The organism is Caulobacter sp. SLTY (assembly GCF_009905535.1).
GTDB lineage: Bacteria > Pseudomonadota > Alphaproteobacteria > Caulobacterales > Caulobacteraceae > Caulobacter.
Genome location: NZ_JAAALA010000003.1, coordinates 110,368 through 166,629, shown reverse-complemented (window position 1 = coordinate 166,629; position 56,262 = coordinate 110,368). Strand labels below are relative to the sequence as shown.

The window sequence follows — 56,262 nt, the reverse complement described above, 5'->3', positions numbered from 1 at the left end:
GTCAACGGCTCGGCCTTCGGCGGCGGCGCCGAGTTCGCCCTGGCTTGCGACTTCATCCACGCGGCCGACACCGCCCGCTTCGCCCTGACTGAGACCCGCCTGGGCATCATCCCCGGCTGCGGCGGCACCCAAAACCTGCCTCGTGCGGTCGGGGCGCGGAGGGCCAAGGAACTGATCCTCACCGGCCGCCCCTTCACCGCCGCCGATGCCGCTGACTGGGGCATGGTCAACCGCGTCTGGCCGGCCGCCGAACTGGCGCAAGGCGTCCTGGAAACCGCCACAGCCATAGCCGTCGGCGGCCCCATCGCCGTCCGCCAGGCCAAACGGGCGATCAGCTTAGGGATCGAGACCGACCTTAAGACGGGCCTGGCCCTGGAAGTCGAAGCCTACAACCGCACCATCCCCACTGAGGATCGGCGGGAGGGGGTGGCCGCGTTCAACGAAAAGCGGCCGGCGCGTTTCACGGGGGCCTGATCCCCCTCTCTGCTACCGCTCATCCCGGCGAATGCCGGGATCCAGATCGTAAAGCTCTATGGCCGGTGTGCGTGCCCCTGGGCACGGCTCTGAAGGTTCGCGCCGTGCCTAAAGGCACGAGTTCTACTCGCCGGCGCCCTATGATCTGGATCCCGGCATTCGCCGGGATGAGCGGTAGAGATAAGGGATGGGGAACGGGAAAAGAGAAGCACCAAAGCCCCCCTAAAGCCCCAACTCCCGCTGCTCCGCATCGATCTGCGCCGCTTCCGGCAGGTGCAGCGTAAACACCGACCCCGCCCCTGGCTCGCTCTCCAGCGCCACCCAGCCGCCGTGCAGTTCGACCAGCGACTTGACCAGCGCCAAACCCAGCCCCGGCCCGCCCCGATCCCGCCCGACGAACCGGTCGAAGATGTGGGCCTGCACATGGAAGGGGATCCCCCGCCCGGTGTCGGCCACGCTGATCCGCACCTCGCCCAGGGCCCGCCGCGCGGTCAGGGTCACGCTGCCTCCGGGCGGCGTCTGCCGCACCCCGTTCTCGACCAGATGATCCAGCACCTGGGCGAACCGCTTGGGATCGCCCCGGATCAGCCCGACCTCGTCATCGCAATCCACCGTCAGGGCGATCTGCCCGCTCTCGGCATGGCGCGACCAACGCTCGGCCGTCTCGGCCAGCAGTTCGCAGACCCGCACATCGGCCACCTCGAGCGCGATCTCGCCGCTGTCGATCGCCGCGATATCCAGCACATCGTCGATCGACCGGCCCAGCTGGGTCCCCGCCGACCGCACCGCCGCCAGATAGTTGCGCGCCCGCTCCGGCAGCGCCTCGCCCATCCGCTCGAGCAGTTCGGAATAGCCGATGATGGTGGTCAGCGGCGTGCGCAATTCGTAGGACACATTGCCCACGAACTCCCGCTTCAGCCGCTCGGCCTCGGCCAGGGCGCTCTCCCGGTCCGCGAGGGCGCCTTCCAGCCGCCGGGTGTCGGTCACATCGTCGAAGGCGATCAGGGTCGCCCCATCCGGCAACGGCCGCGACTGCCAGGAGACGATCCGGCTGTCGCTGGTCCGCACCTCGCCGGACGCCGGGGCCCGCGCCTTGGGGTCCGGATCGGCGATCCGTCCTTTCAGTTCGCTCCAGAACAGCTGGTCATGCAGCCGCGGCAGGCAGCGCTCGACCACCTGCTCGAAATCCACCGGCCCGTCGAGTTCCGCCGCCGGAATGTTCCAGAACTCCGCGAAGGCCTCGTTATGCAGCCGGATCAACCCGTCCGAGCCGAACACCGCCACCGCGTCGTTCAGCTTGTCCAAGGTCGCCTGCTGCACCTGGATGAAGGCGTTGTACCGTGCCTTCAATTTCAGCTCGTCGGTGATGTCGCTGAACAGCAGCAGCACCCCGCCCAGGGGGTGGGGCTGGTGCACCACCCGCAGTGTCCGTCCATCCGGCAGGCTCCACAGGTCGTCCACCTCGGCCTTCAGCGACTCGTACCGCGCCAGCTCCCGCGCCTTCCAGCCGGCATAGTCGGCCGTCTCCGGCAACCGCCGCCGCTGGCGCAGCCGGTCCAGGATCTCCCCATGGGTCGGCGCATCGGCCAGCCAGGCCGGCTCCAGCCCCCACACGGTGGCGAAGGCGGTGTTGTGGAAGGCCAGCTTGCGGTCGCGGCTGAAGATGGCGACTGCTTCCTCGATATGGTTCAGCGTCTCGTCGTGCGCCTCGACGTGCTTCTTCAGCGCCTCGCGGATATCCTCCGCCTCGGTCAGGTCGCGGGCGCTCAGGGCCACGTCCCCGCCCTCCAGCGGCACCGCCCGCAGCCTGTAGGCCCGCCGCCGGCCATTGACGGTGATCCGCTTGACCGCCTCGCGCCGCTCGCCCTCGACGGCGGCTTCCCGCGCCAAGGCATCCGTCTCCGGGTCCAGGCTCAGCTTCCGTTCGACCGCATCGGCCAGGTCGGCGGCGCCCACCGCCTCCAGCCAGGCCCGGTTCGCCCACTGCACCGCCCCGTCGGCCGAGGCGATCCAGGCCGGCTCCCCCTGCCCATCCAGGAAGGCGCCGAGCCGCGCCGCCGTCGGCAACGCCGCCTCTCCGGCCGCCAGCGCCGTCAGCCGCAGCCAAGCCTGAGCCCCCGCAGCCCGGCCCTCGACCGAGATGGCTCCAAACGGCCCCCGCGCCTCAAAGGCGCAGGCCTCGCCTTTGTCGATCAGCGCCCGCAGGCGCCGCGCATGGTCGGCGTCCGCCGCGATCATCGCTTCCAGCAGGCCCTGGGCGTCATCCTCCTCCAGGTCGAATGCGGCGGCGCAGGCGGCGTGCGCCTCCTCGCCGGAGGCCAGCCGGGCCCGGCCATCGTCGATCACCACCAGGGCGCAGTCGAAGGCTTCGGTCGAGGCCCGCGCCGCCTCCGATCCGCTGGCCAGCCGGTCGATCCGGGCTTCCAGCTCGGCGGCGCGCGCGTCTCCGGCCCTGCGCTGGGCCACCGCCCACAGGGTCGCGCAGATCGCCAGGCTGACCGAGCCGGCGGCCGCTGCGGCGATCAACAGGTCGTCAGGACCCAAAGCTCAAAGCCCCTCGAATCACGAATTCACCATAGGCCAGTAACCTGCTTCGGGCGAACAGCACGCTGGCGATTGACCGTATGCGCCGCCATATCAGACGCATGAACGACTGGACCGACAAAGCCGCCCCCTCGCTCGACGATTTCGCCGTCCTCGCCCAGGCCGCCTTCGACAGCCTGCCTGAGCCTTTCCGAGGCCTGGCCGCCGAGGCCGTGGTCCGCATCGACGACTTCGCCGACCAGGAAACCCTCGATGCGCTAGGCATCGAGGACGTCTTCGAACTGACCGGCCTCTACCATGGCGTCGACCTCGGCGAACGCTCGGTGATCGGCCCCGCCCCCATGCCGCCCCGCGTCTTCCTTTACCGCCGCCCCATCCTCGACGAATGGGCCGAACGCGGCGACGTCACCCTGGGCGAGCTGGTCACCCACGTCCTGATCCATGAAATCGGCCACCACTTCGGCCTCTCGGACGACGACATGCACCGGGTCGAGGACGAAGCGTGATGTGGCAGGCCGCGTCGATCATCCTGATCTGCATCGCGGCCGTCTCGGGCGGTATTGGTCTCCTGATTCTGGGCGGCACGAGCGTGGTCGTCGACGCGACCATCCGGCAGATGGTCGCGACCAAGCAGTTGAGCGAGGATCACCTGGACATGGTCAAGCCCGTCCATGGCGCGGACGGCCCGGAGTATGATGACGAGCGGCTCTACTCTTCGAAACTCTACGCCATCGACAACCCTTCGCTCCAGGCGACCCTGCGCGTCTCGCAGAAGGTCGTGATCATCGCCTTTGCCATCTGCGGCGTCAGTATCGCCGGTCTGCTTGCGATCCACGCGGCCAAACCGTGAACGAATCGGCTAGAATCCCGCCATGCCCCAGCTGTTCGACATCCCCGCCCTCACCGAGGGCATGCCCGAGGCCCGGGTCATGCGCGGCGAAAACTATTTCGCCCACGGATGGGTGGAGTTGGTCGACTACGGCCCCGCCGGGGTGCTGGCCCATGTGATGGGCGAGCGGGGCATCGCCTATGTGGTGGAAATGAAGGCCGCCGACGGGCGCGGGGCAGGGTGCACTTGCCCGGACTTCCAAGATTCCAAGCTGACCTGCAAACACATCGTGGCGACGGCCCTGAAGGCCAACGCGGTCGAGGATGCTGATTTAAGGGACGCGGCCCAACGCATTCTGCGGCTGCGGGACATGCTCGACATGGAGGGCCGCGACAACGCGGACGACCTGGCCGCAAGGGCGCGGCGGGATCCGGCGTTGCTGAAGGAACTAGAGGGGTAGGGGCCTCTGTTCCGTCATCCCGGAAAGCGCGCAGCGCTTATCCGGGACCCAGGGGTGACAGATCGCCGGCCCCAAAAGCCGCGTTGGATAGTGAGGTTACGCCCTCCTGGGTCCCGGCTCTCCGCGCTTCGCGCTACGGCCGGGATGACGGGAAAGGGGTTATCAAACCGCCCCCAAAAACCCCCCAAACCGCGCCACATTCTCCCGAAACAGCCCCTCGTCCCGCCGCATCGGGGTCACCATCAGTAACCCCTCCTGCGGCTGGTCGAACGCATGCGTCCCCTCGACCACAACCGTCTCCACCGCGCACCCCGACGCCCGCGCCCGCGCATAGGCCGCCTCGTGCAGCTTCGGCGCCCCCAGGTGGTCGCGCCGCGCCGCCACCCCCAGCACCTTGGGCCGATACCGCCAATCCCGCTTGGCCGCCCGCGTCCCGAACCCGACATAGGGATAGTTGAGGAACAGCCCGCTAACCCCGTCCAGCAGCCCCGGCCCCGCCCCGCCGATCCGCGCCTCGGCCGGGCTCTCCAGCGCCATGGTCATCAAATCCATGATCGCCCATCCACCATGGCTCCAGCCGGCCAGAACCACCCGGGAGGTATCCACGTCCGGCCGCTGCTCCATCCCATAGATCGTCGCCAGCACATCCCCGGCCCGTTCGAACCCCCAGAACCGCGTGCCGGTGCAGACCAGCGACAGACCATAGGCCCGGCTCCAGCCCCGCGGCGCGTAGCTATCGACGATCACCGACCGCCAGCCAGCCCGCGTCGCCTCCGCCGCATAGTCGGCCAGATGCGGCTGCACCCCGCCACAGCCGTGGAAGAGCAGCGCCACCGGCCGCCGCTCAGCATCGTCCGGCCCATGGACCGTCGCGTGCGGCGAGAGCCTGTTCCACCGGGACTCAAGCGTATCCATGCCGATCCGACCCCCTTGCTTTCGATGAGCCTACGAAAAGCGGGGCCAGAATGCAAGTGAATGCTCACTCACTATCTCGGAGAGGCGTTGTCGGCTGTTTTACTTAGTGGCGGAACACCCGGATGCCCGTGAACACCATGGCGATCCCCGCCGCATCGGCCGCCGCGATCACCTCCGCGTCCCGCATAGATCCGCCGGGCTGGATCACCGCCGTGGCGCCGGCCTCAGCCGCCTGGATCAGCCCGTCCGCGAACGGGAAGAAGGCTTCCGAGGCGCAGGCGCTGCCCTTCAGGTCCAGGCCGAAATCGGCGGCGCGGATCGCCGCGATGCGCGCGCTGTCCTTGCGGTTCATCTGCCCGGCCCCGACGCCCAGGGTCTGGCCGCCTTTGGCAAAGACAATCGCGTTGGACTTCACATGCTTGGCCACGGTGAAGGCGAACAGCATGTCGCGGACTTCCTCGTCAGTCGGCGCCCGTTGGGTGACCACCTTCAGGTCCGCCGCCGTCAGCCGGGCGATGTCGCGCGACTGCACCAGGAACCCGCCCGAAACCGATCGGAACACCTCGCCCTTGGAGAAGGCGTCCGGCATCCCGCCGGTGACCAGCAGCCGCAGGTTCTTCTTGGCCTCGAACACCGCCACCGCGTCCTCGTCGGCCTCCGGGGCGATCACCACCTCGGTGAAGGTCTCGCAGACCTGCTCGGCCGTGGCCCGGTCCAGCCGCCGGTTGACCGCCACGATGCCGCCGAAGGCCGACACGGGGTCACAGGCCAGCGCCCGCGCGTACGCTTCCTTCAGATCGGCGCCGAGGCCGACACCGCAGGGGTTGGCGTGCTTGACGATGATACAGGCCGGCTCGGTGAACTCCGCCGCCAGTTCGAACGCCGCGTCGGTGTCGGCGATGTTGTTGTAGCTGAGCTCCTTGCCCTGCAGCTGCCGGGCGTTGGCCACGCCGGGCCGCTGCTCGCCGGTGACATAGAAGGCCGCCGACTGGTGTGGGTTTTCGCCGTAACGCAGCGTCTGGCGCAACTCCCCGCCGATCGCCCGCCGGGCCGAGGCCGCCTCGCCGATCTGCCCGGCGAACCAGCCGCTGATCGCGGCGTCATAGGTCGCGGTGCGGGCAAAGGCGCGGGCCGCCAGGTCCTTGCGCAGGCTGAGTGTGGTGCCCCCGGCCTTCAGCGCCTCGACCACCCGCGCCATGTCTTCCGGCGCCGTGCAGACGGCGACATAGCCGTGGTTCTTGGCCGCCGAGCGGATCATCGCCGGCCCGCCGATGTCGATGTTCTCGACACAGGTTTCGAAGTCGCCCCCGGCCGCCACCGTGGCCTCGAACGGATAGAGGTTCACATAGAGGATATCGATGCCGCCGATCCCATGCTCGTCCATCGCCGCCTTGTGGCTGTCGGCCCCGCGTACCCCTAGCAGGCCGCCGTGGACGATGGGATGCAGGGTCTTCACCCGCCCATCCATCATCTCCGGAAACCCGGTCAGGTCGGCGACGTCCTTCACCGGCAACCCGGCCGCCGCGATCGCCCCCTTGGTGCCCCCGGTCGAGACCAGTTCGACCCCCAGGTCGTGCAAAGCCTGGGCCGTCTCGATCAGCCCGGTCTTGTCACTGACGGAGATCAGCGCGCGTTTGGCGACGACCAGGTCGGGGGAGGGCGGAAAATCGGGGGCGGCGGGCATGGCGGACTCCGGCTCTGGAAAAGAGAGGTCTCGCCCAGGCGCGCGGCAGATGGCGTCGTCAGCTCCCCGGTGGTGACCCACCTCGTGCGCCAGTCGCTGAGACGAGGCGGCTCTTACAGGAAGAGCGGGGGAGTCGCCATGGGGAAAGGGTGCCCGCGCAAGCGGGCTCCCTGTCCCCGGTCAGCACAGGCGGTTGGATCGCGCTCCGGTCCAACCGTTTGCGCAAACCGGGGACAGGAACACCGCTGCGCGGTGATCCGGTCCCCATCACCCCTCAGCCCTCGACATCTTCCACCGGATCCGCCCGCCGACATCCACCCGCACCTGCCCGGTCAGCACCACTTGGCTCGAGCGCCTCGGGCGGCCGTGTTCGAAGTGGGCGCTGGGTTCGATGGAGACCTCGATGGCGTCGTTGCGCAGCCACCAGCCCTGGTCCGAGGGGCCGCGCAGCAGCACGCTCTTGCCGTCGCGGGCCAGGCTGGCGCGGGCGTCGGGGTGCAGGTGGAAGCGGACCTTGAAGGGCAGGTAGCGGCGCGGGCCATCCTCGGGCGGCCCCTCGACCATCGGGCGGAAGGCGTCCTCGCCGCGCAGTTCGCCGGCCGCCAGGTCCAGGTAGAGGCGTCGGTCATGAATCAGCCCGTAGGCTGGCGCCCAACCGTCATGGCTGCATTCCAGCCAGACCCCGGCCTCGGCGTCATGGCGGCGCACCTCCACCTGCCGGGCGGCGCCCTCCAGGCGGGGGCCGACCCCCCAGGCGGTCAGGCCGCGCAAAGGCTCTCCCGCCGACCCATCAGCCAGCGAGGCGGTCGAGGCGCCGTCGGTCAGCCGCAGGGCCTGGGGCGCCGCGGCGTCCGGGCTCCAGGCGCAGCCGGTGACCAGCCGGTCCTGCCCGGCCAGGATCTCGATGGCCAGGGTCTGGGCGCAGGCCGTGGCGCTCCACACGCCCTTGGCGGCCGCCCCCCCGTCGAGGATGACGCTCAATCCGGCCCCGTCCAGCCGGTAGTAGCCACCATGCGGCGCCTTGAGCGGCGGCGGGCCGGCGTCCTCCTCATGGGCCAGGGCGGCGGCGATCCGCTGAGCCCCCACCGCCTCCCCGCCCTGGAAGCTGGCCAGCCGGCCGTCGGGCAGGGTGAAGAATCGCGTCGCGGCGCTGAGCCGGTCGATGGCCCGGTTCATCTCGTCCGGCCCGGCCTGGCCCTTCTGGTGCAGGGCCTCGTCCAGGGTCATCAGGTCGAACAGCAGTTCGAGCCCGGCTTCGGGACTACGCGAGGCGTGGACCCCGTCGGAGGCCACCGCGCCCGGCAGGTCGCGCTTCAACGCCGACATCGCCTTGTCGATCAGCTGCTCGCCCGCCTCCCCCGCCAGGGCGCAGCCGGCGATGCCGACCACCGTCATCCGCTGGAGGGCCCGCTCCGGCTCGACGGTGATCTCGGCCAGGTGCCGCGCCTGGCGCACCAGGTCGGCGGCCAGCAGGGCCCGCTCGGCGTCGCTGGCCACCGCGCTCAGCCGCCGGGCCGCGCAGGCCAGATTGAACACCCGCCGCTCCAGGCAGGTCGGCCCCCAGGAAAACCCGTTCCAGCGCCCGAATACCCTCCGCCAGTCGGCGACCAGCCGCAGGGCCGCCCGCGCTCCTTCTTCCTCCTGCGTCAGCAGGTCGTGCAGCCAGCCCATCCGGTGCAGGGCCACGGCGAAGGCGCGGTCGGGGCTGGGCTTGTCGAAGGGATCGCCCCCGGCCCCGACGTTCATCCGCGTCCCGGCCAGGTCGAAGATGCCGGCCAGCAGCCGGCGCCCCTCGGCCGGATTGGTCGGCCGTCGGTCGCGCGGATTGGCGGCAAACCCCTCGGGCAGGGGCCGGGCCAGCAGCATCCGGTGCAGCGGATTGCCGAACCACTCCCGCTCGCCCTGGCGGCGGGCCGCCCCCGCCCAGCCCTGCAAAACGGTCAGCGCCGGCCCGGCGATATCACGGCGTGGCGGCTTCACCCCGCCCTAGCCTCTAAGGGCGGCGATATTGCCCGCATAAGCGTCCGGCCCGCCCTTGAACACCGCCGAGCCGGCAACCAGCGCCGTGGCCCCCGCGGCGATGCACTGAGGCGCGGTGATCGCGGTCACCCCGCCATCGACCTCCAGGATGATGTCCTTGCCGCTGGCGTCGATCATCGCCCGCAGCCGCTCGATCTTCTTCAGCTGGGAGGTGATGAAGCTCTGGCCGCCGAAGCCCGGGTTGACGGTCATGACCAGCACCAGGTCGACGTCGTCCATCATGTATTCGATGACGTCCGGGGAGGTGGACGGGTTGAACACCACCCCCGCCTTGGCGCCCAGCTCTCGGATGCGTTTGAGCGTCCGGTTCAGGTGCGGCCCGGCCTCGGGATGGACGCTGAGAATGTCGGCCCCGGCCTCGCGGAAGGCCTCCAGGTAGGGATCGACCGGCGCCACCATCAGGTGGACGTCGAAGGGGATGCTGACGTGCGGCTTGAGGGCGCGCACTACGTCGGGGCCGATGGTGATGTTGGGCACGAAGTGGCCGTCCATCACATCGACATGCAGCCAGTCGGCCCCAGCCGCCTCGACCGCGCGGGCCTCTTCGCCGAGCCGCGAAAAGTCCGACGCCAGAATGGATGGCGCGATGATCGTCATGAGGGCAGGCTTAGCGGAGTCGGCCGCCGGGGGCTAGGCTCGCGCCAGCCGGGCGATGAAGAACCCGTCCTGGCCGCCCTCGCGCTGGTGAGGGAGCAGGCGCAGCCACCCTTCGGGCGTAAGGGAGGTTTCCGGAGCGCCGCCCTCGCCGGGGGCGCAGGGTTCGGTGACGAAGCCGGGGTTGCGGGCCAGGAAGGCGCGGACCTGGTCCTCGCCCTCCTCGGGCTCCAAAGAGCAAACGCAATAGACCAGCCGTCCGCCCGGGGCGACGCGGGCGGCGGCGCTGTCCAGCAGCCGGGTCTGTACGGCCGCCAGCTTGGCGATATCGCCCGGCCGGGCGGCCCACAGCACGTCCGGATGGCGACGGAAGGTGCCGGTGGCCGAGCAGGGGGCGTCGAGCAGCACGGCGTCGAAGGTCCGCGTGTCGGCCCAGGCGCCGGCGTCGGCGGCCACCACCTCAGCGGTCAGGCTCATGCGGGCCAGATTCTCGCTCACCCGCTTGAGCCGCTCGGCGCTGCGATCGACGGCGACCGTCGCGGCCCCGGCGGCCGCCAGCTGCAGGGTCTTGCCCCCCGGCGCGGCGCAGAGATCGACGGCGGTTTGTTCGGCATTGGCGTGCAGCAGCCGGGCAGGGATGGCGGCGGCCGCGTCCTGCACCCACCAACGGCCTTCGGAGAAGCCCGGCCACAGCGAGGGATCGCCCCGCTGAGCCACGCGCAGAGTCCCGCCGGGAAGGGCCTGGGCCTCCAGCTCGGCGGCCAGGATCTCGATGTCCCCGTTCTCGCGGACGGTCAGATCGGTGGCCGGCTCGGCGGCGATCTCGGCGGCGATGGCGCGAGCGGCCTCGGGGCCCCAGGCGGCTTGCCAGCGGGCCAGGAGCCAGGGCGGGGCCAGGGTCTCGGGATCGTCGGCCGGCGCCCCGTCGCGCAGCAGGCCGCGCAGCACCGCATTGACCAGGCCCTTGAACGGCCGGGTCGCCTTTTCCCGATCGGCCAGCTCGACGCTGGTCGAGACGGCGGCGTGGTCGGGGGTGTCGAACCAGAACAGCTGGGCCACGCCCAGCCGCAGCAGGCTGCGCACGCGCGCCGGCGGCTCGCGGGTCAGCTTGGGCGACAGCAGGCGGTCGATGGATCCGAGGCGGCGCAGAGTGGCCAGCGTCAGGGCGCGCGCAAAGGCGCGGTCGCGGGCGTCCAGCCGCTGCAGGGCGCCGGCCCCGGCGGCCTCGTCGATGCCGCCCCGGCGTTCCAGGGCGGCCTCCAGCAGGGTGAGGGCCGCGCGGCGGGCGGCCAGGTCGTCAGCAGGCGATACGTCGGTCACGCCCGCCTCCTGAGCCTGAACGGCCCCGGAGGCAATGCAAAACTAGGCCGGGGCCTTGCGCCAGTTGCCCACCACGGCGGCGATGAACAGCAGCAGGCCCAGGATCGTCGGCAGTTCGGCGGCCATCATCACCTGGCCGGTCATCTTCTGCATCAGAACCTGCGGCAGCAGGACGCCCATCAGCACCGCGCCGATCGTCGACAGACCAAAGTTGGCCCAGGCCAGCTTCGGCGAGTAGCGCACGCCGGGCAGGGCGTAGAACCCGCCCATGATCGACAGGGTGACCCAACCCAGCAGGTTGAGGTGGGCGTGGGCCGGGCTGAGGCTGTGATCGCCGGTCATGCCCATATGGGTGCCCCAGGCCATGCCGCACAGGGCGGCCAAGGCGGCGGCTGTAAAGAAGGCGACGGATACGCGCGGCATGATCTTCCCCCGAAGATTGCGAAAAAATAGGAGGCGGTCCCCCTCGGAACCGCCCCCTCAAGTTGAGCAGCGTTCTTTCAGCCGATCAAGCGGCGGCGGCGAGGCGGTCCCGCGTCATGCGCCCGGCGAAGACGTTCCGGCGCAGGCCGATGACCACGGCGCCCGCGAAAGCGACAAAGCCGAAGATGGTGGCAAGAGCGCCGAGGCTGATCAGCGGCACGACCTGCGGCAGGGGCAGGGTCTGGCTGAGCGCCAGGGCCAGGCCGGAGGACATGCAGACGACGCCGATAGTATTCAGCGTGTAGTTGGTCGCCACCAGCCAACCTGGGGTATCGCGGCCGAGCACGGCGTAGTAGGTCCCCATCACCGCCAGGCTGAGCCAGCCGAGGAGGTTCAGGTGGGCATGTCCGGGCGAGGTGGTGAAGTCGTGGGTGATCGACATGTACAGCCCCCAGTTCACCCCGATGAGGATGAAGACGGTTGCGGTGGCGAAAAACACATAAGGCCAGCGTGACATGGTTGTAATCTTTCTCTATTGTTCGAGTTATTGTTGGGAGGCGGCATAGACCAAGATGGCTCACTCTTCGCAAGACGGCGTTCAATTAAATCTTGGTCAGGAAGACCATCTCCCTGTGGAGGTTCCTGGCGCGGCTCCGGGCAAGGTGCTGACCCCGGCCGCGAAGCGGGCGCTTGAGGAAGCTCAGGTCCGCCGCGAGGCGGAGGCCGCCGTGGCGCGGCCGGCCGAAGAGGGGGGTCCCGCCGGGCCGGAACCGACCCGCTTCGGCGACTGGGAGCGCAAGGGAATCGCCGTCGATTTCTGACGGGTCTTAACGGACGCGGTTAAATTACCCGCCGCAGGCAGGCGCCGGGCGCGCGGGCATCGCCTGTAAGGCGCAGGCGGTCGCCCGCCGGGGGAGCGGGGCGTAGCGTTCCCGGCTCACGCGAAGGATTGCCGCCATGGCCCGTTCGACCACCCCCCTGATCCTCGCCCTGGGCGCCATTTTGCTGACGCCGACCCTGGCTGTCGCGGCCGACCGCTACGGCGCCGAACGGGCCGTCGAAGCCCAAGGCGGCCAGGCCTACGCCTCCTGCCACACGGGCCAGATCGTCGAGCGCGACGAGCGACGGGAGGGCGCCGACTGCTACTACCCCGTCGATCCGCGCGAGGGCGAGGTCTACGGCGAGCGCCGCGAGACCGGCGGCGGTCTCTATGCCGGCCCGCCCCCCGAAGACCATGGCTACGACGACCGCTACGAGGACGAATACGGCGAGGGCTACGAGCGCGAGAGCGGCTATCGCTATGCCGACGAGCGCCGCTACGACGAGGGCTACCGCTACGAGGCCGGATACGACGAGCGCTGGACCGAAGAGGACGAGCGTTGGGATCGCCAGGACGAGACCTACGCCTACCGGGCTGAGAAGCGGCGCCACAAGACCTGCCAGCCTCGCTTCGACGAGCGCGGCCGTGCCGTCGAGACCTGCGGCGAGGTCCGGCTGAGCGACAGCTTCTTCTGGGGCGGCGGCGGGGTTGGGCCGGAGTATATCGATGCCGGGGGCGGCGGTGGCGGTGTGGTCTACGCCGGCGCGGGGGCGTCTGCCTCTGCCTCAGCCTCGGCCCAGGCCAGCGTCGGCGTCAGCATCCGCATCGGCGGCGGCAAGCGCGGCCATGGCGGTGGTAAGCCGGGTCATCCGCCGAAGGGCGGCGGCTGCTGCAAGAAGCACTGACCGCGAAGGCGGCTCCTACATCCGGTCCGGCGTCTCGATACCCAGCAGGTCCAGCGCCAGCTCCAGCTGGCCCAGGGTCGTCGACACCAGGCGCAGGCGAGAGCCGCGCACCGCCTCGTCCTCGGCGGTGAGGATCGGGCAGGCCGCGTAGAACTTCGAATAGGCCTGGGCCAGCTTGAAGACGTGCTCGGCGATGAAGTTGGGGGCCTTCTTGTCGTAGGCCTCGGTCAGGGCGGTGTCGAAGGCGTCGAGCAGCAGGACCAGGTCCCGTTCCGCCGGCTCCTTGACCGTCACCCGTGAGGGATGGGCGTTCTCGGCCGCCGCCTTGCGCAGCACCGACTTGCAGCGCACCGCCTGATACAGCACGTAGGGTCCGGTCTTGCCCTCGAAGCTGCTGAAGCGGTCGAGGTCGAAGATGTAGCTGGTGCCGCGATAGTTGGAGAGGTCGGCGAACTTCAGGGCGGCCACCGCCACCTTCATCGCCGTGTCCTCGAACTCCTCCGGGCTCAGCTGCTCACCGAAGCCTGCCGCCTGAACCTCCTCCAGGCGCGAGCGGGCCTTGTCGCGGACCATCTCGATGAGGTCGTGCAGCTTCAGCACCCCGCCCTCGCGGGTCTTGAAGGGCTTGCCGTCCGGCCCGTTCATGGTGCCGAAGCCGATGTGCTCCAGCCCGCCCGGCTCGGCGTAGCCGGCCAGATAGGCAGCGCGGAACACCTGCTCGAAGTGCTCAGCCTGCCGCTGATCGACGCAGTAGAGGATCAGGGCCGGGTCGAAGCTCTTGCGGCGATCCAGGATGGTGGCGAGGTCGGTCGTGCCGTACATCGCCGAGCCCTCGGAGGAGACCACCAGCAGGGGGTCGGGGCTGGGGACCACCACGACCGAGCCGTCGTCCAGCTTCTTTTTCTTGGTCTCGCCGGGCTTGGCCACATGGACCACGCGGGCGCCCTGGTCCTCGACCAGCAACCCCTTCTCGGCCAGTTCTGCGACCATGCCGGCGATCAACGGATCGGCGTCGCTCTCGCCCTTCCACAGGTCGAAATCGATGCCCAGGGCATGGAACTCCCGCTCCAGCGCCACCCGGCTGACGTTGACGAAGTGGCGCCACAGCAGCCGGTAGCCGAACCGGCCGCCCTGCAACTCGGCGGTCGCCTTGCGGGCGCGGTCTCGGTAGTCGGGGTCGGTCTTGGCCTTCGCCGCGGCTTCCGGATACATCCGATCGAGGTCGGCGAGGCTGATGTGGTTGGAAAGCTCGTCCAGAACCCGCTGGCTGTCGGCCTCGGAGAAGCCGCCCGGGGCCTCGACCAGCCGCTCCATCAGCGCCCGGATGAACGGGAACTCGTCCATCGAGGCGACGATGAGCAGCCCCATCTGGAAGCCCCAGTCGCCGAAGTGGGCGTCGCCCAGCACCACGTCGCCGCGGAACCGATAGATGCGCTTGACCGCCTCACCGATGATCGAGGCGCGCAGGTGGCCCACGTGCATCGGCTTGGCCACGTTCGGCCCGGCATAGTCGACGATCACCCGGCGGCTGGCTTCCACCTCGCTCGCGCCCCGTCGCGGGTCGGCGGCGATGTCGTTGGCGCGCTGGGACAGGGCCTGGCCGCTGACCCGCATGTTGATGAAGCCGAGGCCGGCGATCTCAACCGACTGAAGCGCGGGGTTGCCGGCCAGCCGTTCGACCACGCCCTGGGCGATCTCGCGCGGCGGCTTGCCGGCCAGCTTGGCTCCGGCCATGGCGCCGTTGGACTGGAAGTCGGCCAGGTCAGGACGGTCGGAGGGCGTGACGCGGCCCAGGTGTTCGGGAACGCCCAGTTCGGCGAAGGCGGCGGCCGCCGCCTCGCCCAGGGTCCGTTTCAGATCTGTCATTAAGGTCTTCTGATCAGGTCTTCTATTCGCCGGCCTTGGGAGCGCCGGCGCCGACGCGGAAACGCTTACCGTCGCGATTGAACTCGGCCATCTGCGGGGTGACGTCGAAGCCGACCAGCACCTCGAAATTGGCGCCGCTGGTTTCCAGGTTGGCCCGCGGGATGACGATGCCCTCGATCTTCTCGGTGACCATGACGCGGTCGCTGTCGAACTTCACCGGCAGGTCGAAGTATTCCTTGGCGATCACGCCCTGGTTCCGGGTGGTGACGGCCACCCAGTAGCGATAGGTCTTGCGGTCGCCGGTCGCCTTGGGGCCCTTGCCCAGGCCGAACAGCATTTCCATGGACACCCGGATCGGCTCGTCGTCCTTGTACTCGCAGCCCGACGAAAGCCCCTGGATCTCGCCGCTGTAGATCACCGTGCCTGCGCTCTCGCGGCCGCCTTCGAACTCGATGTAGCGGCCGGCGTCGTACAGCACCTTCACATAGGGGCAGGGGCCGGCGTTGCGCAGGGCCGGCAGCGGGGCTTCCGGCTGGTTCCACTCGCGGTCGCGGGCCTTCTTGCGGCGGGCGTCTTCTTCCTGCTTGCGGTCGGCGTCGCGCGGGCGCTGCTGTGCCACCGCCGGAACGACGGACACGGCGATCACGCCGGCGAGGAGAGCGGTGAGAAGGCGGCGCATGATGGTCTCGAACTCAAAGCTGCGGGAGGACGTCCGCCCCCGACGGGCGAGCCCAGATTTGTCCTTGCTGATAAAGGCATATGCGTGACCCCGCAACGCGGGTGATCTTGTGGCGCGAAACTGGGCCGGGTTTCGTGCAGCCGCTGGCGGCGGGCGGCCGGAAAGCCTAACTAGAGGCCCAATGACCGATCACGCCGCCAAACCGCCCCTCAAGGTCCTGCTCGCCAGTCCGCGCGGCTTCTGCGCCGGCGTCGACCGGGCGATCCAGATCGTCGAGAAGGCGATCCAGAAGTACGGCGCGCCGGTCTATGTGCGGCACGAGATCGTCCACAACAAATATGTCGTCGACCACCTGAAGGCCATCGGCGCGGTGTTCGTCGAAGAGGTCGAGGAGGCTCCGTCCGACCGTCCGATCGTCTTCTCCGCCCACGGCGTGCCCAAGAGCGTGCCGATCGAGGCTCGCGAGCGGCAGATGCTGTTCCTGGACGCCACCTGCCCGCTGGTGTCCAAGGTCCACGTTGAGGCTCAGCGCCACTACAACAACGGCCGCCAGATCGTGTTGATCGGCCACAAGGGCCACCCCGAGGTGATCGGCACCATGGGCCAGCTGCCCGAGGGCGCGGTCACCCTGATCGAGGACGTGCACGACGTGGCCAGGTTCGAGCCCATCGATCCGAACAACGTCGCCTTCGTCACCCAGACCACCCTGTCGGTCGACGACACGGCCGAGATCGTCGAGGCGTTGCAGGCGCGCTTCCCGGGGATCTCGACCCCGCACAAGGAAGACATCTGCTACGCCACCACCAACCGCCAGGACGCGGTGAAGGCCATCGCCGACGCCTGCGACCTGTTGCTGGTCGTCGGCTCGCCGAACAGCTCCAACTCCGTCCGCCTGGTCGAGACCGGCAAGCGGCGCGGGGTGGCCAACGGCTACCTGATCGATACCGCCGCCGACCTGCAAGACGAATGGCTAGACGGGGTGAAGACCCTGGGCCTCACCGCCGGAGCGTCGGCCCCGGAGGTTTTGCTGCAGGGGGTGCTCGACCGGCTGCGGGAGCGGTTCGATCTGACCATCGAGGAAGTGGCGCCGACACGGGAAACGGTGACCTTCAAGCTGCCTCGGGTTCTGACCGCCTAGCGAGCCCTTGACCCGCGCCCGTCGGTCCCGCATCCCCGCGTCATGGCGGTCTATACGGACATAACCGACGAGGAGCTGAGCGGCTTCCTCGCCCTCTACGACCTGGGCGAGCCCCTGGCGTTCAAGGGCATCGCCGAGGGGATCGAGAACTCCAACTTCCTGCTGGAGACCGCCGCCGGGCGATTCATCCTGACCGTCTATGAGAAGCGGGTGAAGGCCGACGAGCTGCCCTACTTCCTGGACCTGATGGGCTGGCTGGCCGACGCGGGATTTCCCTCGGCCCGGCCGATCCCGGATCGTCAGGGCCGTGTGCTGCAGACGCTTCGTGGCAAGCCGGCCGCCCTGGCCCAGTTCCTGCCCGGCCTGTCGGCGCGGCGACCGACCGTCGCCCAGTGTCGCCAGGCGGGCGAGGGGCTGGCCTGGCTGCACCAGGCGGGGCAGGGGTTCGCCGGCCGGCGGTCCAACGACCTGGGCCAGGCCGCCTGGGCGCCGCTGTTCGCGGGGCTGGGAGATGCGGCCGAGGCGCTGAAGCCCGGGCTGTCGGCGACCATCGCCGCCGACCTGAACGCCCTCGCGGCCGCCTGGCCTTCCGACCTGCCGGCGGGGGTGATCCACGCCGACTTCTTCCCCGATAACGTTTTCTTCCGCGAGGGCCGGTTCGCGGCGGCCATCGACTTCTATTTCGCCTGCGACGATTTCCTCGCCTACGACCTGGCGGTCACCCTCAACGCCTGGTGCTTCGAGAGCAGCGGGGAGTTCAACCTGACCGCCGGCCGGGCGTTGCTGGCCGGCTACGAGGCGCGTCGGCCGCTGACGCCGGCCGAGCGGGCGGCGCTGCCGGTGCTCGCCCATGGGGCGGCGATGCGGTTCTTCCTCACCCGACTGGCCGACTGGGGCCGCACGCCCGAGGGGGCGCTGGTCAAGCCGAAGGACCCGCTGGAATACGAGCGCAAGCTGGCCGTCCACCGGGCGGGGCTGTCGCTGCTGACGGATGTCGCATGACGCCCAAGGTGCTGATCTACACCGACGGCGCCTGCCGGGGGAATCCCGGGCCGGGCGGCTGGGGCGCGATCCTGATGAGCGGCAAGCACGTCAAGGAACTCAAGGGCGGCGAGCCGGCGACGACCAACAACCGCATGGAACTGATGGCCGCCATCCAGGCCCTGGAGGCGCTGACCAAGCCCTGCACCGTCGAGCTGCACACCGACAGCAAGTATGTGCAGCAGGGGATCAGTGAGTGGCTGGCCCTGTGGAAGGCGCGCGGCTGGCGGACCATGACCAAGGGCGCGGTCAAGAACGAGGACCTGTGGCGGCGGCTCGACCAGGCGCGGCTGAAGCACACCGTCGACTGGCGCTGGATCAAGGGGCACGCCGGGCACCAGTGGAACGAACGGGCCGACGAACTGGCCCGCCAGGGGATGCTGGAAACCCTCGGAGAGGCGTGAGCGCCGCCAGGAGTTGACTTGTTCAATATTAAACGATCTAAATCGTTTAACGTTGAACAAAAGGCCGCGCCATGCATCGTCGCAACTTCATCCGCCTGATCGGCGGCGGCGCCGTCTTCGCCGCCACGGCCGGCCTCTCCGCTTGCGCCGAGGCCCCCGACCCGACCACCGCCTGGGTCTCGCCCGGCTCGTCACAGCGGGACGTCCGCCTCTACGCCCTGGCCCACGCCATCCTCGCCCCCAACCCGCACAACCGTCAGCCCTGGCTGGCCCGGCTGGATGGTGACGATCAGCTGTCGCTGTTCGTCGACCGGACCCGCCTGCTGCCGGCCACCGATCCGTTCGGGCGGCAGATCGTCATCGGCTGCGGCGCCTTCCTTGAGCTGCTGTCCATCGCCGCCAGCATCAAGGGCTATCAGGCCCAGGTCCTCCCCTTCCCCGACGGCCAGCCGGAACGCAGCTTCGACCAGCGCCCCTTCGCCCGGGTGACCTTCGTCAAGGGCGGGGCGGCCGACCCGCTTTTCCGCCACATCCTCCGCCGTCGGACGAGTCGCGATCCCTTCGCCGACCAGAAGATCCCGCGCGCAGATCTTGCCGCGCTCGAGGCCGCCGGGCTGGCGCCAGGCCTGCGCACCGGCTCGGTGTCGGGCGGGCCAGGGCTGGAGGGTCTTAAGGACATGACCAAACGCGCCTTCCACCGCGAGGTCGACACCCCCGCCGCCAACCAGGAGACCGTCGACCTGATCCGCATCGGCGCCCACGAGGTGGCCGAGCACCGCGACGGAATCAGCCTGACCGGCGCCCCCATCGAAGCGATGAAGGCGGTCGGCATCCTCACCCGCGAAAACCTGGCCAAACCGGGCACCATCGCCTTCAAGCAGAACCGGAGCTTCTGCGACCCGCTGTGCGACAGCGCCCGCGCCTTCGTCTGGATCGTCAGCCATGGCGAGGGCCGGATGCTGGAACTCGCTTCCGGCCGCGCCTACGCCCGCATGACCCTGGAGGCCACGGCCCGGCACGTCGCCCTGCAGCCGATGAGCCAGGCGCTGCAGGAGTATCCCGAGATGGCCCCGTTATTCGCCGAGTCGCTCCGCCGCACCGCCGTCCAGCCCGGCGAGCGGCTGCAGATGCTGGTCCGCGCTGGCTATGCGGCGGAGGGTCCGCCCGCGCCACGCCGGGGGCTGGCCGCGCACCTGAGGGCCGCCTGATGGCCGCCCGCAGCCGCCCGGACGTCGAGGTGCTGACCGAGATCGGCATCATCGCCCAGCTGTCCAACGCCGCCCTGGAGCGCAGCCTGCCGGCGGGGATGAGCGCCGCCCAGTTCGGGGTGCTGACCCACTTCATGCGCCGGGGCGGGGCCGAGAGCCCGGCCCAGCTGGCCTCCGCCTTCCAGGTCACCAAGGGGGCGATGACCAACACCCTCCAGCGGCTGGAGGCCCAGGGCTTCGTGGCCATCGAGGGCGACGCCGCCGATGGGCGCAAGAAAAAGGTCTCGCTCACCACCGCCGGTGCGAAAGCCTACGAGGCTGGCCTGCAATCGCTCCGTCCACGGATGGAGGGATTCCGCGAGGCCTTCACCGACGCCGAATTCGCCGCCGCCCTGCCGTTCCTGACGGCGCTGCGCAAGTGGATGGACGAGAACCGCTAGGCCGCCTTCACCCGCAGGCTTGCCGCCGACAGCACCTCGACCACCTGCACCGCCTTGCCGGGGATCAGCGCATCGTCGCTCAGCGCATCCCATTCCTTGCCCTCGACCTGCACCCGGCCGCGCCCCTCGGCGAAGATGCTTGCCGCCTCGCCGCGCAGGCCGATCAGGCGGGTGATGTTGTCGTTGATGTCCGGTCCCGATCCGGAGATGTCGCGCGGCAGGTAGCGTCGCGCGGTCACCGTCGCCAGGATGGTCAGCACCGCATAGATCACCAGGTGGATGGCGATGTTGGCTGGCAGCACCAGCGTCAGCAGGGCGGTTACGGCGGCGGTGACCGCCGGCCACAGCATCCAGCCGGTGCCGGTCGACAGCTCGGCCGCCAGGATCACCGCTCCCAGGGCCAGCCAGAACCACACCGCATGATTGGCATAGAGCGCGTCCATGATCGTCAGCTCCTCGGCGTGCGGGGCACGGCCGGCGCCCGGGGCGGGGTGGGGGCCGCGTCGGTAGTCAGGGTCTTCACCAGCTCGCCGATGCCGGCGATCGAGCCCGTGAGGCCGGCAAAGTCGGCCGGCACGATCACCGTCTTCTGGCTGGGGCTCTCGGCCAGCTTGCCGAAGGCCTCCACATACTTCTGGGCGATGAAGTAGTTGATGGCGTTCACGTCGCCTCGCGCGATGGCCTCCGACACGAAGGCGGTGGCCTTGGCCTCGGCCTCGGCTTCCCGTTCGCGCGCCTCGGCGTCACGGAAGGCGGCTTCCCGGCGGCCCTCGGCCTCCAGGATGGCGGCCTGCTTGGCGCCCTCGGCTCTAGCGATCTGGCTCTGCTTCTCGCCGTCGGCCTCGGTGATCACCGCGCGGCGCTCACGTTCGGCCTTCATCTGGCGGGCCATGGCGTTGGTGATGTCCGGCGGCGGGGTCAGATCTTTGATCTCGATCCGCGTGGCCTTCACGCCCCAGGGGCTGGTGGCGTGGTCGATGGTGGCCAAGAGGCGGCTGTTGATCTGGTCCCGTTGGCTCAGCACCTCGTCCAGCTCCATCGAGCCGACCACGGTCCGCAGGTTGGTCATGCACAGCTGGGCGATGGCGTAGTTCAGATTGTCGACCCGATAGGCGGCGCTCGCCGCGTCCATCACCTGGATGAAGACGATGCCGTCGACCTTCACCACGGCATTGTCCTTGGTGATGACTTCCTGCTGGGGCACGTCCAGCACCTGCTCCATCATGTTGACCCGCCGCCCGATGGTCTCGATGAACGGGGTCAGGATGGAGATGCCGGGCTTCAGGGTCCGGGTGTAGCGGCCGAACCGCTCGACCGTGTATTCCTTGCCCTGCGGCACGATCTTGAGGACGCTGAACACTAGGAACAGCGCCACCACGATCAACAGGATCGCGAAAATCCAGAACATCGACGTCCCTCCAATCGACTTGGAGGCGAGTCTATCTCTCCGGCGCGTTCTCTTCCACAGAATCCGGATCGCCGTTCTTGAAGTTGGGATCGTCCGGTCCCATCCGCTTCACCTCGCGGACCGAGGCGGCCAGCTTGCGCGACAGGCCCTCGCCCTTGCGCGCCACGGCCAGCTCGGCCTTGCGGCTCTCGGGTCCACAGCTCGGGAACTGGGCCTGGCGGGCGAAGAAGCCGTTGTTGAAGGCCTGGGTCAGCCGCGACTGGAAGGCGGCGTCGGCCGCCTCGGTTTGGGTCAGCTGTTCCATGCGCTCGCGCCAGTACTGGTCGCCAACCCCCTGACAGGCCTGGCGCAGGGCGTGGCTCTCGCCGATGGCATAGGCCAGGTCGACCAGGGTCTGGCGTTCGGGCGGGGTGCGTTCCTGGGCGACCGCCATCGGGGCGAAGGCTATCGAGGCCCCGGCCACCAGGGCGGCGACCATTCCGATCCGGCAAAGGCTTTGCGCTTGCGTCATTGGCGCTATCTAATCCAAGCGAACGCATGGGCGGAAGGGGATGCACCGAAATGGCGAAGTGGATGGCCGGGCTGGCGGGGGCGGCGCTCCTGGTGACGGCGGGGGCGGCTCAGGCCCAACCGTTTGACGCGCGCAAGCCGGCGGATCTGGCGGCGGCGCTGACCGCGGCCGGGGCGAGCGGGAAGCTGGAGACCGACAACAAGGGCAACCACTTTCTCAAGGCGACGCAGGACGACTTCAACTTCTCCGTCGAGTTCCGCGACTGCTCGGCCGACAAGTCGAGCTGCCAGGCGGCCTACTACCTGGCCTCCTGGGAAATGGACTCGCCGCCTCCCAAGACGCTGAACCTTTGGAACGACGTCACCTATGTCTGCGTCGCCTTCCAGGGCGCGGACGGCACGCCCTACCTGAAGATGGGCTTCCTGCCCAAGGCCACCGACACCCGCGCCGGCCTGATCGCCGATCACGACATGTGGCTGCAGTGCGTCGGCGAGTTCCGCAACCTGCTGGCCGATCCGGCGGCCTTCGAAGCGTCGATCAGCCCCCCGTCAGACTAGCATGATGGCGCTGAGCAGGCGGCCATAGTCGTCCTCGCCCCGCTTGAAAGCCCGGCGGTTGGAGTGGAACAGCGCCTCCTCGGCGCAGGTGTCGTGGCCGGTCCATTCCGACCGCGCCACCCCCGCCGCCGCCAGCCGGCCCAGCACGAATCCCGGCAGGTCGAACATCCGCTTGCCCGGCGCGCCGGCGCGGAACCAGCGGGCATGGTCCGGGTCGACCTCGGTGAAGGCGGCCTCGAATTCCTCGCCCACCTCGTAGGAAACGGGGCCGATGCACGGCCCAACCGCCGCCGCCATCCGCGAGGGGTCGGCCCCCAGCCGCACCATGGCGGCCACCGTCTCGGCCACGATCCCGCCCAGCGCGCCCTTCCATCCGGCATGGGCGGCGGCCACCACCCGCGCCTCCGGATCAACGATCAGCACCGGGGCGCAGTCGGCATGCAGGGCGCCGCAGACGATGGAGCGCTGGTCGGTGACCACCGCGTCCCCCTCCGGCCGATAGCGGCCCCAGGGCGCCTCGGCGACCAGGGCGCGGCTGGAGTGGACCTGGTAGCAGCTGTTCAGAGCGTCCGGCATCACGCCGAACCAGTCCGCCGCGCGGCGCCGGTTCTCCTCGACGGCCGCCGGATCGTCCTTCGAGCCCCGCCCGACATTGAGGCTCTCATGCACCCCGGTCGAGACTCCGCCCTGGCGGGTGAAGAAGGCATGCTTGACGCCCGGCTGGGCGGCGAGCAGCGGCGAGTGAAGGGTCGGGAGGGTCATACGCTTTAGATAACGCAGGCGCGGACGCCTAGGGAGTCGCCGCGAGCGGTCCCTTCTCCCCTCGCGGGAGAAGGTGTCGGCGAAGCCGACGGATGAGGGGGCGCACCGGCCTGCGACGCGGCCTGTCGCAACCGCCTCTTCGCAGCTTGAAGAGCCATCGACCCCTCATCCGGCGCTTCGCGCCACCTTCTCCCACAAGGGGAGAAGGGAGCCCAGAGGCGAAACCTTTTAGTCAAGCGTCGTCCGATACCGGCTCATCGCCAACCCCGTGACCACCGCCACAAACAGGGTCAGGGCCAGCAGGCTCCCCCAGGCGTGCTCGATGCCCACCCCCTTGAGCAGCGCCCCCCGGACGATCCTCAGGAAGTGGGTGACGGGGATGGCTTCGCCGAGGGCTTGGGCCCAGGCGGGCATGCCGCGGAAGGGGAACATGAAGCCCGACAGCAGCAGGGAGGGAAGGAGGTAGAAGACGCTCATCTGCATGGCCTGCAGCTGGCTCTTGGCCAGGGTGGAGAACAGGAAGCCGAGGCTGAGACTGCCGACGATGAACAGCACGACCCCAAGCGTCAGCGCGCCCCAGCCGCCGACGAAGGGCACCTGGAACAGGATCCGCGCCAGGATCAGGATGATCGCCGTCTGGATCAGCCCGATCCCGACATAGGGCGCCAGCTTGCCGACCATCACCTCAAGTGGCTCGACAGGGGTGGACAGAAGGGTCTCCATCGTCCCCCGTTCTCGCTCGCGGGTCAGGGCCAAGGCGGTCATCATGACCAGGGTCATGGACAGCACGATGCCCAGCAGGCCGGGCACGATGTTCAACGCCGTGATGTTCTCCGGATTATAGCGCCGGTGGACGACCACCTCGAACGGCGCGGCCCCGGCCCGTCCGACCAGCGGCCCTTTCAGGTCATGGCTCAAGGCCGTGTTGGTCAGCCCCGACACCGCCGCCACGGCGCCGCCGACGGTCGTCGGGTCCGAGGCGTCCGCCTCGATCAGCACCTGCGCCGCATCGCCCCGCACCACCCGGCGGCCAAAGTCCTGGGGGATGGTGATGGCGAACTGAGCGCGGCCCTCCTCGATGGCGGCATCGAGCTCGGCGGGCGAGCGGGCCTCGGCCACGAAGCGGAAGTAGTCGGTATTGTCGAGCGCGCTCAGCACCGATCGGCTGAAGGCGCTGCGGTCCTGGTCCAGCACGATGGCCGGCAGGTTTTTGGGGTCGTTGTTGATGGCATAGCCGAACAGCAGCAGCTGCATGATCGGCACGGCCAGGATCATCGCATAGGTCAGCCGGTCGCGGGTGAGCTGGATGAACTCCTTGATCAGCACCGCCAGGATGCGCTGCCCGGACAAGGAGGGGCCATTCATCGAAAGTTGTCCTCGGCCCGGTTCATCAGGTGGATGAACACGTCCTCGATGGTTGGCCGCACCTCGCTCCAGGCGAAGCGGTCGCGATAGGGGGCGATGGCGGCCTCCAGCGCCGCGCGATCCGTCCCGCTGACATGCAGGGCCGAGCCGAACGGGGCGGCCATCTCGACGCCGGGCTTTGCGGCCAACTCACCGGCCAGCCGGTCGGCGCCGTCGGCGCGGAAGGTGATCAGGTGCGAGCCCTCGATCAACTCGGGGATCGTCCCCCGGGCCATCAGCCGGCCATAGGCGATATAGGCGATGTCGTGGCAGCGCTCGGCCTCGTCCATGTAGTGGGTGGAGACCATGACGGTCAGCCCGGCGGCGGCCAGGCCGTGAATCTCGTCCCAGAACTCCCGCCGCGCCTTGGGATCGACCCCGGCCGTCGGCTCGTCGAGCAGCAGCAGGTCCGGCTCATGCATCGTCGCGGCCGCCAGAGCCAGACGCTGCTTCCAGCCGCCGGACAGCGCCCCCGCCGGCTGGCTGCGCCGCGAGGCCAGGCCCAGCTTGTCCAGCGCCTCGTTCACCCGCCGGCGCCGATCGTCCATGCCGTAGACCCGGGCGGTGAACTCCAGGTTCTCGGCGATGGTCAGGTCCTCATAGAGCGAGAACTTCTGGGTCATGTAGCCTGTGCGCCGCTTGATCGCCCGCGCCTGCTCCCGGAAGTCCAGCCCCAGCACCACCCCCTCGCCGCTGTCGGGGGTCAAGAGGCCGCACAGCATCCGCATGGTCGTGGTCTTGCCCGACCCGTTCGGCCCGAGGAACCCGGTCACCTTCCCGGCCTGCACCGCGATATCGAGGTCGCGGACGACATGCTTGTCGCCGAAAGACCTGTTCAGGCCCCGCACATCGATGGCGGGGGCGGTCATGGGGCCGCTCCGGATTCTTCCATCCTATTCGCCAATGTCCCTCTCCCTGAGGGAGAGGGAGGGGCCCGCCGCGAAGCGGTGGGAGGGAGAGGGTTTACGGTGTCGGCAGCGTAAACCCTCCCCCTACCCCCTCCCTCAGGGAGGGGGGCGCTCTTGCCCAGCGGCCTGAGGGACCAGGCTGTCACTTCCCATCCCCCAACCGCGCGATCTCCACCGGCTGGCCCGGCGCCAACTCCGCCGGCCGCTCCGGCGTCGCCTCGACCAGGAACACCAGCCGCTCCCGGTTGCCCCGGCTGTAGATCACCGGCGGGGTGAACTCCGGCCGCGGGCTGACATAGACGACCCGCGCCTCTCCACCCCGGCAGCCGTCGCAGAAGAACCGCACCCGCGTTCCGGGCCGATAGCGGGTCACCTCCGTCTCGGCGACGAAGAACTTCAGCTTCACCCGCGCATCGGGCAGCAGGGCCACCACCGGACTGTTGGCCACGGCCCATTCGCCGGGGCGGTAGAAGACGTCCTCGATCCGCCCCGCCGCGGGGGCGACGGGCGCCAGCTGGCGGGTCCGCACATCGGCCTCGCTCACACCGGCCCGCGCCCGCTCCGCATCGGCCGCCGCCGCCCGCGCCTGGTCCTCCCGCGCCCCCAGCTCGGCCACCTCCAGCCGCCGCAGGGTTTCCTGGTACTGCGCCCGCGCCACCCCGACGCTGGCCCGCGCCTGATCCAGTCGCGCCGGCGCATAGATGCCCTTGGCCGCCAGGGTCTGCACCCGGCGGTACTCGGCCTCGGCCTGGTCGAGCTGGGCTTTCGCCGAGGCGCGCTGGGCGGCGAACACCGCCAGCTCCTGCGGCCGCTGGCCCTTCAAGGCATCCTCGGCCCGCGCCCGGGCCGCCCGGGCGGCGGCCTCCGCCTGTCGCTCCTGGGCCAGGGCCGTACCGCTATCCACCTCGAACAGCAGGGTCCCCGCCGCCACCCGCTGGCCTCGCTCGACGTTAAGCCGAGTGAGGGCTCCGGAAGTCGGCGCCGCGAAATACAGGGTCTGGCCCTCGACGTAGCCGGTCAGCCCGGCTTCGCCTTCCTTGGGCCAGAGCAGCCAGGTCGCCAGCCCGGCCGTCGCCAGCACCGCGACCGCCACGATCACCTTCAGGGGTGGGCGTTTCATGCCTTCTCTCCGATCAGCAGTCCGGCCTTGAGGACGGTCAGGTGCTGCGCCGCCAGGGCCTGGACGTCGAAGGGTTCGGCGCCGACGGGCACGAAGGTCTCGCGCCATAGCACCGCCATCAGGAAGGGGGCCATGATCTGGGCGGCGAACAGGCGCGGATCGCCCGCCCGGACCTCGCCCCGCGCCTGGGCCTTGGCGATCAGGCCGCTGACCAGGCCGATCATCGGGGCGACCAGCTCCTCGTGCCAGTAGCGCGCCAGCTCCGGAAAATTCCGTCCCTCGCCGATCACCATCTTGCCGATCGGCGCCACCGCCGAGGTGGCTATCACCTGGGCGATGGTCGGCAGGAACACCTCCAGAAGGCCCCCGAACGGGCCGGGAAAGGCCTCCAGCCGCTCGCGGACCATGGCCAGATTCGGCGAAATGGCGCTCTTCACCACCGCGTGGAACAGCTCCTCCTTGGTCTCGAAATAGAGATAGAGGGCGCCCTTTGAGACACCGGCCCGCCGGGCGATCTCGTCCAGCCTGGCGGCGGCGAAACCCTTTTCGGAGAAGACCCCCAGGGCCGCCGAAACGATCTCGCCGGGGCGGTCTTCCTTGCGCCGCTGGAACTTCGGGGGACCGGGTTGGAGCATGGTGGGCTCGTTGATAACTGACCGGTCAGTTATTTATTTGAACGAACGGTGTCCGTCAATCGCCTCGTGTTTGACATGGCCCGGCGTTGAAGAGCGTCGCTCTCCCCATCGCAGATGGGGGAGTGGCTTTGGCGAGCGCTGCAAGCGAGCCAAACCGAGCCGGTTCAGGAGAAACCTCTCAACCGCCGGCGCTGCCCCGCCTCCTGGTCCGTCGCTCAAGCTCCGAACCGTCCTCCGCCCCCTCGCGGGGGCGGAGAGCATCGCCTACTCGAACCCCGGCGCCGCGAACCCCGGCTGGGCGATGCACATCGCCTTGAACAACTCACCCATCTGGTCCGGGGCCACCAGCCTCGCCAGCTGCCGTCCCACCACCATCGACCGGTCCGGCCGGGCCGCGATAAGCGCCTCGGCGCGATGCTGGATGCCCAGCCGGCCCAGGAACAGGCCCTGGGGGACCGGCCCGGCCGTCTCGGCGCCGGCCTCGCGGGCGGCGGTCAACAGGGCAGGGAAATCGACGTGGGCGGTCAGGTCGCTCATCCCCGGCGCGTCCAGCGGCCCCAGCTTCTCATGGCCCTTCAGCGCCTGAAGGGTGTCGCCGAATTCGGGCTGGTCGCGGCCGTAATCGATGACCAGAGCGGCGCCCCCATCGCGCGTCACCCGCTCGGCCAACGCCGCCGCCAGGGCTTCCTGGGCCGGGGAAACCTCCAGCACCATGGCGCCGTCTTCCGGCGCCTGGCCATGCTCGCTGGGCGCCAGGCCGAAGGTCAGCTCGCCGTCCGGAGTCAGGCCGACCAGACGCTCGACCCAGCCGCCGGGGGTCTGCACGAACTGGCGGATCGGCAGGCAGTCGAACAGCTCGTTGGCCACCAGGATCACCGGCGCGCCGTCCGGCACGCCGTCCAGCGTGTCGGCCCATTGGGCGCCCGACAGTTTCTCCCCCTGCGCCGCCTTCAGCGGATCGGAGGTCTCGACCAGCCAGAGGTCGGCCGCCGCCGTGAACTCCGGGGCCAGCTTCACCGCCCGCAGCAGGTCGCTCATCAGAGTCCCGTCACCGGGGCCCATCTCGACCAGCCGGAACCGCTCGGGCCGGCCCAGCCGCGCCCAGGTCTCCACGCACCACAGGCCGATCAGTTCCCCGAACATCTGGCTGACCATCGGGGCGGTGACGAAATCGCCGCCGCCGCCGATCGCCGGGCGGGTGGCGTAGTAGCCATCACGCGGGTCGTGCAGGCAGCGGACCATGTAGTCGGCGACCGGGATCGGCCCGCCCTGGGCGATCTCGGCTTTCAGCCGGTCTTTCAGGCTCATGACTTGGGCTTGGCGCTCTTTGGGGCGCTCTTCGGTGTGCTCTTGCGGGGCGGCTTGGGCGCGTCTTTGGGGGCTTCCGGCGCGGCCGGAGCATCGCGCACGATGACCACCGGCTCCTTCATCCCCCGCCAGATCAGCCAGGCGCCGCCCAGCAGCATCGGGATCGACAGCAGCATGCCCATGGTGATCCCGCCGGTGGAGGCGGTGAACTCAGCCAGGAAGCTGTCGGGTTCGCGGGTATTCTCCAGCAGCAGCCGGAAGACGCCATAGCCGGTCAGGAACATCCCCGCGACCACGCCGCGCCGCTGCAGCCACAGCCTGCTGTGCGTCGCCCAGCGCAGGAGGATGAACAGCACCAGGCCCTCGAGAATGGCCTCATAGAGCTGGCTCGGGTGGCGGGCGTAACCATCGTTGGTATTCGGAAACCCGGTGATCCCCCAGGGCAGGTCGGTCGGCCGGCCCCACAGCTCGCCGTTGATGAAGTTGGCGATCCGCCCGAAGAACAGGCCGAACGGCACCGCCGGCGCGGTCAGGTCCGCCAGCTTCAACAGGTCGATCTTGTTGGCCCGCGCGAACCAGATCAGCGCGACGGCGACCCCAAGCAGCCCGCCGTGGAAACTCATCCCGCCTTCCCAGATCCGCAGGATCTTCAGCGGCTCGGGCCAGATCAGCGACGGCTGGTAGAACAGCACGTAGCCCAGCCGCCCGCCGAGGATGACCCCCAGGGTGATCCACAGGATCAGGTCGTCGATCTGGGCCTGGGTGGCGGTCGGCGGCTTGCCGCCCCAGAGTTTGGCATTCTTGACCAGCCCCACCGCATAGCGCCAGCCCAGCAGGATGCCCGCCACGTAGGCCAGGGCGTACCAGCGGATGCCCAGCGTCGCGCCGAACAGGGTGATGGTCGCGTTATCGCCCCCGACGAAGGGGGAGAAGTCGGGGAATTCCACCGGGTTAACCTCGTGGCTCAAGATTCTGGGGATGTCCTACCTAATCCCCTTCGCATTCACCAAACGTTTCCCATATGAGTCAGGACATGCATACCCAGAACCCCTTCCTGGACGAGATCGCCAAGCTGACCACGGCCGCGGCGGGCCTTGCCCAGGCCGCCGGCGAGGAGGCCAAGGCCGCCTTCCGCGCCCAGGGCGACAAGTTCGCCGCCGAGCTGGACCTGATCCGCCGCGACGAGTTCGAGGCGCTCAAGGCCGAGATCGCGGCCCTGCGCGCCGAGGTCGCCGCGTTGAAGGCTGGCGGGCAAACACCGCCTGCCGGGTGATTGTCGCAGCGGGGTTTCCCCCTTTGAAAGAAGCGGTTGTGACGAACACCGCGAACCGCACTAGGGTCTGTGAGTGCAGGCGATTCGGGGCCGCTGCCGCGATGGTCCGCCCGCACTCCGGAGGACAGTAAGACCGATGGACATTTCACCGCCCGAAGACGACGAAGCCCTGCTGGCGCTCGATCCCCTGGAGGTGGTCGAACACGTCCTGTCGGCGGAAAACCTGGCCTTCGACCGCACCGAGGACGGCGACCTCGCCTTCTCCCTGGCCGGCGACTGGAAAGACTACGAGCTGTGGTTCGCCTGGCGGCCGGAGGCCGAGTGCCTGCAGCTGTGCCTCAGCATCGACCTGAAGGCCGGCAAGCCGGTCCGCTCCCTGGCCTGCGACCTCTCCAACCTGGTCAACCAGCGCCTGTGGCAGGGCCATTTCGAGATCTGGGCCGATGACGGCGAGGTGGTCTTTCGCCACGCCATGGGCCTGTTCGGCGGCGACCGCCCGACGCCGGGCCAGACCGCGGCGATGATCGACGTGGCCATGGAAGCCGCCGATCGCTTCTACCCGGCCTTCGATTTCCTGCTGGCCGGGGCGAAATCGCCGGAAGAGGCGATGGCCGCCTGCATGTTCGAGACGGTCGGCCGGGCTTAAGGGCGCCCCGCCCTGTCAAAACTAACGCCGTCATCCTAGGCCTTGTGCCTAGGACCCATCGATCCGCTTGCACGATCAATCAGGGTGAGCGCGCGGCCGCGCGCTCAGGATAAGTTCGCGCCTCGCACAGCCATGGGTCCTAGGCACAAGGCCTAGGATGACGGAATGAGGGGGTGAAGATCTACACGCCCCCACGCTCGGCCGCCCTTCACCCGACTTCCCCACCCTGCGAGGCTGGCGCCTCGCTGTCCCTCCCCATAAAGGGGAGGGAGGTTGGCAACCCAGGATCCCCCCATGACCCCCCTCCTTATCCTCGGCGTCGGACGTATGGGCGGGGCGATGATCAGGGGGTGGCGCACGGCCGGGACCTTCTCCCCCTCCGAACTCTACGTGCGTGACCCCAGCCCCGGTCCGGACGCCGACCTCTCCGGCGTCCGCCTCAATCCGCCGGATGCCGACCTCGCCGCCTGCCGCACCGTCCTGCTCGCCGTCAAACCCCAGATCTGGCGGCAAGTGGCAACAGAGATCGCGCCTCACCTCTCCCCCGACGCCGTCGTGGTCTCCATCGCCGCCGGCGTCACCTCCGAAGCCATCGCCGAGGCCTTCGGCGGCCTGCGGGTCGCCCGCGTCATGCCGACGACCGCCGTGGCCATCAACCAGGGCACGATCAGCCTCTGCGCCGCCGACCCCCAGGCCCGCGCCCGCGCCCACGCCTTGTTCGACCCCCTGGGCCGGGTCGTCGAACTCCAGGCCGAGGACCAGATGCATGCCGCCACGGCGGTCTCCGGTTCCGGCCCGGCCTACCTCTACGCCTTCGCCGAAGCGCTCGAAGCGGCGGCGGTCGCCTCGGGCCTCAGCCCAACCGCCGCCGCCGATCTGGCCCGCTCGACCCTGACCGGGGCCGCCGCCCTGATGGCCTCCGGCGACACCCCGCCGGCCGAGCTTCGCCGCCAGGTCACTTCGCCCGGCGGCACGACCGAGGCGGCGCTGAAGGTGCTGATGGGGCGGGATGGCCTCGAACCGTTGCTCAAATCCGCCGTGGCGGCGGCAATCGCCCGTTCCCGCGAGCTGGGCTGACCTCCCGCCTTGATCCCGCCCCCGGCCCCTGCCAATCAAGGCCATCACATCGAGGGCCGACGATGGACAATCCCTTCACTTCCCACCCCCGCGCGGTGGGCGAGACCTACAGCCAGCACTTCCGCGCCTCCTGCGGCGTGGGCCTGACCCTGCTGGGCGCCGGCCTGGCCTGCCTTGTCCACGGGCTCGTCCCGGCGATGTTCAAGACCACTGGCAGCCGCATCATCTTCCGCCTCAACGCCAAGCTCACGGGCCGCAAGCCTGACGGCGCGGGCTACGGCGACTGGGAAGGGGCGGGGGTCTAACCCCGCGCCTTTTCCGCCGCGATCCAGCGGTCGACCCGAGCTTCCAAGAGGTCCATCGGTAACGGCCCGGCCAGCAGCACCGCGTCGTGGAAGCGGCGGATGTCGAACTTGTCGCCGAGCGCCGCCTCCGCCTTGGCCCGCACCCGCACAAAGGTCCGCTCGCCGATCTTGTAGGCCAGGGCCTGGCCCGGCCAGCTGACGTAGCGGGCCAGCTCCATCTCGATGTTGTGGGCCGACAAAGCGCTGTTCTGCGCGAAACAGGCTCGCGCCTCCTCCAGGCTCCAGCCGAGGTAGTGAAGCCCGGTATCAGCCACCAGCCGGCAGGCCCGCCACATCTCGTAGGACAGCCGGCCGAACTGTTCGTAGGGGTCGCGATAGATGCCCATCTCGATCCCCAGCCGCTCGGCATAGAGGCCCCAGCCCTCGATGAAGGCGGTCATATCGGCGTCGCGGCGGAAGGCCGGAACCTCGGGCAGTTCCTGGGCCAGGGCGATCTGCAGATGGTGGCCAGGAACCGCCTCGTGCAGGGTCAGGGCCGGCAGTTCATAGAGGCCCCGCTGGTCCAGCTTGCCAGTGTTGACCATGTAGCCGCCGGCGACGCCCAGCTTGGGGCTGCCCGGGAAATATCGGCCCGTGGTGTAGTTCTCCTCGATCTCCCGCGGAACCTCCCGCACCCCGTAGGGCAGGCGCGGCAGGGTGCCGAAATAGGCGGGCAACCGGTCGTCGATCCGCTTCGAGATCTCCGAGGCCTTCTCCATCAGGTCCTGGCGGCTGTCGGCCACGAACCGCTTGTCGCTGCGCAGGAAGGCCAGGAACTCGGGGAAGGTGCCCTTGAACCCCGTCTGGGCCATCACCGCGTCCATCTCCGCGCGGATCCGCTTCACTTCCGACTGACCGAGGGCGTGGATTTCCTCCGGCGTCATGGCAGTGGTGGTGTAGCGGCGCGCGAGCCAGGCGTAATAGGCCTTGCCGTCCTTGAGCGAGCCGACCCCCAGGCCCTTGCGGGCGGCCGGCAGGTATTCCTTTTCCAGGAAGGTGACGAACCGCGCCTGAGCCGGCCGCAGCCCGTCCTTCAGGATGGCCACGCCCTTGGCCTTCAAGGCCGCCTTGTCGGCCGCCGAAACGCTGGCCGGCAGCTTTTCGAGCGGCCGCAGCAGGGGATCGGTCTCGGTGACCGGGGCGGCGGCCACGGCCCGCGACTGGGTCAGCACAAGCTGGGCGATGTAGGTCGGCTGGGTCCAGCCGGTCTTGATGCCCCGCCGGGCGTTGTCGGTGGCGTCGGCATAGAGCTTGGGCGCGGCCGCCAGTCGCGACAGCCAGGCCTCGGCATCGGCCTTCGAGCCCATCGGGGCGCTGTCGGCCAGGTAGGCCAGCATGCCGTCCCAGGTGTCGTCGCTGGAGAAGGCGAACCGCGCCTGGTCAAACTTGAGCGAAGACAGCTGGTCATCGACCACCCGGATCAGGATGGCCCGGTTCAGTGCGTCGTTGTCGGAAAGCCCGGCCTCCGGGACCGCCGCCAGTCGCTGCTTGAACACCGCCAGATCCTTGGCCCGCCGCTGGTCGGCGGCCAGGGTGATGTCGGGCAGCCGCGCCAGCGCCGCCCGGTCGCCGTTGAACCCGGCCCCGACCGGGTTCTCACGGTCGGACCAGCCCTGATAGTCCCTGACGATCTCATCCAGCGCCGCCTTGCCCTCCGGCGGCTGGGCGGTGGCGGCCAGCGGCAGGACGACCGCCGCCGTCAACGGCGCGGCGGCGAGCAGAACGGCGACAGGCAGGGCCTTCCACATGGCGGGGTCTCTCTTGAATGATGCGGGCGGAGGTTGGACCGGTTGCGCGGGCGCGCGCAAGCGGCCCCCTTTTCAATCACGCCAAAACAGCCGCATCCTCCGGCCCGAACCTGGGGAGGTCCACATGAGTTTCCTGACGCGGCGCAAGCCCATGGACGGCGGGTTCGTCGCCGACCACCACAAGCTGACCCCGACACTGGGCTGGCCGCACCTGATCGCCCTGGGCGTCGGGGCCATCGTCGGCACCGGCATCTACACCCTGATCGGCGTCGGAGCCGGGCTGGCCGGCCCGGGCGTGATGCTCAGCTTCGCCATCGCCGGGGCCGTCTGCGCCTGCGCCGCCCTGGCCTATGCGGAGATGGCCACCCTGATTCCGGCGGCGGGCAGCGCCTATACCTACAGCTATTCAGTGCTGGGCGAGGGCCTGGCCTGGATCGTCGGCTGGAGCCTGATCCTGGAATACACCGTGGTCTGCGGCGCGGTCGCCGCCGGCTGGGCCGGCCACGCGGCCGAGTTCGTCACCATCCCGGTCGATCCCAAATGGATGGCCTCCACCTTCGCCCTCACTGACGGCCAGCTCAGCTTCACCGGCGGCTTCAATCTCTTGGGCGCCTTCATCGCCATGGCCGTCGCCGGCCTGCTGCTGCTCGGCACGCGGGAGAGCGCCACGGTCAACATGGTGCTGGTGGTAGTGAAGCTCGCCGCCCTGGCCCTGTTCGTCGCCCTGGCCCTGCCGGCCTTCGACCCCGCCCACTTCACCCCCTTCATGCCGCAGGGCTTCAGCGGCGTGAACGCCGACGGGACCAAGGTCGGGGTGATGGCCGCCGCCTCGATCATCTTCTTCGCCTTCTACGGCTTCGACGCGGTCAGCACCGCCGCCGAGGAGACCAAGAATCCCGAGAAGAACCTGACCATCGGCATCGTCGGCTCGATGATCGCCTGCACCGCCATCTACATGATCGTGGCCGCCGCCGCGATCGGCGCGGTCCTGCCCGAGGTGTTCGCCAAGGCCGACGCGCCGCTGGTGTTCGTGATGGAGCAGCTAGGTCATCCGGGCATCGCGTTGGCCGTGGCGGCGGCGGCGGTCATCGCCCTGCCGACGGTGATCATGGCCTTCATGTATGGCCAGAGCCGGATCTTCTTCGTCATGGCCCGCGACGGCCTCCTGCCCGTCGGCCTGGCCAAGGTCTCCAAGCGCGGCGCCCCCAGCTTCGTCACCCTGATCACCGGCGTCCTGGCCGCGGTCCTGGCCGGCGTCCTGCCGCTGGGGGAGATCGCCGCCCTGGCCAATGCCGGCACCCTGGCCGCCTTCGTGGCCGTGCTGGTCTGCATGATGATCCTGCGGGTCAAGGCGCCGGAGCTGAAGCGGGTGTTCAAGACCCCGGTCTGGCCGGTCGTCGGGGTGGCCGGGGTGATCGGCTGCCTCTACCTGTTCACCACCCTGCCCAATACGGCGATCTGGGGCTTCTTCATCTGGAACGCCATCGGGATCGTGGTCTACCTGCTCTACAGTCGACGCAAGAGCGCCTTGGCGGGGACCTGAATCGACTTGGCGGCGTTAGTGCCGGATGGACCCCGCCGCCCCCCTGATCCGCCGGCTCGAGGCCCGCGACGATCTCAGCCCCGCCGAGCGCGAGGTGCTGTCCGGCATCGTCGATCGGATCGAGACCTACGCCCCGGGCCAGATCGTGGTCCCGGAGGGCAAGCCGTTGACCGAGAGCCAGCTGCTGGTCTCCGGCCTCTGCGCCCGGTCCAAGGCGATGGCGGATGGGCGCCGCCAGATCACCTCGCTGCACATCGACGGCGACTTCGTCGACCTGCACGGCTTCCTGCTCAAGCGGCTGGAGCATGACGTCGTGGCCATCTCGGCCATCCGCATGGCGATGGTGCCTCATGGCCGGTTGAAGGCCATCACCGAGCAGATGCCCCACCTGACGCGGATGCTGTGGCTGAGCACTCTGATGGACGCCGCCATCCACCGCGAATGGATCGTCTCGGCCGGCCGGCGCTCCGCCTCCGAACAGGTCAGCCACCTGCTCTGCGAGCTGTTCGTGCGCTACCAGGTGGTGGGAGGCGCCTCCGGCGACCGACTGGCCCTGCCCCTGACCCAGGAACAGCTGGCCGACGCCTGCGGCCTGACGCCCGTGCATGTGAACCGGGTGATCGGCCAACTTCGCGCCGAGGGCCTGATCGACTGGCGGCGCGGCGAGGTGGTGTTCAGCGACTTCGAGGGCCTTGCCCGCAAGGCCCAGTTCGACCCCGCCTACCTGATCCTCAACCACGAGCCTCGCTGAGCGCTGGTCAGGTCTGTGGACAGCCGCAGGCCAGGCGGACGATCCGCTCGCGGTCCAGGATCCGGATTCGCCCGCGCGCGTAGGCCAGGATGCCGGCATCCTTCAGCCGTGAGGCCAGTGCGGTGACCGTCGTGCGCTGCACCGCCAGCATATCGGCCAAGTCATCCTGGGTGACCAGGACCTCGGACCCGCCCATATGGGCCGCCAGCCTCAGCAGCAGCCGAGCCAGCCGCTGCTCGATCCGGTGGCGCGCGTAACAGGCCAGTTCCTCCTGCGACTCTGCCGTCTGGCCCGCCGCGACACCTGCCAGGATCAGGGCCAGGCCAGGCCGCTCGGCCGCCAGCCGGCGCAACCGGGCGCCGTCGGTGGTCAGGCCGACGACCTCGGTCAGGGCGGTCGCCGAATCGCAGACCCTGCCGGTCAGGGCGGCGCTCAGCCCGACAATCCCGCCGGGGCCGATCAGGGCGGCCAGCACGCCTTCGCCATCGGCCACCCCGGCGCTGCTGCGCATCAGGCCGCTGCGTGGAAACAGCAGCCCGGCGGTCTCGTCGCCCTGGATGTAGAAGGCCTCGCCCCGGCTCAGCGTCCGGGGCGCGCAGATGGCCCGAAGGGCGTCCTGGTCGGCGGACTCAAGTCCGGGAAGAAGCGGTGAAGAAGACTCGGCAAACAACGCGCCACCCAGTTCGGAACACTTTCCGAACGTCTAGCCTCGGCGCGGGGGCGGGCTCTCCAACATGGATCAAGCGGGCGCCGGATCGGCGAAACAAAGTCCCTTCGGCCGCTCAAAACTGCTTTGGGAGCCGAAGTTCCTTTGTCTGTCGCATCTCGACACTGCGCGCACCTGCGAGGTCTAGCGTTTGCGTGGCGCTTGCCCGATCCCGGCCCCACATGTCGGAACAGGCTCTAGCCGCCGCCGATCATGCTCTGGCTGATCCTGAACCCCGCCGGCAGCATCAGCACCCCCAACAGGCAGGGGAAGATGAACAGGATCAGCGGCACCATCAGCTTGGCCGGCAGGGCCATGGCCTTTTCCTCGGCCCGCAGCATCCGCTTGGCCCGCATGTCGTCCGAAAATACCGCCAAGGTCTCGCCGAGACTCGTGCCCATCTCCTCGGCCTGGCGCAGCATGGTGGCCAGGGCCCGGGCCTCGTCGATGCCCAGCCGGTCGGCGAACGCGCCCCAGGCCTCCTTGCGCGCCTTGCCGGCCCGCAGCTCCAGGGTCAGCACTCGCAGGTGCGCCGCCAGGTTGGGATAGCGCCGGCCCATCTCGTCGGCCACCCGGTGGACGGCGGCGTCCAGCGACAGCCCGGCCTCCACCGAGGCGACCAGCAGGTCGAGCATGTCCGGGAAGCCCTCGATATACTCCAGCTCGATCTTGCGCCGCCGGCCCTTCACCACCTGGTCGGGGCCTAGAATCGCCATCACCGCGAAGATCCCCGCCGCAGCGATCGCCGCCGGCCCACCGATGCCGCTCAGCGCCCAGGGCACGGTGAACAGGGTCGCCACCGTGGCGACGATCAGGCTGGCCCCCCGCGCGCCCAGATAGATGGCCACCGCCTCCCGCTGGTACCAGCCGGCCAGGATCAGCTTGGTGCGGATGTTGGAGATCTGGGCCGGATCCTGGATTGCCATCTTCTCGCCCAGCCGCTTGACCCCGCGCATCACCCCGCTCTCGGCCTTCTGGCCCGGCCGCGTGACAATGGTGTTCCCCGCCAGCCGCGCCTTGCGCTTGGCCGTGGTCCGCGCCTCGCGCAGCAGCATCATCCCGCCGCCGCCCACGCTCATGGCGATCAGGGCCGCGGCCGCATAGGTCAGGATCTGGTTGAACAGCAAGGGGTCCATGGTCAGATCCTCATGTCGATCATCTTGCGCATGACCATGTTGCCGATGAACATCCACACGCCCAGCACGGCCAGGCCGATCTGCACCGGCCGCTCATGGATCACCCCGCCATAGAAGCTGGGGCTGGCAAAGGTCAGGATGGCCAGGACCCCGAACGGTGCGCTGGTCAGGATGATGGCGCTGGCCCGGCCCTCCGAACTGGCGGCCTTGATCTTCAGCCGCATCTTGTGCCGCTCGCGAACGGCCTTGGCGTTCATCTTCAACAGGCCGGTCAGGTTGCCGCCGCTTTTTTCCTGCAGCCGGATGGTGGCCGCGAACAGGTCGATGTCCGGGTGGCGACAGCGGTCGGCGATGCGGCCGATGGCCTGCTCCAGGGTGGCGCCATAGGCGATCTCGTCCCCGGCCATGCCGAACTCGCTGCCCAGGGGATCGGGCATCTCCCGCCCAACCAGGGCGATGGCCGTCGGCACCGGATGCCCGGCCTCCAGGCTGCGGACGATGACCTCCAGGGCGTTGGGCAGCTGCAGCCCGATGGCCTTGGCCCGCGCCCCGGCCTTCAGCTTCAGGAACATGATCGGACCGATGATGGCCAACGCCGGCCCGATCCCGGCGGCGATCATCCAGTTCTTTGTCCACAGAAACACCAGGGCGCTGGCCAGGGCCCCGCCCAGCAACACCATCGGCAGGTGCTTCTTCAGCTGCACATTGACCCCCGAGCGGATCACCAGGTCGTTGAACCAGCCCAGCCCCCGGGTCACCTCCCCGTCGGCGCCCAGGCCCCGCTGCTTGCGCAGCTCCCCGACCAGCTGCTCCAGGCTGCCGGTCTTTTCCACCGTGGCCAGCCGCTTGTTGACCTTGCGCTTGGCGTGGCCCACCCGCGCCAGCCCGGTGATCGCCTGCACCCCGGTAAACACCGCCGCGAAGATCAGAATCAGGACCGCGAGCCGCGCGTCGAACTGGATCTCAGGCATGGCTTCCACCATCGACAACGCCGCCGTGAGAGTTCCCTTCTCCCCTCGCGGGAGAAGGTGTCGGCGAAGCCGACGGATGAGGGGGCGCACCGGCTTGTGACGCAGCCGGTCGTCTCCGCCTCATCGCAGCTTGACGACCTGGGAGCCCCCTCATCCGGCGCTTCGCGCCACCTTCTCCCGCGAGGGGAGAAGGGAGCCCAGAGGCGAACCCTTCAACCTCGGCCCCCCTCACAGCGCCCTCTGCGGGTCGAAGTTGGCCGTGTCGTACAGAATCCCCCGCCGGTTCATCTCGTCCAGGCATTTGGGCCTAAGCCCCGTCGCCCGGAACTCGCCGTGCACATTGCCCTCCGCATCCGTCCCGATGCGGTGGAAGGCGAAAATCTCCTGCATCTGCACCACCTGGCCCTCCATGCCGGTGATCTCCGACACGCTCATCACCTTCCGCTTGCCGTCCGACAGGCGCATGACCTGGACGATCATCCCCACGGCCGAAGCGATCTGCCCCCGGATGCTCTCGGGCGTCAGCTTCAGCCCCCCCATGGCCACCATCTGCTCCAGGCGGGTGATGGCGTCGCGGGGGGTGTTGGCATGGATGGTGGCCATCGATCCTTCGTGGCCGGTGTTCATCGCCTGCAGCATGTCGAAGGCTTCCTCGCCCCGAACCTCCCCCAGGATCACCCGGTCGGGCCGCATCCGCAGGGCGTTCTTGACTAGCTCGCGCTGGCGGATCTCGCCCTTGCCCTCGATGTTCGGCGGCCGGGTCTCCATCCGCACCACATGCGGCTGCTGCAACTGCAGTTCGGCCGCGTCCTCAATGGTGATCAGGCGCTCGCCATGGCTGATCGCCGCCGACATGGCGTTCAGCAGCGTGGTCTTGCCCGAACCCGTGCCGCCGCTGATCACCGTGGAGACCCGCGCCTTGATCGCCCCCTGCAGGAACTCCGACACACAGGCCGGCATGGCCCCCACGCCGACCAGCCGCTCGAAGCTCAGCGGCTTCTTGGAGAACTTCCGGATCGAGACACAGGCCCCGTCGATGGTGATCGGATAGATGGCGGCGTTGACCCGGCTACCGTCGGCCAGGCGGGCGTCGACCATGGGCGAGCTTTCGTCGATCCGCCGCCCCACCGCCGCGACGATCCGGTTGACGATGCGCAGCAGGTGGTCGTTGTCGCGGAAACGGACGGGGGTCAGCTCCAGCTCCCCGCGCCGCTCGACGTAAACCTGGTTGGGCCCATTGATCAGGATGTCGTTGATCGACTCGTCCTTCAGCAGCGGCTCGATCGGCCCCAACCCGACCATCTCGTCGAAAACCTCCGCCCCGATCTGGTCAAGCTCGAGGGTGTTGAGCGCGAGGCGCCCATCCTTGGCGAAGTCCCCGACCAGACGGCGCACCTGCCGGCGCATTTCGCCCTCGTCGAGCTCGCCCAGCTTGGAGAGGTCGATCTCCTCGATCAGCCGCGCGTGCAGCCGAAGCCGCATGTCCAGCAGTTCGTCGTCGATGGACCGTGTCCGGGCGGCCGGCGTCGGCGCCGCCTCCACCACCGTCAGGGCCGGCGCCGGTTCGGGGGCCTGGACGGCGGCTGCGCGGCGGAAGGAAAAGCGGCTCATCGTCAGGCTGCCTTGATGTGCGAATGCGGCACGGCGGCCAGCAGCCGGTCGACCAGGTCGTCCACATCCCTGGCGATGCGCGATTTCGGCCGATGGCTGCGGATCGGTCCGCCCAGGTTGACGCTGGCGGCGGCCGCCTCCCAGTCGCTGGTCAGCCCGCCCTCGGCCTTGCGGCCCAGCGCCTTCTCGGCCTCGGCGGTCGAGGGGGCCGGGCCGAACACTCGCTTGGCCAGGCGGTTGAGAACGATCCGGGGCAGGGGCCCGTCGTGCAGCTCCGCCTCCAGTTCGGAGACCAGGGCGCGGGCGGCCAGCAGGGCCGGCACAGTCAGTTCCGAAACCACCAGCAGGGCGTCCGACCCGGCCATCACATCGATGGTCCATCCGCGCCGATGACGCGGAGCGTCGATGATCACGAAGTCATAGACTTGGATGGCCACGTCCAGCACCCGCAGGATGGCCTCGGCCGAGGCCGTCTCGAAGCCGTGCGGGTCGCGGGCCTGGGCGATCAGGTCGAAGCCGCCGGGGGCCGGCGAGGCGAACACCTCCAGCAAGGCGGCGTCGATCCGCTCCGGCTCCTGGCTGGCCCGGCCCAGCATCATGTTGGCGCTGGCGCCCAGATAGGCGGCGGCGGCCCCGTCGGCGAGGTTCAGGTCGACCAGGGCCACCCGCTTCTGGCCCTGCGAGCGCTCGGCCAGGGCGGCGGCCAGCTCGATGGCCAGGGTCGTGGCCCCGGCCCCGCCGACCGCCCCGGTCACCGTCCAGCATCGTCCGCCGGTCGGGGCGGCGGGAACCACCAGGGTCTCGGCAGGCCGCAAGAGCAGTTGCGCCGCCTCGGCCAGTTCGCGCGGCCCGAACGGCGCCTCGACCACGTCGGCGCGCGGCAGCCGCAGCAGCCCCCGCACCAGCCCCGCCGACAGTCCGGCCCCGGCCAAGATGGCGGCCGGCGGTTGGGCCGCCTTGGCCAGGCCGGCGATCAGCTCGGCCAGGGCCACCGGATCGGCGCCCGACTCCAGGACCACCAGCTCCGGCTCATGGCCGGCCGGCCATTGGGCAGGCATGGCGTCCGGGACGGCCGTCTCCAACCGGGCCCCCTCGAAGGCGGCGCGGCAGGCCTGGGCGAGGGCTTCCCCCTCCGAACCCGACCCGACGACCAGGACGCGGCGATCGGCGAAACTCATGCGGATCTTTTCCTTCTGGTCTGAATGACTACTTCGTGGCCCCACCGGTCATGCTCAGCGGATCATCGCCCACCGGCTCGGTCATCGGCTGGTCCATCACCAAGCCTTCGAAGATCACATCGATGGCGGTCGGCTCGCGGGTGGCCAGCTGCGGATTGGGGGTCAGGGCGTGGCTCTGGCCGGCCGTGGTCAGCCGGGGGGTGACCAGGATCAGCAGCTCGGTCTCCTGCCGACGCCAGCGGCCCGAGCGGAACAGGGTCCCGATGATCGGGATGTCGCCCAGCCAGGGCACCTGCCGCGCGGAATTGACGTAGTCCTGCTGGAACATGCCGGCGACGGCGAAGCTCTCGCCGTCCTTCAGCTCGATGGTCGTGGAGGCGCGCCGCACCGTCAGGGCCGGCAGCTCATAGTTGCCCAATTTCAAGGTGTTGGTCGGGTCCAGCGCGCTGACCTCCGGCGCCACCTTCAGCCGGATCAGGCCGTTGTCCTGCACGGTCGGCGTGAACTTCAGGTTCACCCCGAACGGCTTGAACTCGATGCTGATCTCGCCCATCGCGTTGGGCACCGGATAGGGGAACTCGCCCCCGGCCAGGAAGGTCGCCTCCTCGCCGCTGATCGCCGCCAGATTGGGCCGCGCCAGGGTGCGGATGACGCCCTTCTCCTCCAGCGCCCGCAGGGTCATGTCGATGGTGGTCGGCCCGACATTGGTGCTGACCTGCAGGGTTCCGGTCGCAGGGTTGTTGCCGACCAGGCCGGAGCCGGTGGCGAAGATCACCCCACTGTTGTTCTGGATGGCCAGATTGATGCCGAAGTCCTTCAGGCTGTCGCGGCTGGCCTCCAGGATGCGGACTTCCAGCATCACCTGCTGGGCGGTCTCCACCGTGATGCTGCTGCTGACCGCGCCCGGCGCATAGCGTTCGGCGATGGCCTTGGCCCGCATGGCCACCGAGGTGGTGCTGACCCGTCCCGACAGCATCAGCCCGCCGGCCAAGTTGGTCACCAGGATCGGCTCGCCGGGCAGAGCGGCGGCGAGATCGGCCTGGATGCCGGTGATGTCGTGGCCGACCTTGACGTCGATCACCTCCACCAGCCGTTTCTGCGGGTCGTAGACCAGGATGTTGGTCGCCCCGAGCGTCTTGCCCCGGACGTAGATGCTGCGGTCGGTATTGGCGACGATCTCGGCAATGTCGGGCTGGGCGACCACGATCTGGCCCGCCGGGCTGGCCAGTCGGAAGGCCGTCGACTTGTCCTTCGCCACGGTGATCCCCCGGCTCGGCGCCGCGTCGGTGGTGAAGCTGGGGAAGTCGACGTCGTTGAGAACGCCGCTGGAAATGTTGGGTCCCACCGACTGGGCGGCTGCGGGACAGGCGGCCAGGGCCATCACGGCGCCGGCGGTCAGGAGCAGGGCGCGCATGATCAATAGACTCCCGTGCGGTCGGCGGGCACCTGGACCGTCTTGCGGTCCGAGCCCTGCACGACGGTCAGGCTACGTTCGTTGGAGGGGGCGGCCGCGGCCGACGCGCGCGGCGCCGGCCGTCGGACCGGACTGGCGGCGGGGGCCGGGGCCCCCATCAGGGTCAGAGTCTTGATCGGCTTGGGCTGTTCGATCTCCACCGCCCCGGTGCGGCGCAGCGCCAGGCTCAGCCGGCCGACCTCGGCCGAGGCGGCCAGCTTGGCGGCGTCCTCCAGGTTGACCTCGAGGGTGGCGGTCTTGGGGATGAACTTGTCGACGTTGGCCGGGTCGGCCACCATGTCCATGCCCAGCACCTTGACGTTCTGCAGCACCGCCCCGCTGACGATCACCTTGCCGGTGGCGCCCTCGGGCTTGAAGCCGGGGCCCACCGGCTCCATGGCCAGCATGACGTCCACATGGTCGCCGGGGGTCACATGGCCGCCGCCGCCGCTGACGTCGGTCACCTGTATGGTATAGGCTCGCATCCCCGGCCCGATCACCGCGGCCACATTGGCCTTGACTCCGCCGCCCGACAGCTTGGCCGGCAGCAGGGGCTCCCGCGCCGTGATCCGCGCCAGGGTGACGGGCGATCCGCCGTCCAGCAGGGTGACCTGCTCGATGCTGCTATAGGCGCCCTGCGGCACGGCGTCCTTGGGCAGCTTCAGGACGATCAGGTCCTTGTCGGTGACCTTGACCCCGAAGCCGATGTCGTTGCGGGCGGCGACCACCGGGACCAAGTTCTGTACCGGCGCCGCGGCCACTTGCCCCTGGCCGGTCTGGCCAGCCGGCAACATGGTCTTGGCGACCACCAGGGCGCCGACGCCCAGCAGGGCGGAAGCCCCCAGGCTCACGATCGTGGCGACTCGCATTTTGCGTAACCCCGAAGACCCGATCCCGCCATCGCGGAATCCCCGAATTGACCGGTAGGGTTACGGGCGTCGGCTTAGGATATGTTCAATGGATACAGTAAAGCAGCGTACACCTTGTTCGAAGCGACGACATGGTTATCAGAAATAAACTTCTCAACCGTGCCGATTATCTAAATCTTTCAAACAACCGCCACCTTCCCCGGCAGCGGCTACGGGATGCGTGAATGCGCCAGCCGCCCCGTCAGGTAGGTGCGCTCCACCACCCGCTCGTCGCCCAGCACCATCAGCGCGAACAACCGCTCGGCCAGCGACCCCGCACCTGTCCGCCGGGCCAGCGCCGGCGTCGCCGCCGGGTCCAGCACCACGAAGTCCGCCTCCAGCCCAGGCTCGAATGCCCCGATCCGATCAGCCAGCCCCAAGGCCTCCGCCCCCGCCCGCCCGGCCAGGTAGAGGCCGGTCAACGGATCGAGCCGCGTTCCCTTCAGCTGCCCCACCTTCCAGGCCTCGGCGGCCGTGGTCAGCAGGCTGTAGCGGGTGCCCGCCCCGACATCGCTGCCCAGCGCCACCTTCACCCCATGGGCCCGCGTCCGCTCCAGGTCGAACAGCCCGCTGCCCAGGAACAGGTTGGAGGTCGGGCAGAAGGCGCAGGCGCAGCCGGCCTCGCCCATCCGCCCAAGCGCCCGGTCCTCGACATGGATGGCGTGGGCGAACATCGAGCGGGGGCCGACCAGGCCGAACCGGTCATAGACGTCCAGATAGTCCGCCGCCTCGGGAAAGGCCGCCCGGGTGGCCTCGATCTCGGCCAGGTTCTCCGACAGATGGGTCTGCATCCAGGTGTCGGGATGCTCGGCCAGGATCCGGCCCGCCATCGCCAGCTGCTCGGGCGACGAGCCCAGGGCGAATCTCGGCGTCACCGCGTAGCCCAGCCGTCCCCGGCCCCGCCAGGCGCGAATCAGCGCCACCGTCTCCTCCGCCCCGCCTTCGACCGAATCGCGCAGCCCCTCCGGCCCCCGGTCCATCAGGCATTTGCCGGCGATCAGCCGCATGTCCTGCCGAAGCGCCTCCTCGAACAGCGCGTCGACCGAGGACTTGTGCACCGAGCCGTAGACCATGGCCGTGGTCGTGCCGTTGGCCAGCAGGCTGCCGACGAATCGCCCCGCCGCGTCCTTGCAGTGGGCCGGATCGGCGAAGGCCCGCTCGGCCGGGAAGGTGTAGCGCTCCAGCCAGTCGAGCAGCGCCCCGCCCGGCGAGGCCATCATGTCCAGCTGAGGGAAATGGACATGGGCGTCGACGAAGCCGGGGGTGATGATCCGGCCGGGCAGGGTCTCGATGGGAACGTCTGGCGGGAGACCCTGCGACAACTCGCCACAGGGACCCGCCGCGACCACCCGTCCGTCCTCGACCAGCAGCAGTCCGTCGGGGACGTGGCGCAGCGCCTCTTCGTCAGCCGTCGGATCGCCCAGCGTCCAGACCAGCTCGGCGCGCCATCCTCGAAGCCCGGTCATGTCCTCGTCCATCGTCCAGAGCGACCCTTGGGTATCCCTATCACGGGCCACGTCAGGGCGCCGACCGATCGATTACCCGCTGTGGGTGAACTTTCGCGTTTCGGGCGATTCACCCCCCCAACATGGGGTGAATGGCCGAAAAAACCCGATAGACGCGCGCCAAACTCGCGCCTAGTTTCAGATAACGTGGGTAACTGGGGGCGGCGTGTGATCGCGCGCGTCCCTTCACAAAATAGCAAACCTGAGGGGGTTCGCCCGATGTCCGTTTCCAAGTCTTCGCGCCGTCGCGTATCGCTGCTCGCCAGCTCTTCGCTTGTCGCGGCCAGCCTGCTGGCGGGTGTCGCGGGTGTCTCCGCCCTTGCCGTGGCGCCGGGCGTCGCCCTGGCCGCCGACGAATGCGGCGACCCCTCTGCCAACGGCGCCGCCCCCGACGCGCTGAACTGCGCCGCCGGTCCCTACGTGACCATCGACTATTCGACCACGACCAACGGCAGCCTGTTCCTGCAGCTTCAGGACGGGGTCACCGTCGCCAACGGCATCGTCATCGCGGGCAACGCCGGCGAGATCATCAGTGTCCGCCCTGTGACCGTGGTTCCCGACGCCGGGGACATCGTCGTGCTCAACGCCGGCGGAGCGGCCTTCGACGTGTCCGGCCAGGGCGCGATCGTCAACGTCGACCTGCGCACCGGCGACACGGGCGACCAGCCGCTCGTCGTGGGCGTCACGGGGATTGAAGCGACCAACACCGTTGGCGCCACTGAAGTCCACATGAACGGCGGCTCGTTGATCTCGACCGGGGGCGTCGGCATCAACGCCGAGGGCGTGACCGACGTCGACGTGACCCTGCTGTTCGGCACCAACGTCAACGCCACGGGCGGCTACGCGGTCATCGCCGACGCCAGCGCCGGCGACGCCTCGATCGCGGCCGGCGGCACCTTCGTGGGCGACGGCGGTATTGCCACGGTCGCCGGTGGGGCCGGCAACGCCTACACATTCGTCCAGTTCGGCGCGAGCGTGAGCGGCACCGACGGCTTCTCCTACGGCGCCTTCGCCCAGGCCACTGGCACGGGCAACGCCGAAGTCTTCGTGCAGGGCACGGTCGCTGACGGCGGCGTTGGCGTCTTCACCAGCAGCGGCACGGCCAGCCTGACCGGCTACGGCACGATCACCATGACGGGCGCCTTCGACGGCGCCGAGATGTCCACCACCTCGGGGGCCATCAACGTCGACTTCACCGGCGACATCACCGGTGCGGTCGCCGACGGCCTCGACACCTTCACCGACAGCGGCACGACCACCATCGTCCTGGGCGGCACGGTCAGCGGCGGGGACAACGGCGTCGAAGCCAGCAGCAACACCGGCAATATCTCGGTCACCGTCAACAACGCGACCGGCACGACTGGCGACGGCGTGAACGTCGTTACCGGCGGCGCGGGCTCGGTCGTGGTGACCGGCGCCGTCAGCGGCGTCGACGGCGTGGACGTCACCACCAGCGGGGCGGGTAACGCCACCATCGAGGTTGCGGCCGGCGGCTCGGTCGCCACCAACGGCCTCGGCTTCGGCGCGGTCGCGACCACGAACGGCTCGGGCAACGCGGTGCTGATCATCGGCGGCGACGTGCTCGAGGGCGGCGTCGGCGCCTTCGCCAACGGCACGGGCGGCGTGGACGTCTCCGGCGCGGGCTCGATCAACTCCACCGCTTTCGCGGCGGTCGTCACCACCAGCGGCGACGGCGCGACCGGCATCAACCTGACCGGCCCCATCACCGCGGGCGGCGACGGCATCAACGCCGTGACCGCCGGCGGCGGCCTGACCATCCAGACCGGTGGCGACATCCAGGCGGGCGGCGACGGCATCGACGCCTCCAGCGCCACGGGCGCGGTCAGCGTCACCACCACGGGCGGCCAGATCACCTCGGCCGGCGCTGGCATCCTGGCCAGCTCGGGCGGCTCGGTCACCATCGACAGCGCCGCCACGATCACCGCCACCGGCACGGGCATCGACGGCTCGACCACCGGCGCGGACCTGCTCAGCATCACTGTCAGCGGCGCGACCAGCGGCGCCACCGGCCTCAGCGCCGTGGCGACCGGCACGGGCGCCGTCGATATCTCCACTGGCGCCGGCGGCGCGATCACCGGCACGGCCGGCGACGGCATCGTGGCCAGCACCACCAGCGGCCTGCTGTTCGTCAATCAGGTGGGCGCGGTCAGCGGCACGGACGACGGCATCGAGCTGGACACCGTCGACGGCGGTATCCTGGCCTTCACCGGCCCGGGTAACATCACCGGCGGCGCGGGCTCGGGCATCGACGCCCTCAGCACCGGCGCGGGGGCCATCACGATCATCGACTTCGGCTCGACGATCAGCGGCACGACCGGCGTGGTGGCCGCGGCCACCGGCACGGGCGATGTCGGCCTGTCCCTGAACGCGGTCACCGGCACGGGCGGCAACGCCATCACCGCCTCGGCTACCAGCGGCACGGTCACCGTGATCGCGGGCGGCGCGGTCACCTCCAACGGCGGCAGCGGCATCGTCGCGACCACCAGCGGCGGCGGCGCGGTCAGCGTCAGCGGCTCGGGCGACATCGAGGCCACCACGGCCGGCATCCTGGCCCAGACGGCCGGCGGTGACGTCACCATCAACTACACCGGCAACGTCGGCGCCGTGACCGCCGTCAATGGCGACGGCGTGCTGGGTGAAATCACCGCAGGCACGGGCGACATCAGCGTCACCGTGGTCGGCGACGTCAACGCCCTGGGCGGCGGGACCTATGAAGTCGGCGTGGCCGGGGTGCACCTGGGCACGGACGGCGACGTCAGCGTCGGCTACCAAGGCACGCTGGCCGGCGCTCCGCCGGTCGGCGTCGGGGCCGGCATCTTCAACGCGGCCAACGGCGGCAACGCCACGGTCGTCATCGGCGATGGCTCCAGCATCACCGCCGGCTCGATCGGCGTAACCGCCCAGACCTCCGGTAGCGGCGACGCCACCGTCACCCTGGGCGCCGGCGTCACCATCGATCCGGATGACTACGGGGTCTCCTCCATCTCGGGCGGCGGCGACGCTACCGTTACCTCGGGCGCGGGCCTGACTGTCGTGGTCGGCAACACCGACGCCGACGGCACCGCTTTCGGCGTCTATGCCGAAAGCGGCGCGGCGGCCGACAACGCGGTCGGCGACGAGGCGGTCGAGATCAACATCGGCGCCAACGCCAGCATCACCATCGACGACGGCGCGGCGGGTGACGCCGACGGGGCCGGCGGCATCTTCGGCGTGGCCACCGGCGCGGATGGCTCGGTCGATATCGATGTCGCCAACGGCCTGAGCGTGCTGATCACCGGCAACAGCGCGGTGGGCGTCGGCGGCTCCACCGACGGCGGGGATATCTTCATCAACACCGGCACGGGGGTCATCGACATCCTCGGCCTCGACAACACCGACACGGCCGGGAACTACCCGGGTTCGGCCGGCGTCGCGGGCCTGTCGACCACCGGCAGCGTCACCATCAATAACGCCGCCAATATCTTCGTGAACAACGGCGCGCTCGATGCGGTCGGCGTCATCGCGAGCACCGGCGGGGCGGGCAACGCGGCCGTCACCAACAGCGGCCAGATCCTGTCCAGCGACAACGGCATCAATGTCGATGCGATCGACGGCTTCGGCTTTGTCAGCAACACCGGCGTCATCGGAGCGGTCAACAACGGCATCGTCGTTGAATCGACCGGCCTCGGCCTTTCCGAGGTCTACAACTTCGCCAACATCACCACGCTGACCGGCACCGGCATCGGGGTCAGCAACACCGGCGCGGGCGGCTACGTGTTCGTCGCCAACAGCGGCGAACTGAACACCGGCTTCGACGGCATCGCGGTCGGCAACGGCAACGCCGCCAGCACCGGCATCGTCCAGGTCAACAACAGCGGGGCGATCAACGCCAATCTGAACGGCGGCGGCGGCTACGGCATCTTCGCCACCCAGGCGGGCACCGGCGGCATACTGATCGACAACAGCGGCGCGATCGGCGGCTCGGCGGTGAACGGCATCTTCGCCGTCAGCACCGGCACGTCCGGCGGGATCACCATCTTCAACACCATCGGCGGCATCGGGACCGCCGGCGATCCGGTCAACGCGAACGGCATCTTCGCCCAGGCCACCAACGGCGCCTCGGTCAACATCCAGGCGACCGGCGGTCCGATCTGGGCGGTGACCTCGGGCATCACCGGCATCTCCAACTCCACCGGCGGGGTGCAGATCTTCACCGGCTCGACCAGCACCATCAACACCACCGGTGTCGGCTCGAACGGCATCCTGGCGACCGGCGCCAGCACCGGCCTGGTCCAGGTGGCCAACAACGCCGCCATCAATTCCGCGGGGAACGGCATCAACGCCTCCAGCGCCGGCGGCACGCTCAACGTCGGCAACGCCGGCGCGATCACCGCCACGGGCGGCGACGGCATCGTCAGCAGCAACACCGTCGGGACCTCGACCGTCTTCACGACGGCCGGCGCTGCGGTGAGCGGCAGCGACGACGGCATCGAGGTCACCAGCACCACCGGCCTGGTCGACATCGACACGGCCGGAACGGTCTCGGGCGGGGATGACGCCATCTTCGTCTCCACGACCACCGGCGCGGTCGATATCGACACCCTCGCGGCCCTCACGGCCGGCGACACCGGCATCTTTGTGGTGTCCACGGGCGGTGGCGCGATCACCATCGACACCGGGGCGGCCTCGACCATCACCGCCACGGCGGGCGACGGCATCAACGCCAGCACGGCGGGCGGCGCGGTGACGGTCGTGACCCGCGCAACCATCGGCGCGGGCGGCGACGGCATCAACACCTTCAGCAGCGGCGGCCCCGTTTCGGTGACCAGCATCGCGGCCGTCACCGGCGGCAGCGACGGCATCGTGGCCACCAGCAACGGCGGCACGGTCAATGTCGGCGTCTCCGCGGCCATCACCGGCAACGGCGGTGACGCCATCCGGACGACCGCCACCAGCGGCGCCACCACCATTCTGACGGTGGCCGGCGGCAATCTGGTCGGCAGCGATGACGGCATCGACGCCTTCAGCATCACCGGCGGGATCGACATCGACACCACCGGCACGATCGGCGCGGGCGACACGGGCATCCTCGCGGTCGCTTCCGGCGCCGGGGTGATCACCATCGACACCCTGGCCGGCTCGACCATCACCGCCACGGCGGGCGATGGCATCAACGCCAGTTCCGGCGGCGGTTCGGTGACGGTCGTCACCCGCGCTGTCATCGGCGCGGGCGATGACGGCATCGACGCCTCCAGCACCGGCGGCAACGTTGCGGTCACCAGCATTGCGGCCGTCACCGGCGGCAGCGACGGCATCGTGGCTGGCAGCACCGGCGGCACGGTCAACGTCGGCGTCTCGGCGGTCATCACCGGCAACGGCGGTGACGCGATCCGCACCAGCAGCACCACGGGCGCCACCACCATCCAGACGGCGGCCGGTGGCAATCTGGTCGCTACCGACGACGGCATCGACGCCTCCAGCACCACCGGCGGGATCGACATCGACACCACCGGCACGATCGGCGCGGGCGACACGGGCATCCTCGCGGTCGCTTCCGGCGCCGGGGTGATCACCATCGACACCCTGGCCGGCTCGACCATCACCGCCACGGCGGGCGATGGCATCAACGCCAGCTCCGGCGGCGGTTCGGTGACGGTCGTCACCCGCGCCGTCATCGGCGCGGGCGATGACGGCATCGACGCCTCCAGCACCGGCGGCAACGTTGCGGTCACCAGCATCGCGGCTGTCACCGGCGGCAGCGACGGCATCGTGGCCGGCAGCACCGGCGGCACGGTCAACGTCGGCGTCTCGGCGGTCATCACCGGCAACGGCGGTGATGCGATCCGCACCAGCAGCACCACGGGCGCCACCACCATCCAGACGGCGACCGGCGGCAACCTGGTCGCTACCGACGACGGCATCGACGCCTCCAGCACCACCGGCGGGATCGACATCGACACCACCGGCACGATCGTTGCCGGCGACGTCGGCATCCTGGCGGCGGCCTCCGGCGCCGGGGTGATCACCATCGACACCCTGGCGGGCTCGACCATCACCGCCACGGGCGACGGCATCAACGCCAGCTCGGGCGGTGGCGCGGTGACCATCGTCACCAACGCCACGGTCGGCGCCGGCGCGGACGGCATCCAGGCGGCGACCACCGGGGCTGCCCTGACGGTGACCAACAACGCCACGGTCACCGGCGGCGCCAACGGCATCCTGACCAGCAACGGCGGGACCGGGACCACGGCGGTCAACGTCAACCAGAACGTCACGGCCACGGGCGCCGGCGCGGCGGCGATCAACGCCTCCACGACGGGCACGGGGGCCATCACGGTCGCCATCGCCAACGGCCGGACCATCCAGGACGTCAATGGCAGCGCCATCCGCACCACCTCGGGCGGCGGCGCGGTGACCATCGGCACCGGCACGGGCTCGACCATCGTCGGGGCCGGCGCGGGGGCCACCTCCTGGGTCGTCGACCTGAACAACGCCGCGGGCGGGACCACCACCCTGAACATCGGCGCGGGCACGACGGTGCGGTCGACCGACAACACCATCACCGGCTACGACGACCTGGCCATCCGGGGCATCGGCGGCAGCGTGATCGTCAACAACGCCGGCCGCATCAACGGGCGGGTGAACTTCGCGGGCCTGACGGGCAACGTGGTGTTCAACAACAGCTCGGTGACCAGCTGGCACACCACCGGCGCTTCCACCTTCAGCGCCGGCGCGGACGTGCTCAACAACACGGGCGCGATCTTCACCAACGCCAACGGCGTGGCGACCAGCTTCGACTTCGGGGCCGGGGCCGACACCTTCACCAACAGCGGCCTGCTGGTGGTGGGCGAACCGACCCTCGGCGCCTCGACGCTGACCATCAGCAACCTGGAGACCTGGAACAACAGCGGCCGGATCGTCTTCGGCTCCAGCGGCACCACCCTCACGGCGGTGTCCGACGCCCAGATCAACGACCGCATCCTGGCCTCGGGCGCGACCTTCACCGGTTCGGGCTCCAGCCTGCTGGTGATGGACGCGGACCTCGGCCCGACGACCCAGACCAGCTGCGCGGTCCTGGCCGCCGCCGACTGCCTCAGCCTCACCGGCGGCAGCACGGCCGGCTCGACCTCGATCCTGGTCAACGACGTCAGCGCCAACGCCTTCGGGGCCTTCAACCCGACCGGCATCGTGCTGGTGGATGTCTCCGGCGCCGGGACCACCGCGGCGACCCACTTCTCGCTGAACGCGGCGTCCGACTTCTGGCGCGCCGACCTCAACTCGGCGGACGGGGTGCTGGACAAGGGCCTGTTCTTCTATGACCTGACCCTGAACGGCAACAAGCAGCACGTCCTGGTCGGTCTGCCCGACGGTGAAGCCTTCGAGTTCACCACCCTCGGCCAGGCGGTCCAGAGCATCTGGTACACCACCACCGGTTCGTGGTTCGAGCGCCAGGCCGACCTGCGCAGCCAGCTGGGCGGGATCGACGGCAACGGCGCCGGTATCTGGGTCAAGATCGCCGGGTCTGCCGCCGAGCGCGACCTGGTCAACAGCTACGACCTGTTCGGGGTGACCTACAGCTTCGACACCTCCTACGACCAGTCGACGGTCGCCCTGATCGCCGGCCTGGACTTCATGGGCGGCGGTTCGGGCAAGGCCTGGGTCATCGGCGGCCAGGTCGGCTTCGTGGACAGCGACGTCAACTTCGACGCCTCGCCGACCCTTACCTCGTTCGACGGCATGACCTACGGCCTGTACGGCAGCTACGTCTCGGGCGCCTTCTTCGTCGACGGCATCCTGAACGGCAACTCGCTGGACTATAACCACCAGGCCGTCACCCTGGCTCCGGCCGGCTCGAACATCTTCTCGGGTTCGGTCGACAGCCTCGGTGTCCAGGTCGAAGGCGGCTGGTCGATGCCGATCGGCGCCAACGGCTTCTTCGAGCCGATCGGTTCGCTGTCCTACCTGAACTCCGAGATCGATGCGGTGTCCGTCCCCGGCGCCGACATCGTCTGGGACGACCAGACCAGCTTCCGCGTCAGCCTCGGCGGCCGGATCGGCCTCAACGCCGATCACGGGACCTTCTCCAGCAAGTGGACCCTGGTGGCCCGCTACTGGAACGAGTTCGAGGGCGACAACGGCCTGCTGATCGACTCGGCCGGTCCGGACCTGACGATCAACGACGACTTCTCCGGCTCGTTCGGTGAAGTCGGCGGCACGATCAACGTCTTCGGGGCTGACGACCGGTTCAGCGCCTTCCTGAACCTGGGCGTCAAGTTCAAGGACGACTACCAGTCGACCGACGCCAGCCTCGGCCTGCGCTGGCGCTGGTAGGCTCCAGGCCTGACCAACACGTGGACGGGCCGGTCATCTGACCGGCCCGTCTGCGTTTTGACCCACCATCCATCAACCGCGGGCGATCGAACGACCCGCATCGTCCGGAGGAACACCCATGGCCAAATCCACGCCCGCCCCGTCGGCGACTCCCGTCCCCACCTATATCGACCGTCCCGAACTGGCCGAGACCTTCGCCGACAAGGCCCACCGCATGACCTTTGACGGCCGCACCCTGCGCATCGAGTTCTGTGTCGAACGGGCCGATGACGTCGGCGCCAAACAGGCCCGCCCGGTCTGCCGCCTGGTGCTCGACCTGGACGGGGCGGTTGATCTGTTCAACAAGATCAATACGCTCCAGTCGGCCATGGAAAGCCGGGGTGTCATCCGCCGCGACGCCGCCTGAGCCCTATCGGAGAATCCCGTGATCAAGACCGTTTCCCTGGGCCTGGCCCTCACCGTCCTGGCGGCGGGCGTCGTCGCAGCCCAGCAGCCGAAGGCGGCTCCGGCTCCGGCCGGCAAGGCCCCTTCGGCGGCCGCCCCGACTCCGACGCCGGCCGCCCCGGTCGTGCCGCTCGGCCCCCCGCGGGCCTTCCCCGGCTACAGCCAGCCGGAGATCCCACCTGCCGCCTGCCGGGTGATCAGCCAGACCCAGGCGATGTGCACCATCCCCGCCATGACCGCCGGCCGCTACATCGCCCGCGCCACCGGCACCTCGACCTCCCAGGGCGAGGGCGCGACCCAGGCCCTGGCGATCCAGGTCGGGGCCCGCGCCTGCGGCGGCACGGTGATCCGCCGGTCCAGCCCCCAGGCCCCCTGGCTCAGCGGGGCCAAGACCCTGGTCGCGGTCTGCGATTTCACGGTGCTCAGCGACCGGCCGGTGCAGGTGATCGTCAGCTATGCCGACGCCAAGGCGACCCGCGACGCCAAGGGTCCGACCCTGAGGATCGAACGCGCCCCCTGGGACGGCGTCATCTCGGCCCAGATCTCGGCGCCGGAGCAGCCGCAGTAGATGCTCCGCTTCCTCGTCCAGTTCGCCTTCACCGTCGCCGGCTTCTGGCTGGCCCAGCAGTGGGTTCCCGGCATCGACACGGCAGGCTGGCCCAGCCTGCTGATCGCCGCCTTCCTGCTCGGTATCGCCAATGCCATCGTCAAGCCGATCCTGGTGGTGATCACCTTCCCGATCACCCTGGTCACCTTCGGCCTGTTCCTGCTGGTCATCAACGCGGCGGTGCTGGGGCTGGTCGGCTTGGTGATGAAGGGCTTGGTGGTCGACGGCTTCTGGCCGGCCTTCTGGGGCGCCATCGTGATCGGCGTCTGCAGCTGGATCGGCGACAAGCTGGTCGGCGAGGCGCAAGGCGGGAAATCATGATCCCTCGTCATCCCGGCCGGAGCGCGTAGCGCGGAGAGCCGGGACCCAGGTGGGCCGCGCGCTGACTTTCGCGGCCGCGATACCGCGCTCTGTCACACCTGGGTCCCGGGTCTACGCGGCTTCGCCGCTCCGCCCGGGATGACGGATGGGTTGGGCTGGCATTGAGTGGCACGCTCTGTTAGAGCCCCTGCATGACCCGTGATCGGATGACGGCGCGAATTATCCGCCCGGCGTGACGCCGCCGGCATCGGTCGCGCGCGCCGGGAACGACCCCGTCCGATCCCCGCACATTTCATCCGAGCGCCCCATCATGGCCGACGACGCCACACCTGCCCGCGACTACCGCGAAACCGTCTTTCTCCCCGACACCCCGTTCCCGATGCGGGCCGGGCTGCCCAAGCTCGAGCCCGAGATCCTCAAGGCCTGGGAGGAGGCCGACCTCTACAACGCCATCCGCGCCGACCGTCAGGCATCCGGCGCCCCGCTGTTCGTGCTGCACGACGGCCCGCCCTACGCCAACGGCGCCATCCACATCGGCCACGCCCTGGACAAGACGCTGAAGGACTTCGTGGTCCGCAGCCGCTTCCTGCTCGGCTTCGACGTCGACTTCGTGCCTGGCTGGGACTGCCACGGCCTGCCCATCGAGTGGGAGATCGAGAAGGAGTTCAAGGCCAAGGGCCGGGCCAAGGACGAGGTCCCCTCGTCCGAATTCCGCAGCCGTTGCCGCGAGTTCGCCAGCCACTGGATCGGCGTCCAGATGGAGGGCTTCAAGCGCCTGGGCGTTCTGGGCGACTGGGAAAACCGGTACGCCACGATGGACTTCACCAGCGAGGCGACCATCGTTGCGGAATTCCACAAATTCGTCGCCACGGGCCAGCTCTATCGCGGCTCCAAGCCGGTGATGTGGAGCCCGGTCGAGCGCACCTCCCTGGCCGAGGCGGAGATCGAATACGCCGACCACGTCAGCCCGACCATCTGGGTGAAGTTCCCGGTCACCCGCGGTCTTGAGGACGCTTCGGTGGTGATCTGGACCACCACCCCCTGGACCATCCCCGCCAACCGGGCGATCAGCTACAACCCGGCCATCGACTACGGCCTCTACCGCGTCGACGCCCTGGAAGAGGGCCTGGAGTTCCAGCCCTGGACCCGGCCGGGCGAGCGGCTGGTGCTGGCCGACAAGCTGGCCGAAGAGGTGCTCAAGGCCGCCAAGGCCGCCGGCTGGACCCGGCTTCAGGCCGTCGATCCGGGCGCGCTGGCCACCGCCCACCCGCTGGCCGCCCTGGCCCCGGACGCGGACGACAAGGCCGGCTTT

General features: G+C 69.5%; 51 protein-coding genes, 1 pseudogene and 1 riboswitch (2 of these 53 cut by a window edge). Of the genes and pseudogenes, 23 read left to right on the top strand and 29 right to left on the bottom strand.

All coding sequences use genetic code 11. From position 1 onward, the window contains the following. Window positions 1-474: the 3' portion of an enoyl-CoA hydratase-related protein gene (locus tag GVN21_RS02935; RefSeq protein WP_166573203.1), read on the top strand. 315 nt of this gene lie to the left of the window's left edge; only the last 474 of its 789 coding nucleotides appear in the window; its start codon lies off the left edge, out of view; it ends in the stop codon at window positions 472-474. Window positions 475-696: 222 nt separating this feature from the next. On the opposite strand, the gene GVN21_RS02930 is transcribed toward GVN21_RS02935, so the two are convergent. Next, a complete protein-coding gene (locus GVN21_RS02930) occupies window positions 697-3,018 on the bottom strand; it encodes a PAS domain-containing sensor histidine kinase (protein ID WP_166573202.1) in 2,322 nt (773 codons plus the stop codon). An 80-nt stretch (window positions 3,019-3,098) separates the two neighbouring features. Here GVN21_RS02930 and GVN21_RS02925 point away from each other — a divergent pair, with 80 nt between their 5' ends. The 3 genes from GVN21_RS02925 to GVN21_RS02915 are packed head-to-tail and all read left to right on the top strand — an operon-like array spanning window position 3,099 to window position 4,307. After that, window positions 3,099-3,524: a metallopeptidase family protein gene (locus GVN21_RS02925; RefSeq protein WP_240902721.1), complete on the top strand. Its 426-nt coding sequence runs from the start codon at window positions 3,099-3,101 to the stop codon at window positions 3,522-3,524. Continuing rightward, window positions 3,524-3,868, top strand: a complete 345-nt coding sequence (locus GVN21_RS02920) for a hypothetical protein (protein WP_166573201.1) — start codon at window positions 3,524-3,526, stop codon at window positions 3,866-3,868. Before GVN21_RS02925 ends, GVN21_RS02920 begins: the two co-directional genes overlap by 1 nt. Window positions 3,869-3,890: 22 nt before the next feature. Beyond that, window positions 3,891-4,307 carry an SWIM zinc finger family protein gene (locus GVN21_RS02915; protein ID WP_166573200.1) on the top strand — a complete coding sequence of 139 codons (417 nt, stop codon included), beginning with the start codon at window positions 3,891-3,893 and terminating at the stop codon, window positions 4,305-4,307. A 162-nt stretch (window positions 4,308-4,469) separates the two neighbouring features. Here the strand turns inward: GVN21_RS02915 and GVN21_RS02910 are convergent, their stop codons facing one another. The 7 genes from GVN21_RS02910 to GVN21_RS02880 form a co-directional block, all read right to left on the bottom strand. Continuing rightward, window positions 4,470-5,222 (bottom strand): dienelactone hydrolase family protein, encoded by a 753-nt coding sequence (locus tag GVN21_RS02910; RefSeq protein ID WP_166573199.1) that lies wholly within the window; start codon window positions 5,220-5,222, stop codon window positions 4,470-4,472. A gap of 103 nt (window positions 5,223-5,325) precedes the next feature. Continuing rightward, a complete protein-coding gene (gene purH / locus GVN21_RS02905) occupies window positions 5,326-6,906 on the bottom strand; it encodes a bifunctional phosphoribosylaminoimidazolecarboxamide formyltransferase/IMP cyclohydrolase (RefSeq protein ID WP_166573198.1) in 1,581 nt (526 codons plus the stop codon). Between the two features lie 25 nt (window positions 6,907-6,931). Next, window positions 6,932-7,013, bottom strand: a riboswitch (ZMP/ZTP riboswitch). Between the two features lie 160 nt (window positions 7,014-7,173). Continuing rightward, window positions 7,174-8,886: a heparinase II/III family protein gene (locus tag GVN21_RS02900; protein ID WP_166573197.1), complete on the bottom strand. Its 1,713-nt coding sequence runs from the start codon at window positions 8,884-8,886 to the stop codon at window positions 7,174-7,176. A gap of 6 nt (window positions 8,887-8,892) precedes the next feature. After that, entirely contained in the window at window positions 8,893-9,543 is a 651-nt protein-coding gene (gene rpe, locus GVN21_RS02895; protein ID WP_166573196.1) for a ribulose-phosphate 3-epimerase, read from the bottom strand. A 33-nt stretch (window positions 9,544-9,576) separates the two neighbouring features. Next, complete coding sequence (locus GVN21_RS02890) at window positions 9,577-10,860, bottom strand: transcription antitermination factor NusB (RefSeq protein WP_166573195.1); 1,284 nt, start codon at window positions 10,858-10,860, stop codon at window positions 9,577-9,579. A gap of 42 nt (window positions 10,861-10,902) precedes the next feature. After that, complete coding sequence (locus tag GVN21_RS02885) at window positions 10,903-11,283, bottom strand: cbb3-type cytochrome c oxidase subunit I (protein ID WP_166573194.1); 381 nt, start codon at window positions 11,281-11,283, stop codon at window positions 10,903-10,905. Between the two features lie 85 nt (window positions 11,284-11,368). Further along, on the bottom strand, window positions 11,369-11,800 hold the full coding sequence (locus GVN21_RS02880) for a hypothetical protein (RefSeq protein WP_166573193.1): 432 nt from the start codon (window positions 11,798-11,800) through the stop codon (window positions 11,369-11,371). Between the two features lie 115 nt (window positions 11,801-11,915). Between GVN21_RS02880 and GVN21_RS02875 the strand changes: the two genes are divergently transcribed. Further along, window positions 11,916-12,104, top strand: a complete 189-nt coding sequence (locus tag GVN21_RS02875; protein ID WP_346764212.1) for a DUF1674 domain-containing protein — start codon at window positions 11,916-11,918, stop codon at window positions 12,102-12,104. A 136-nt stretch (window positions 12,105-12,240) separates the two neighbouring features. Further along, window positions 12,241-13,008 carry a hypothetical protein gene (locus GVN21_RS02870; protein WP_166573191.1) on the top strand — a complete coding sequence of 256 codons (768 nt, stop codon included), beginning with the start codon at window positions 12,241-12,243 and terminating at the stop codon, window positions 13,006-13,008. A gap of 15 nt (window positions 13,009-13,023) precedes the next feature. Here GVN21_RS02870 and GVN21_RS02865 read toward each other — a convergent pair whose 3' ends face one another. Together GVN21_RS02865 and GVN21_RS02860 are read right to left on the bottom strand one after the other, a co-directional pair. Continuing rightward, entirely contained in the window at window positions 13,024-14,874 is a 1,851-nt protein-coding gene (locus GVN21_RS02865) for an arginine--tRNA ligase (protein WP_166573190.1), read from the bottom strand. A gap of 22 nt (window positions 14,875-14,896) precedes the next feature. Further along, a complete protein-coding gene (locus GVN21_RS02860; RefSeq protein ID WP_166573189.1) occupies window positions 14,897-15,553 on the bottom strand; it encodes a Tat pathway signal sequence domain protein in 657 nt (218 codons plus the stop codon). Between the two features lie 181 nt (window positions 15,554-15,734). Here GVN21_RS02860 and ispH point away from each other — a divergent pair, with 181 nt between their 5' ends. The 5 genes from ispH (at window position 15,735) to GVN21_RS02835 (ending at window position 19,784) form a co-directional block, all read left to right on the top strand. Beyond that, on the top strand, window positions 15,735-16,691 hold the full coding sequence (gene ispH, locus GVN21_RS02855; protein ID WP_166573188.1) for a 4-hydroxy-3-methylbut-2-enyl diphosphate reductase: 957 nt from the start codon (window positions 15,735-15,737) through the stop codon (window positions 16,689-16,691). A 42-nt stretch (window positions 16,692-16,733) separates the two neighbouring features. Further along, entirely contained in the window at window positions 16,734-17,693 is a 960-nt protein-coding gene (thrB, locus tag GVN21_RS02850) for a homoserine kinase (protein ID WP_166573187.1), read from the top strand. Next, window positions 17,690-18,136 (top strand): ribonuclease HI, encoded by a 447-nt coding sequence (gene rnhA, locus GVN21_RS02845; RefSeq protein WP_166573186.1) that lies wholly within the window; start codon window positions 17,690-17,692, stop codon window positions 18,134-18,136. Before thrB ends, rnhA begins: the two co-directional genes overlap by 4 nt. A gap of 71 nt (window positions 18,137-18,207) precedes the next feature. After that, entirely contained in the window at window positions 18,208-19,344 is a 1,137-nt protein-coding gene (locus GVN21_RS02840; RefSeq protein WP_166573185.1) for a twin-arginine translocation pathway signal protein, read from the top strand. Continuing rightward, window positions 19,344-19,784 carry a MarR family transcriptional regulator gene (locus GVN21_RS02835; protein ID WP_166573184.1) on the top strand — a complete coding sequence of 147 codons (441 nt, stop codon included), beginning with the start codon at window positions 19,344-19,346 and terminating at the stop codon, window positions 19,782-19,784. Before GVN21_RS02840 ends, GVN21_RS02835 begins: the two co-directional genes overlap by 1 nt. Here the strand turns inward: GVN21_RS02835 and GVN21_RS02830 are convergent. The 3 genes from GVN21_RS02830 to GVN21_RS02820 are packed head-to-tail and all read right to left on the bottom strand — an operon-like array spanning window position 19,781 to window position 21,703. Continuing rightward, window positions 19,781-20,227 carry an NfeD family protein gene (locus GVN21_RS02830; RefSeq protein WP_166573183.1) on the bottom strand — a complete coding sequence of 149 codons (447 nt, stop codon included), beginning with the start codon at window positions 20,225-20,227 and terminating at the stop codon, window positions 19,781-19,783. The genes GVN21_RS02835 and GVN21_RS02830 overlap by 4 nt on opposite strands. A gap of 5 nt (window positions 20,228-20,232) precedes the next feature. After that, window positions 20,233-21,192, bottom strand: coding sequence for an SPFH domain-containing protein (locus GVN21_RS02825; RefSeq protein ID WP_166573182.1), 960 nt, complete (start codon window positions 21,190-21,192; stop codon window positions 20,233-20,235). Window positions 21,193-21,223: 31 nt separating this feature from the next. Next, complete coding sequence (locus GVN21_RS02820) at window positions 21,224-21,703, bottom strand: TIGR02301 family protein (protein WP_240902720.1); 480 nt, start codon at window positions 21,701-21,703, stop codon at window positions 21,224-21,226. 50 nt (window positions 21,704-21,753) lie between these two features. Here GVN21_RS02820 and GVN21_RS02815 point away from each other — a divergent pair, with 50 nt between their 5' ends. Further along, window positions 21,754-22,260 (top strand): YbjN domain-containing protein, encoded by a 507-nt coding sequence (locus GVN21_RS02815; protein WP_166573181.1) that lies wholly within the window; start codon window positions 21,754-21,756, stop codon window positions 22,258-22,260. Here GVN21_RS02815 and pgeF read toward each other — a convergent pair. From pgeF to lgt, 7 genes and pseudogenes are all read right to left on the bottom strand, one after another. After that, entirely contained in the window at window positions 22,252-23,022 is a 771-nt protein-coding gene (gene pgeF / locus GVN21_RS02810; protein WP_166573180.1) for a peptidoglycan editing factor PgeF, read from the bottom strand. The genes GVN21_RS02815 and pgeF overlap by 9 nt on opposite strands. Window positions 23,023-23,250: 228 nt before the next feature. Further along, window positions 23,251-24,372, bottom strand: a complete 1,122-nt coding sequence (locus tag GVN21_RS02805; protein WP_346764211.1) for an ABC transporter permease — start codon at window positions 24,370-24,372, stop codon at window positions 23,251-23,253. An 11-nt stretch (window positions 24,373-24,383) separates the two neighbouring features. Then, complete coding sequence (locus GVN21_RS02800; protein WP_166573178.1) at window positions 24,384-25,295, bottom strand: ABC transporter ATP-binding protein; 912 nt, start codon at window positions 25,293-25,295, stop codon at window positions 24,384-24,386. Window positions 25,296-25,476: 181 nt separating this feature from the next. Continuing rightward, window positions 25,477-26,454 (bottom strand): HlyD family efflux transporter periplasmic adaptor subunit, encoded by a 978-nt coding sequence (locus tag GVN21_RS02795; RefSeq protein ID WP_166573177.1) that lies wholly within the window; start codon window positions 26,452-26,454, stop codon window positions 25,477-25,479. Continuing rightward, window positions 26,451-27,089: a TetR/AcrR family transcriptional regulator gene (locus GVN21_RS02790; RefSeq protein ID WP_166573176.1), complete on the bottom strand. Its 639-nt coding sequence runs from the start codon at window positions 27,087-27,089 to the stop codon at window positions 26,451-26,453. The genes GVN21_RS02795 and GVN21_RS02790 overlap by 4 nt, the downstream gene beginning before the upstream one ends. Before the next feature lie 264 nt (window positions 27,090-27,353). Further along, the gene (locus GVN21_RS02785) at window positions 27,354-28,397 is read right to left on the bottom strand and encodes a class I SAM-dependent methyltransferase (RefSeq protein ID WP_166573175.1); all 1,044 of its coding nucleotides are present in this window, start codon (window positions 28,395-28,397) and stop codon (window positions 27,354-27,356) included. A 107-nt stretch (window positions 28,398-28,504) separates the two neighbouring features. Beyond that, window positions 28,505-29,296: pseudogene (lgt, locus tag GVN21_RS02780) on the bottom strand (prolipoprotein diacylglyceryl transferase); the annotation flags it as partial. A gap of 134 nt (window positions 29,297-29,430) precedes the next feature. Between lgt and GVN21_RS02775 the strand changes: the two are divergent. The 4 genes from GVN21_RS02775 (at window position 29,431) to GVN21_RS02760 (ending at window position 31,698) form a co-directional block, all read left to right on the top strand. Next, a complete protein-coding gene (locus tag GVN21_RS02775) occupies window positions 29,431-29,670 on the top strand; it encodes an accessory factor UbiK family protein (RefSeq protein ID WP_166573173.1) in 240 nt (79 codons plus the stop codon). Between the two features lie 136 nt (window positions 29,671-29,806). Then, window positions 29,807-30,316, top strand: coding sequence for a YbjN domain-containing protein (locus GVN21_RS02770; RefSeq protein WP_166573172.1), 510 nt, complete (start codon window positions 29,807-29,809; stop codon window positions 30,314-30,316). A 294-nt stretch (window positions 30,317-30,610) separates the two neighbouring features. Further along, window positions 30,611-31,393, top strand: a complete 783-nt coding sequence (proC, locus tag GVN21_RS02765; protein WP_166573171.1) for a pyrroline-5-carboxylate reductase — start codon at window positions 30,611-30,613, stop codon at window positions 31,391-31,393. 62 nt (window positions 31,394-31,455) lie between these two features. Beyond that, on the top strand, window positions 31,456-31,698 hold the full coding sequence (locus GVN21_RS02760) for a DUF6356 family protein (protein WP_166573170.1): 243 nt from the start codon (window positions 31,456-31,458) through the stop codon (window positions 31,696-31,698). On the opposite strand, the gene GVN21_RS02755 is transcribed toward GVN21_RS02760, so the two are convergent. Then, entirely contained in the window at window positions 31,695-33,485 is a 1,791-nt protein-coding gene (locus GVN21_RS02755) for a DUF885 family protein (RefSeq protein ID WP_166573169.1), read from the bottom strand. The two genes, GVN21_RS02760 and GVN21_RS02755, sit on opposite strands and share 4 nt — an antisense overlap. Window positions 33,486-33,609: 124 nt before the next feature. Between GVN21_RS02755 and GVN21_RS02750 the strand changes: the two genes are divergently transcribed. Together GVN21_RS02750 and GVN21_RS02745 are read left to right on the top strand one after the other, a co-directional pair. Continuing rightward, complete coding sequence (locus GVN21_RS02750) at window positions 33,610-35,028, top strand: amino acid permease (protein WP_166573168.1); 1,419 nt, start codon at window positions 33,610-33,612, stop codon at window positions 35,026-35,028. 25 nt (window positions 35,029-35,053) lie between these two features. Further along, window positions 35,054-35,779, top strand: a complete 726-nt coding sequence (locus GVN21_RS02745; RefSeq protein ID WP_166573167.1) for a Crp/Fnr family transcriptional regulator — start codon at window positions 35,054-35,056, stop codon at window positions 35,777-35,779. A 7-nt stretch (window positions 35,780-35,786) separates the two neighbouring features. Here GVN21_RS02745 and GVN21_RS02740 read toward each other — a convergent pair whose 3' ends face one another. The 8 genes from GVN21_RS02740 to guaD all read right to left on the bottom strand — a co-directional run bounded on the left by GVN21_RS02740 (window position 35,787) and on the right by guaD (window position 45,208). Continuing rightward, a complete protein-coding gene (locus GVN21_RS02740) occupies window positions 35,787-36,449 on the bottom strand; it encodes a Crp/Fnr family transcriptional regulator (protein ID WP_166573166.1) in 663 nt (220 codons plus the stop codon). Between the two features lie 233 nt (window positions 36,450-36,682). Continuing rightward, window positions 36,683-37,621, bottom strand: coding sequence for a type II secretion system F family protein (locus GVN21_RS02735; RefSeq protein ID WP_240902719.1), 939 nt, complete (start codon window positions 37,619-37,621; stop codon window positions 36,683-36,685). A 2-nt stretch (window positions 37,622-37,623) separates the two neighbouring features. Beyond that, window positions 37,624-38,592, bottom strand: a complete 969-nt coding sequence (locus GVN21_RS02730) for a type II secretion system F family protein (protein ID WP_166573165.1) — start codon at window positions 38,590-38,592, stop codon at window positions 37,624-37,626. Window positions 38,593-38,820: 228 nt separating this feature from the next. After that, entirely contained in the window at window positions 38,821-40,203 is a 1,383-nt protein-coding gene (locus tag GVN21_RS02725; RefSeq protein ID WP_166573164.1) for a CpaF family protein, read from the bottom strand. 2 nt (window positions 40,204-40,205) lie between these two features. Further along, window positions 40,206-41,381, bottom strand: coding sequence for an AAA family ATPase (locus tag GVN21_RS02720; RefSeq protein ID WP_166573163.1), 1,176 nt, complete (start codon window positions 41,379-41,381; stop codon window positions 40,206-40,208). 28 nt (window positions 41,382-41,409) lie between these two features. After that, entirely contained in the window at window positions 41,410-42,795 is a 1,386-nt protein-coding gene (locus GVN21_RS02715) for a type II and III secretion system protein family protein (RefSeq protein WP_166573162.1), read from the bottom strand. A 2-nt stretch (window positions 42,796-42,797) separates the two neighbouring features. Then, entirely contained in the window at window positions 42,798-43,703 is a 906-nt protein-coding gene (gene cpaB, locus GVN21_RS02710; protein ID WP_166573161.1) for a Flp pilus assembly protein CpaB, read from the bottom strand. Between the two features lie 209 nt (window positions 43,704-43,912). Further along, a complete protein-coding gene (gene guaD / locus GVN21_RS02705) occupies window positions 43,913-45,208 on the bottom strand; it encodes a guanine deaminase (protein ID WP_166573160.1) in 1,296 nt (431 codons plus the stop codon). A gap of 258 nt (window positions 45,209-45,466) precedes the next feature. Here guaD and GVN21_RS02700 point away from each other — a divergent pair, with 258 nt between their 5' ends. The 5 genes from GVN21_RS02700 to ileS all read left to right on the top strand — a co-directional run. Then, window positions 45,467-53,578, top strand: coding sequence for a hypothetical protein (locus tag GVN21_RS02700; RefSeq protein ID WP_166573159.1), 8,112 nt, complete (start codon window positions 45,467-45,469; stop codon window positions 53,576-53,578). Window positions 53,579-53,696: 118 nt separating this feature from the next. Then, window positions 53,697-53,984, top strand: a complete 288-nt coding sequence (locus tag GVN21_RS02695; protein WP_166573158.1) for a hypothetical protein — start codon at window positions 53,697-53,699, stop codon at window positions 53,982-53,984. An 18-nt stretch (window positions 53,985-54,002) separates the two neighbouring features. Beyond that, entirely contained in the window at window positions 54,003-54,590 is a 588-nt protein-coding gene (locus GVN21_RS02690; RefSeq protein ID WP_166573157.1) for a hypothetical protein, read from the top strand. Then, window positions 54,591-54,950, top strand: coding sequence for a phage holin family protein (locus GVN21_RS02685; protein WP_166573156.1), 360 nt, complete (start codon window positions 54,591-54,593; stop codon window positions 54,948-54,950). A gap of 310 nt (window positions 54,951-55,260) precedes the next feature. Then, a protein-coding gene (ileS, locus tag GVN21_RS02680; protein ID WP_166573155.1) for an isoleucine--tRNA ligase crosses the window boundary here: on the top strand, window positions 55,261-56,262 show its 5' end (the start). It continues 1,863 nt past the right edge of the window; only the first 1,002 of its 2,865 coding nucleotides appear in the window; its start codon is at window positions 55,261-55,263; the stop codon falls past the right edge of the window.

Excerpts from the sequence above, each read along its gene's own strand:
- GVN21_RS02925 (WP_240902721.1), top strand. The coding sequence starts at position 3,099 with ATGCGCCGCCATATCAGACGCATGAACGACTGGACCGACAAAGCCGCC.
- GVN21_RS02920 (WP_166573201.1), top strand. The coding sequence starts at position 3,524 with ATGTGGCAGGCCGCGTCGATCATCCTGATCTGCATCGCGGCCGTCTCG.
- GVN21_RS02915 (WP_166573200.1), top strand. The coding sequence starts at position 3,891 with ATGCCCCAGCTGTTCGACATCCCCGCCCTCACCGAGGGCATGCCCGAG.
- GVN21_RS02910 (WP_166573199.1), bottom strand. The coding sequence starts at position 5,222 with ATGGATACGCTTGAGTCCCGGTGGAACAGGCTCTCGCCGCACGCGACG.
- purH (WP_166573198.1), bottom strand. The coding sequence starts at position 6,906 with ATGCCCGCCGCCCCCGATTTTCCGCCCTCCCCCGACCTGGTCGTCGCC.
- rpe (WP_166573196.1), bottom strand. The coding sequence starts at position 9,543 with ATGACGATCATCGCGCCATCCATTCTGGCGTCGGACTTTTCGCGGCTC.
- GVN21_RS02885 (WP_166573194.1), bottom strand. The coding sequence starts at position 11,283 with ATGCCGCGCGTATCCGTCGCCTTCTTTACAGCCGCCGCCTTGGCCGCC.
- GVN21_RS02880 (WP_166573193.1), bottom strand. The coding sequence starts at position 11,800 with ATGTCACGCTGGCCTTATGTGTTTTTCGCCACCGCAACCGTCTTCATC.
- GVN21_RS02870 (WP_166573191.1), top strand. The coding sequence starts at position 12,241 with ATGGCCCGTTCGACCACCCCCCTGATCCTCGCCCTGGGCGCCATTTTG.
- GVN21_RS02865 (WP_166573190.1), bottom strand. The coding sequence starts at position 14,874 with ATGACAGATCTGAAACGGACCCTGGGCGAGGCGGCGGCCGCCGCCTTC.
- GVN21_RS02860 (WP_166573189.1), bottom strand. The coding sequence starts at position 15,553 with ATGCGCCGCCTTCTCACCGCTCTCCTCGCCGGCGTGATCGCCGTGTCC.
- ispH (WP_166573188.1), top strand. The coding sequence starts at position 15,735 with ATGACCGATCACGCCGCCAAACCGCCCCTCAAGGTCCTGCTCGCCAGT.
- thrB (WP_166573187.1), top strand. The coding sequence starts at position 16,734 with ATGGCGGTCTATACGGACATAACCGACGAGGAGCTGAGCGGCTTCCTC.
- rnhA (WP_166573186.1), top strand. The coding sequence starts at position 17,690 with ATGACGCCCAAGGTGCTGATCTACACCGACGGCGCCTGCCGGGGGAAT.
- GVN21_RS02840 (WP_166573185.1), top strand. The coding sequence starts at position 18,208 with ATGCATCGTCGCAACTTCATCCGCCTGATCGGCGGCGGCGCCGTCTTC.
- GVN21_RS02835 (WP_166573184.1), top strand. The coding sequence starts at position 19,344 with ATGGCCGCCCGCAGCCGCCCGGACGTCGAGGTGCTGACCGAGATCGGC.
- GVN21_RS02830 (WP_166573183.1), bottom strand. The coding sequence starts at position 20,227 with ATGGACGCGCTCTATGCCAATCATGCGGTGTGGTTCTGGCTGGCCCTG.
- GVN21_RS02825 (WP_166573182.1), bottom strand. The coding sequence starts at position 21,192 with ATGTTCTGGATTTTCGCGATCCTGTTGATCGTGGTGGCGCTGTTCCTA.
- GVN21_RS02820 (WP_240902720.1), bottom strand. The coding sequence starts at position 21,703 with ATGACGCAAGCGCAAAGCCTTTGCCGGATCGGAATGGTCGCCGCCCTG.
- GVN21_RS02815 (WP_166573181.1), top strand. The coding sequence starts at position 21,754 with ATGGCGAAGTGGATGGCCGGGCTGGCGGGGGCGGCGCTCCTGGTGACG.
- pgeF (WP_166573180.1), bottom strand. The coding sequence starts at position 23,022 with ATGACCCTCCCGACCCTTCACTCGCCGCTGCTCGCCGCCCAGCCGGGC.
- GVN21_RS02800 (WP_166573178.1), bottom strand. The coding sequence starts at position 25,295 with ATGACCGCCCCCGCCATCGATGTGCGGGGCCTGAACAGGTCTTTCGGC.
- GVN21_RS02795 (WP_166573177.1), bottom strand. The coding sequence starts at position 26,454 with ATGAAACGCCCACCCCTGAAGGTGATCGTGGCGGTCGCGGTGCTGGCG.
- GVN21_RS02790 (WP_166573176.1), bottom strand. The coding sequence starts at position 27,089 with ATGCTCCAACCCGGTCCCCCGAAGTTCCAGCGGCGCAAGGAAGACCGC.
- GVN21_RS02785 (WP_166573175.1), bottom strand. The coding sequence starts at position 28,397 with ATGAGCCTGAAAGACCGGCTGAAAGCCGAGATCGCCCAGGGCGGGCCG.
- GVN21_RS02775 (WP_166573173.1), top strand. The coding sequence starts at position 29,431 with ATGCATACCCAGAACCCCTTCCTGGACGAGATCGCCAAGCTGACCACG.
- GVN21_RS02770 (WP_166573172.1), top strand. The coding sequence starts at position 29,807 with ATGGACATTTCACCGCCCGAAGACGACGAAGCCCTGCTGGCGCTCGAT.
- proC (WP_166573171.1), top strand. The coding sequence starts at position 30,611 with ATGACCCCCCTCCTTATCCTCGGCGTCGGACGTATGGGCGGGGCGATG.
- GVN21_RS02760 (WP_166573170.1), top strand. The coding sequence starts at position 31,456 with ATGGACAATCCCTTCACTTCCCACCCCCGCGCGGTGGGCGAGACCTAC.
- GVN21_RS02755 (WP_166573169.1), bottom strand. The coding sequence starts at position 33,485 with ATGTGGAAGGCCCTGCCTGTCGCCGTTCTGCTCGCCGCCGCGCCGTTG.
- GVN21_RS02750 (WP_166573168.1), top strand. The coding sequence starts at position 33,610 with ATGAGTTTCCTGACGCGGCGCAAGCCCATGGACGGCGGGTTCGTCGCC.
- GVN21_RS02745 (WP_166573167.1), top strand. The coding sequence starts at position 35,054 with ATGGACCCCGCCGCCCCCCTGATCCGCCGGCTCGAGGCCCGCGACGAT.
- GVN21_RS02735 (WP_240902719.1), bottom strand. The coding sequence starts at position 37,621 with ATGGACCCCTTGCTGTTCAACCAGATCCTGACCTATGCGGCCGCGGCC.
- GVN21_RS02730 (WP_166573165.1), bottom strand. The coding sequence starts at position 38,592 with ATGCCTGAGATCCAGTTCGACGCGCGGCTCGCGGTCCTGATTCTGATC.
- GVN21_RS02725 (WP_166573164.1), bottom strand. The coding sequence starts at position 40,203 with ATGAGCCGCTTTTCCTTCCGCCGCGCAGCCGCCGTCCAGGCCCCCGAA.
- GVN21_RS02720 (WP_166573163.1), bottom strand. The coding sequence starts at position 41,381 with ATGAGTTTCGCCGATCGCCGCGTCCTGGTCGTCGGGTCGGGTTCGGAG.
- GVN21_RS02715 (WP_166573162.1), bottom strand. The coding sequence starts at position 42,795 with ATGCGCGCCCTGCTCCTGACCGCCGGCGCCGTGATGGCCCTGGCCGCC.
- cpaB (WP_166573161.1), bottom strand. The coding sequence starts at position 43,703 with ATGCGAGTCGCCACGATCGTGAGCCTGGGGGCTTCCGCCCTGCTGGGC.
- guaD (WP_166573160.1), bottom strand. The coding sequence starts at position 45,208 with ATGACCGGGCTTCGAGGATGGCGCGCCGAGCTGGTCTGGACGCTGGGC.
- GVN21_RS02700 (WP_166573159.1), top strand. The coding sequence starts at position 45,467 with ATGTCCGTTTCCAAGTCTTCGCGCCGTCGCGTATCGCTGCTCGCCAGC.
- GVN21_RS02695 (WP_166573158.1), top strand. The coding sequence starts at position 53,697 with ATGGCCAAATCCACGCCCGCCCCGTCGGCGACTCCCGTCCCCACCTAT.
- GVN21_RS02685 (WP_166573156.1), top strand. The coding sequence starts at position 54,591 with ATGCTCCGCTTCCTCGTCCAGTTCGCCTTCACCGTCGCCGGCTTCTGG.